Here is a 55459-nt window from a genome sequence, read left to right as displayed (position 1 = left end):
TCTACGTGATAACGCATATCAATAAACTTGCTTTGTTTAGCATATATAATCACCCCAACATTAAAGAACTCCTCGCGTTCTATTTTGGGTACAATCCTAACAATGGTATATTCATATAAGTGCTTCCCTTGCATGCTGTGCTTCTTTTAAAAATAAATGAGAATGATTTAAGCGTGTCGTTAAAAACTTATAGTAAACGTTTCTAATTTCTTCTGGAGTTTCTGGAGTGCCTTCCCAAGTTAACCACTCTGTAGGGATGAGGTTGACAATCTCCTGCAATACTTCTGGACTCAGTAGTTGCTTTAATTTATGATCTGCTTCGGCTAACAGACTGGCTTGAGGCAGTAAAACGTGATCTTTAATAAAAGGAAAAGCGGTTTTTGCACTCTTTTCCCAATGGATCCAAGAATGATGAAAGTATAAAGCAGCACCGTGATCAATTAACCAAACTTCCTTGTTCCAAATAAGCATATTGGTGTTTCTAAACGTACGGTCTATATTGGTGATAAATGCATCTAACCATACAATCTCTGATGCCAATTGCGCATCAACAGTAGTAACTACAGGGTCAAAATTGATGGCGCCCGTTAAAAAGTGTAAGCCTAAATTTAAACCCTGACTTCCCTTTAGCAAATCCTGAATTTCCTCATCGGCCTCAGTTCTTCCAAAAGCTTCATCCAAATGAGCGTAGACTAATTCTGGAACTTTAAATCCTAATACGCGTGCAATTTCACCTCCAATCAATTCAGCAATCAAAGCTTTTACGCCGTGACCAGCGCCTTTAAATTTAATCACATATTTAAATCCGTCATCGGCATCGGCTACCGCGGGAAGCGATCCTCCTTCCCGTAAAGGGGTGATGTAGCGCGTAACATTTACGTTTCTCAATTCTATACGACGACTCATTTCATGTAATTTTTTTGTAAAGATACGTAGAGAACTTTAGGATTCTCATTCCTTCAATTTTTTTACCCGTTTTAAATCCAATAAATTGATAGGGTTAATCCCTAATCCTTCCACCTCGTTTTGCGTAAACCGAATCACTTCATCATAATATAAAGGAACCACTGCCGCTTGAGTCATAATGATAGAATCCATTTGCTGGTAAAGCGGAATTCTTTGCTTTAAATCTCCCAATTCTAAAGATTGGCGGTAGATTTCATCGTAAGTTTCAGAAGAAAAGTGAGTGTAATTAGGGCCTTGCGGAGAAAAATTATCACTATAAAATAAAGAGAGGTAGTTTTCCGCATCGGGATAATCGGCGATCCAACTGGCGCGAAAAGCTGCTAATTTCCCAGCAGAGCGTTGTTGACGTAAAGTAGAGGGCGGCATCACATCGATTTCTACCTGTAAACCTACTTTTTGCAACTCTCGCTGAATGTATTCGCACAAGTCTAAATACGAGGCGTTGGTGCTGATGCTTATTGTAGGATTTTGTTCTCTCGTTTCTTTTTTAAAGTCTTCGATTAGTTTTTTCGCTTTCCGCGGATTGTATTCGTAATACGTAGCATCTGAAAACCCCGGTAAACCTTTGGGAATAAAGCCAGAAGTAGCTGGAGTGCCAATTCCGTTTCTTAAATAGGTGATCATCGTATGTCTATCAAAACCGTAATTAATCGCTTGACGTAGCTTCTGAGAATTCAATTCCGGAGAGGGATAGTCAAGGTAGAGACCTAAATATTCCGTGTTTAAATATGGCGCGCGTAGCATTTGAATGCGCTGTTGATAATTGGGTTGTAATTCTCCTTTAGCATTTAATAACTCATCTTTATAGGAAGGATCTAATCCGCTAAGAAAATCTATTTTTCCTTGGGCAAATTGAAGAAACTCACTCTGCTTATCTGGTAAAAAAGTAATGGCGACGGCTTCGAGATAAGGAAGTTGATTGCCATTTTTATCTTTTTCAAAATAAAGCTTATTTTTTCTAAAGACTAACTTCTCATTCGCTTCCCAGCGTTTAAAATGAAAAGGTCCGGTGCCAATAGGATTTTTTCTAAAATCGAGTTGCTCCATTTCTGTAGGAATAATACTGGCGTATTTCATAGAAAGTAAACCTAGAAAAGCGGGAAATGCCTGTTTTAAGTCGATGACAAGCGTGGAGTCATTTTTGGCAGAAATGTTTTTTACTTGCTGCATAACCCAACTTCCGGGAGAAGCAATCTTAGGATCGGTTAAGCGATTGAGACTGTATACCGCATCTTTAGCAGTTACTTTTCTTGTTTTTTGAGTTCCGAAAATTTGGTGTTCATGAAAATAAACATCTTTTCTTAACTGAAAAGTGTAGGTTTTAGCGTCGTTAGAAACTTCCCATGATTTGGCGATATCTGGTTGCGTATTGAGTTCATCATCCAACTGAATTAAACCATTGTAGAGTTGGTTACAAGGCCAAATATTACGCTGATCTTTTGCAAAAGCAGGATCTAGAGAAGTAATGTTAGCGTGCTCATTGTATCTAAAAACCAAATGGTCTTTTTTGGCAGTTGAGGTATTTTCACAAGAGGTGAAAAGCATCATTGGAAGTAATAAGGCTAAATAGCTGGTTTTTATGAAGCAAGCAATTTTATTCAATTTGAGTATAAAAATTTAAGGTCGTATATTTGCACGCATTTTTAAAGTAATTCAAAGTTTGGTATGTAAACCAAAGATGGAGACTCCTTTATTAAATGTTTCTAAGGAAGATTGAACTCGTTCCGCTTGACGGAAAAATTTCCTTTACATTTTAGGATTTTACTTTAAAAGCAATATTACTAAAAGAATACGAAAGAGCTTTATGATGCACGAAAATAAAAAAGTCGCTTTTTACACCTTAGGTTGTAAATTAAATTTTTCTGAAACTTCTACCATTTCCAGAACCTTTAAAAATGAAGGTTTTTCTAAGGTAGAATTTACAGAGAAGGCAGATATTTATGTGATCAATACGTGTAGCGTTACCGAGAATGCCGATAAGCGTTTTAAAACCATCGTAAAGCAAGCTCAAAAGGTAAATGCTGATGCCTTTGTAGTGGCTATTGGGTGTTATGCGCAATTAAAACCAGAAGAGTTAGCAGATGTAGACGGCGTAGATTTAGTACTCGGCGCTACCGAAAAGTTTAAAATCACCGATTACCTAAACGATCTTACCAAAAATGACATGGGAGAAGTGCATTCCTGTGAAATTGAAGAAGCCGATTTTTATGTGGGTTCTTACAGTATTGGAGATCGTACGCGTGCCTTTTTAAAAGTGCAAGACGGCTGTGATTATAAATGTACCTATTGTACGATTCCGTTGGCAAGAGGGATTTCTAGAAGCGACACTTTAGAGAATGTGCTTCAAAATGCTAAAGATATCTCTGAGCAAAACATTAAAGAAATTGTGTTAACCGGAGTAAATATTGGGGATTATGGAAAAGGAGAGTTTGGCAACAAACACCACGAGCATACATTTTTAGATCTGGTAAAAGCTCTAGATGAGGTTGAGGGGATAGAAAGATTGCGTATTTCTTCTATCGAGCCCAATTTATTAAAGAACGAAACCATAGATTTTGTAGCCCAAAGCCATACGTTTGTGCCGCATTTTCACATTCCGTTGCAAAGCGGAAGCGATGAGCTGCTTAAAAAGATGAAACGTCGTTATATGAGTGGTTTGTACGTAGATCGCGTAACGCAAATTAAACGCGTGATGCCTAATGCGTGTATTGGTGTAGATGTGATTGTAGGCTTTCCGGGAGAAACCGATGCGCTTTTTTTAGAGACCTATAATTTCTTAAACGAGCTTGATATTTCTTACCTACATGTATTTACTTATTCAGAAAGGGATAATACTCCTGCCGCCGAAATGGAAAATGCAGTTCCGCTGAAGGTAAGAAAGAAAAGAAGCAAAATGTTGCGTGGTCTTTCTGCCAAAAAGCGTCGGGCTTTTTATGAAAGTCAGTTAGGGAATACTTTAGAAGTGCTTTTTGAAGGTGAAAATAAAGAAGGCTACATTCACGGCTTTACGGAAAATTACGTAAAAGTAAAAATGCCTTGGGATCCTTCTTATGTGAATACGCTGCATCAAGTTTGCTTATCTAAAATTGATGAAGATGGATTGGTGCGTTTTGAATTTGCTTCAGAAAAAGTGATTGCTTAAATATTCATTCCAATAGGAAGCAAATCGGTGTATTTAGATTTGTTGGCTCTAAAAAAATTAACGACTTCTTTGCTGGTAGGAACAACTCTTATGCGACCTCTTTCCTCAATGTGATCGAAAATTCCCGTTAAAAATTTTTCTAAAGTACCATCTGCTCTTTTTTCATCGGAAATAAGTATTTTAGATAAAAAGATTTTTCTTTCTTGTTTAGAATATTCAAGGGTGATTAACTCTTCATTCACAAGGGTTTCAAACTGTCTTAAAAATTCATTGTCTTTAACTTCGATGGTTTCCATAAGGAGTGAATTTGAGATCTATACTAAAATGGGGCGGAGTAAAAATAAAATTGCTTTAGTTTTAACCTTTTATATATGGTAAAACCAATTTTATCAAATATTTTTACCTGTAAATTTACTCTATTATTTTATTAGTTTAGTGTAAACCCGTGTTAAAAAATGATCCAAGATAAGTTGATTCACGTTTATTTTATGCCAGGTATGGCGGCGAATCCAAGTATATTTGAGCATATAAAATTGCCCGAAGATCAGTTTAAGATGCATTGGTTAGAATGGAAGATTCCCATTCTGAAGGAAAGTTTAAAAGAGTATACGACCAGAATGTTAGCAGACGTTCATCATGAAAATCCTGTTTTGATTGGAGTTTCGTTTGGCGGGGTTATTGTTCAAGAGATGAGTAAGCAAATCCGCGTTAAGCGATTAATTTTAATTTCTACGGTAAAGAATAAGTTTGAATTACCAAAAAGAATGCGTTTTGCCAGAAAAACAGCACTTTATAAGATTTTTCCTACCAGTTTAGTAGACAAGATAGAAGGTTTGGAAAAGTTGCCAGTAGGAAATTATTTAACGAAAAGAGCACAATTGTACCAGCAATATTTATCGGTAAGTGACCAAAGTTATATCGATTGGGCTTTAGAGCAAATGTTGTTTTGGGATCAAGAAGAAACCTTGCCGAATGTGATTCATATTCATGGAGATAAGGATATTATTTTTCCGCATAAGAATATAAAAGATTGCATCACCATTAAAAATGGAACGCATATTATGGTGATTGACAGGTTTAGGTGGTTTAATGAACATTTACCCGAACTTATTTTAAACGGTAAATTGAAGAATAAAAATATAGATAAAGAGTCGGTAAAACCAGAATAAAACTAGATTAGAAAAAATAATTAGGGAGGAAAACTTCAACTAAAAGTCGGGAAAAGACCAGTTGAGAATTTCTTTTAAGAAATTAAAAAAATAAGCAATGAAATCAATAAAAAATATAGTTACCATCATAGGTGCAGTTACCGTGGCGGGAGTAGGAGTACAAGCCATAAGCTCTTTTACCCAAATTCCGGTTCCCAAAGAGCAAGTACGGGTACATAATGATCCAGAAAAAGCCGTAAAAGATTACAACGTTTATGCATTGGCTATTCCTGAAAATTTAAATTTTGCGGGAGAAAAAGTACCTACAGAGAACCCAGACATTAAAGAACGTATGGACAGGGAGCTGATGGTGAATACCTACTGGCAATCTAACGGTTTGCTTTTGATTAAAAGAGCAGAAAAGTACTTTCCTATCATCGAGCCTATTTTAAAAAAACACGGCATTCCTGATGATTTTAAATATTTAGCAGTAGCGGAAAGCGGACTTACGCAAATTGTTTCTCCAGCAGGTGCAACAGGGTTTTGGCAGATTATGAAATCTACGGCAAAAGAACATGGCTTAGAAGTAAATGAGAACGTAGATGAACGTTACCATATTCAGAAATCTACCGAAGCCGCTTGTAAATATTTATTGGAGTCTAAAGCTAAATTTGGAAGTTGGACCTTAGCCGCAGCGGCGTATAACGCAGGTAACTATGGAATTACTAGACAACAAGATCGTCAATACGTACACGATTACTACGATTTGCTATTGAATAGTGAGACTGGAAGATATGTTTTTAGAATCTTAGCCTTAAAAACGGTTCTTAGTGATCCAGGAAACTATGGTTTCAATTTTACCGAAGATGATTTATATCAAACCATTAAGGTGAAAGAGGTAAAAGTAGACACTGCAGTAACCGATTTTGGTAAGTTTGCGAAAGAGTTTGGAATCAATTATAAAATCTTAAAAATTCATAACCCTTGGTTAAGAGAAGCTCATCTTAATAATAAATCTAGAAAAGCCTATCAAATTGAGATTCCTAAAAAAGGAACTTATACGTATAAGCCCTAGATGCTAGACTTTGTTCAAAATAATATCTTTATTAGCTTGCTTATCATTAATTATGTGATAGCCATTGGGACGGCGTTTTTTATTATTTTGAACAATAGAAATCCCATCACTACCGTATCTTATATTTTATCGCTTATTGTACTGCCTTTTGTGGGTTTACTGATTTATTTTTTCTTCGGACAAGAATATAGAAAAGATAAAATGTTTAAACGCCGAAAAGTGTTTAATAATAAGAAAGTAAAAGAATGGGAAAAGAAATTACTGGTGGGAGAACAAAAACTAGATCAATACGAAGATCGTTTTTTAGATAACCAGGTAAATATTGTGAAACTGCTTCAAAACAATCAAAAGAAGCCACTCACTTTTGGGAACGATGTAGGGATTCTTCTTAACGGAGAAAAGAAATTTGAATCCCTTTTTAAAGATATAGAACAAGCGAAAGATTATATTCATTTAGAATACTATATTTTTAATTCAGATAAGGTTGGACTTCAGTTGATAGATATTCTATGTAAAAAAGCTCAAGAGGGGATTCATATACGAGTGATTTATGATTATGTAGGAAGTGCTCTTAGCGGAAAACAAGAAAAGCGAATGCAGTCTGCTGGAATAGAAATTTTCCCTTTTATGCCCGTTTGGTTTCCTAATTTAACCCGAAAATTGAATTATAGAGATCACCGGAAGATTGTAATTATTGATGGTACCTTAGGATATGTAGGCGGGATTAATGTTTCTGATGATTATGTGAATCCTTGTAAGAAAGGATACTGGAGAGATACGCATCTTCGTATAAAAGGAAATGCTATAAAATCTTTACAGTCTCACTTTTTACTGAATTGGAATTTTGTTTCAAATCAAGAAATAGAAATTACAGACTCTTTTTTTCCGAAGATGGAAAACTGCGGAGAAATAGCGGTGCAAATTGCTGCTAGCGGACCAGATTCTAACTGGCCCCATATTATGGAAGCCATATTTACAGCGATTAATTCTGCTGATAAAAGCATACATATTACCACGCCTTATTTTATTCCCAATGATCAAATTTTAACCGCACTTAAAACCGCTAGTAGAAGAGGGGTTGAAGTGAAACTCTTGCTTCCGAAAAAGGGAGATTCTTGGGCTGCAAAATACGCGACCAATTCTTATATATTGGATGTCTTAGAGTCTGATATTGAAGTCTATCATTATTGCAAAGGAATGATACACGCCAAAACGATGGTAATTGACGGAGAATTTAGTTCAGTAGGAACTTCTAATATGGATTACCGAAGCTTTGAGATTAATTTTGAAATCAATGCTTTGATTTATAATAAGGAATTCAGTCAGAAAATGATTGCTATATTCAATGACGATATAGAAGATTGTGAGCAGATAAATATAGATGAATGGAAGGAAAGAGGACTTGTAAAGAGACTTAAGGAGTCTTTTTGTAGACTTTGGGCTCCTTTGTTATAGTCAATTTGTTACGCATTTAAAAGCCGTTTAAAAAGATTTATTTTCTGTATCATAGTACAGAGTTAGCAAGGTTTTTTTGATTTAAAAACCATTCCAAGGTTTACTCCCTCCAGAGGATTATTTATTATAAGCTATAATAATTCAATAGGTGTTAGTTGAGTGCAAACGGAGTGGATGCTAAAAGTTCTTCTTCATGAGCCAGTATTTCAGAAACGCCCGAAGACAAATTATTAAAATTAAGATTGTAAGAGTTTTCAAAAGGATCTGTATAGGGAAGCTTGGCTGTACGATCGATATGAATTATTTTCTTATCAGAACCGATGTAAAAAGTGGTAGGAAATCCTAAAGAATGCTTCATCGTTCTTATAATATAGGCATCTTTGTTTTCAAGCTCATCCACATATACAATATCAATAAATCTTTTATAGTCGGAAATAACCTCCTTAACGTTTTTTTTCTTATCCCAAAAAAGGACAATAAAATCAATTTCATCTTTGTATTTTTTTGCCAGCTCGTTTAGAGCGGGGATTTCGCCTTTCCCAGGAACACACCAAGAAGCATAAGTAGTTAAATAAATAGGTTTTTTAAAATCGTTAATGCACTTCTTATTTTTACCTATACAATTGATATCAAAATTATCGATATAGGTGCCAGAAAGATGATTTTTAACTATAGAATCGAATAGAAATTCGGCGTATTTGGTATTGTGTTCTCGGTAAGCTTTTTGTGCTTTCTTTTTATATTTAGGTACATGAATGCTTACTGCTTCAGAAAAGAAGACCTTCCGGTCTTGTGCTAAAACAGAAACACTAAATAAGCCAATACATAAAAATTGTAGAAATAGTTTCATACTTTCCCTGTTAAACTTTACTTAAAGATATAAAAAAAAATCCCAACAAAGCCGGGATTAAGTGTTAACAAGTTGATTTATCATCAATAATTTAATAAAAAAACTATATTTTTTTCATTTGCTGCTTCATCATTTTTATTTGATCGGCAAGCATATCATGCTTATCCGCTTTCTTAGCCTCTTTTAAAAGCATTTGAGCTTCTCTTTTTCTTCTTTTAGACATGGCAATCCCAGCTAAGTTAAGCTTAGCCATCGCTAAATCCTGACTCATAGAAAGTCCTAATTTAATGGCTTTCTTGAAGTATTTTTCGGCTTTAGTCATATTCTTTTGAGAATACATAAGACCATGTAAATAGTAGTAGTATCCTTGTTGTTTCACGGTTAAGGCCGCTTCAGGATCTTTAATTTTATCCAACCATTTTTTAGAGCCTTCAAAGTCTTGCTTTCTTAAACGCATAAATGCCAATAAGATCATTTCGTTTTTGAAGTATAAAAAGACGAAAATTCCGGCAAGGGGAATAAGAGCAATTCCATTTCCTATATTCCCTTCAATAAATTGATACACTGCAAAAGCGATAATCGCTGCAGCTAAAAAAAGTTTTATATTTTTATGATACATGATGTCATTTTTAGGAAGCGCAAAGGTATAAAAGAAATGAAAATTTTGACTGTTTATCTGTGAAGTATTCTAATTATTAAATAGGCTTATGGCAAACCGGTAAGATTTCTTTAGGATCTATGCGATAACGGTCTATTTCTTCTAGAGTAAGTTCATTAGCGAGCGCTATTTGTTCTACCTCAAATCCTTTTTCTTTTAACTTGCTGAAATAATCCCGACCGTAAATTCTTACGTGATCGTATTGTCCAAAGATTTCAGCTCTCTTTTTGGGATCTGTAATGCTGTCGTCTTCAAAAGTGGTTTCTCTTTTTAGGTCCTGCGGAATCTGCAATATGGCAAAGCCACCCGATTTTAAAACCCGGTATAGCTCTTCCATCGCCAAATCATCATTGGGAATGTGCTCTAACACATGGTTGCAAAAAATAATATCGTAGCTATTGTCTTTAAAAGGAAGGTCACAAATATCTGCTTTTACATCTGCCAAGGGTGAATTTAAATCGGTGGTAGTGTATTCTAGGTGATTCATCTTTTTAAACCTTTTATAAAAAGCTTGCTCGGGTGCAAAATGAAGCATTTTTCGAGGTTTGGTAAAGAAGTCTGTTTTTCGTTCTAAGTATAACCACAACAGCCGGTGTCTTTCTAAAGATAGGGTAGAAGGCGATAGTACATTGGGACGCTGATGTACATATCCATAAGGTAAAAACGTGGAAAAGCTTTTCCCGTCTATGGGATCTGTATATTTTTCACCTCGAAGACTAACCGCCAAAACGGGTTTTGCCAAATAACTTAATTTGATAAGTATAGGCCTGGGAATGTGGTTAAGAATAAACCGAAATCCTTTTTTAATCATACTTTTATATCGGCCCAGTTTTCTCCGGTTTTAATTCGGTGCAATTGCATTTCAGAAACTCCAAATTGTTTAGCCAATACTTTTAATCTTGTTCTTCGATTGGGGTCTAAAAGCTTTTTTTTAAGAACAGTCGCTTGAGCAAAGCTGAGTTTAGCAAAACTCCTGCTTTTACTTTTTCTTTTGGCAATGACTTTTGGATTTTTGTCTTGATGAGCTTCCCATTCTTTTCGGTTCACCCATTGCAGGTTGTTTAGGTTGTTATCGGTTTTTTCATAATTTTTATGAATAACAAATAAGCCGTCTTTTGGCTTTTCTAAGAAAGCTTTTGCGATTAATTTGTGAGTGTAAAAATTATTTCGTTTTCCGTTTTCTAAACGCGTGTTAAAAATAGGGTAGCCGTTGATCTTGCTTCCCTTTAAAATCTTTCCGTGTTTGCTCTTCACGAAATTCATCACTCTACCTTTACTGGAAAGCGCTACTTCATAGCCTTTTGCCCAGTTTTCTTCAAAGTAAAATTTCCATTCTTCTAAAAGATTATTATTTAGGTAGAAACTTTCTTTATTTTCTAAATTCTCTTTCTTCATCACTTTCAATTCCTAAAGATTCATAAATGTAATCAAATGTCGATAAGAGTTCAGGCTTACCGTCTACCAAAGCTACATCATGTTCAAAATGCGCACTGGGCTTCCCATCTCGAGTAAGAATAGTCCAACCATCTTTAAGCTGTTTAATGTTCTTTGTTCCCATATTAATCATTGGCTCAATCGCAACGACCATGCCTTCTACGAATTTTTTTCCTCTGCCTCTTTTTCCGTAATTGGGCATCTCTGGATCTTCGTGCATGTTTTTTCCTAATCCATGTCCTACCAACTCTCTTACGACTCCGTAGCCGTGATCTTCAGCATATTTTTGAATGGCATAACCTACGTCACCCACGCGATTCCCTATTTTAAATTCTTTAATTCCTTTGTATAGCGAGTCTTTAGTTACTTGCAATAACTTCTTTACTTCCTCATCAATCTCTCCCACAGCAAATGTATAGGCGTGATCCCCATAAAAGCCATTTTTGATTGCTCCACAATCAATAGAAATAATATCCCCTTCTTGCATGGGCTGGTCATTGGGAATTCCATGAACAACTTGCGCATTGGGACTCATACATAGAGAGTTAGGGAAGTCGTAAAGACCAAGAAAACCTGGGATGGCACCTTCAGATCTTATAAAGTCTTCGGCGAGTTTATCTAACTGTAAGGTGGTAACACCTGGTTTAACTTCTTTAGCAAGTATTCCGAGAGTTTTGGATACCACTAAGGCGCTTTCTCTCATTAATTCAATTTCTTCTCTGGTTTTAGTTATAATCATATGCTTTTATTTAAAAAAGGAAAATAAGCCCTTCTTTTTTGTAGGTTTTAAGTGTTCTGGTTCTTCGTTCATGATATGATGATAGGTTTCTCCCCATCCTAGTAGTCCCCCAATATTTCTATCATCAATAAATATATCAGCATTAATTTTTCTACTTACTCTAGGATCAAAAACCTCTTCTGGGAAACTCTGGTTAACAGCGTAAAATACAATTCCATGTTTTTCACAAAATTTTACTGCGTCATCTAATTCTTTTCCGTAACGATAAGTCCATAAAATTAAACGATGTCCTGCCTCTTGAAGCTTTTTTAAAGTCTCAAAAGCAAAGGTTATGGGTTCTCCAATTTTAGGATATTTATTTTCTACAATGGTTCCGTCAAAATCGACTGCTATCAAAAATGATTTATTATGTGCCATAAATAATTAGTCTGCGTAACTGTTTTTATAAGATTGATTGGTTACAATTTTTAAAATATCTTCTTCTAAGGATTCTTGAGGAAATTCTACAAAACGATTCACTTCCTTTCCATTTTTGTCTATAAAAAGAATGGTAGGAACATATTCTATGTTGTATTTTTTCTCATAGCCTTGTTTTGTGTTTTTATCTTCGTCGGTAGTGATTACTTCCAATTGGTTTTGATTATAATCAATTTGATCTAGAAGTTTATAAAGTTTAGGTATTTCTCTTCGGCTATCTGAACACCAAGTTCCCATAAATACTTTTATACTGTAATCATCAATATTTTTATTAATCTTATCTACAATAGCTTGGTCTGGGTCGTAGGCTTCATAACCTGGCATGAACCATTCTTTTAAGATGCCAGACTTTAGGTCTTCTTCGTTAAGAATACCTGTATAAGTATCATCTTGCGGAGATATTTTTTCTTCGGAAATAATTTTTGTTTCGGTTTTTGTAGAGGTACTCGTTGTACTTAAGGTTTTTGTTTCTTTCTGAACTTCTTTTTGACTTTCACAAGAAACTAAAACTAATAACGCGAATAAAAGAGGGTATGTTGTTTTCATAATAGTAAGCTATTTTGAGTCATCAACTCGGGTTTATTAACGTCCATAAGCTCTAAAAGAGTAGGAGCGATATCACCTAATATTCCGTCTTTTATTTGTTTTCTTTCAGAAGAGATTAAAATAACAGGCACGGGATTAGTCGTATGCGCTGTATTCACAGAACCATCTTCATTTTTCATTTTTTCGCTATTGCCGTGATCTGCTAAGATAATAAAGTTGTAGTTGCCTTTTCCAGCTTCAACAATTCTCTTTAAACAAGCATCAACGGTTTCGCAAGCTTTAACTGCTGCCTCAAAAACACCTGTATGTCCTACCATATCTGGATTGGCGTAGTTAATGCAAAAGAAATCTTTATCGTTGTCTTCAATTGAGCCGACGAGTTTATCGGTTAATTCTACCGCACTCATTTCGGGTTGTAAATCGTAAGTCGCTACTTTTGGAGAATGCACCAAGATGCGTTCTTCTCCTTTAAATGGAGTTTCTCTTCCGCCAGAGAAAAAGAAAGTAACGTGCGGATATTTTTCTGTTTCTGCGGCTCTTACCTGAGTTTTTCCTACATATTCTAAGGTTTCTCCCAAGGTGGCTTTGATGTGATTTTTGTTAAAAACGACATTAATATTAGAAAAAGTATCGTCATAATTCGTCATAGTCACAAAATACAACGGAAGCTTTTTTAAATTGTATTGAGGTACATCTTCTTGCGTCAATGCATGGGTTAATTGCCGACCTCTATCGGTTCTAAAATTAAAGAAAATCACTACATCTCCTTTTTCAATGCTATGAGTTTTTCCTTCGGTATTCACTAGAATAGGTTCTAAAAACTCATCCGTAATGCCTTCATCATAACTTTTTTGAATATGACTTAAGACAGAAGAGCTTTCTTCTCCCACGCCATTCACAAGTAAATCATAGGCTTTTTTTGTTCTTTCCCAGCGCTTATCACGGTCCATAGCATAATACCTTCCAATTACTGAAGCTAATGTACTGTTGGTTTTTTCCAGCTTATGTTGTAACTCTTCTACAAAACCTAAACCAGACTTTGGATCTACATCTCTACCATCGGTAAAGGAGTGTACATACTTTTCTTTTACACCAAACTCTTGTGCCGCTTCCAATAATCCTTTTAAGTGATTAATATGAGAATGCACGCCGCCATCACTAAGTAAGCCTATAAAGTGAATGGGTTTTTCGTGACTTACCGCAAAGTCAAAAGCCTGTTCTAATACAGGCTCAGAGCTTAGGGATTTATTCTTCACAGCTTTATTTATTTTCGCAAGATCTTGGTAAACAATTCTTCCTGCTCCCAAATTAAGATGCCCCACTTCGCTATTTCCCATTTGTCCCTTAGGAAGCCCTACATGTTCACCATCGGTGCGCAATAAGGCGTGTGGATAGTTTTTGTATAAAGAATCTATAAATGGAGTATTGGCTTGATCTACAGCAGATACACTCTTATCGCTCGTCTCTCCCCAGCCATCTAAAATGACTAAAATAGCTTTATTCGACATGATCTTGTTTTGTCGCAAAGTTAAAGAAGATAGTCCTCTTTCTCATATAAAGTTATGCTAAAATTCCTTTACGGAAGTAATGCGGGATTAATATCTAAAATATGCTCCTGTTTATAAGTCTCTAAAAAAGATTCACTTAAAAATGCTCTTCCTTTAAGGTCTGTATCTTGGGTAATGATTTTTTGAAAATCAATGTCCTGATATGCTTTTAGCATCGCTAAAGATGTTTTTTGATAAGAGAAATGCCAAGGTTCTGGATGAAAGCCTTTACGTTTGGGGTTGTTGGTGTACACAATGTAAAACCCAAATTTTTCACTATGCTCATTTAGCCACATTTTCATCTCGCAATAAGGACCATCTTCATCGTAGTTTCTAGGCATTAAAACATTTTTGGGTTGCTTGGCTTTGGCATCAATAATATCGATGTCGGTTCCCCAATGGTGTCTAGAAGTTCCTGGAATGGTAGAGTATTCAATAATTTTCTTGACGGCATCCGTTCCAGATAAACCTCGTTTAGTATACCGACTGAATTTAGCATTAAAAATTTGCTTCTGGCGTTCGTAACTGCGGTAGGCAGAAACGATTTGAATATGAATCCCTTCCTTTTTCGCTTCCGCTTGCATCTTTGAAAAGGCTTTGTTTACTTCTTCTCGCAGTTGATAGCCTTCGCCATAAAGAGATAGATTTGCTTTTCCTGTAAGTTCATCTAGTGTAAATTCCTGAAGCCAAAGAGTACTCCAAAATGAAAGTGGAAGTAGACTAACTGCTGTTGTTGCAACACTTTTGGTAATAAAATTTCTTCTATTCATAACTCTTTGTACATCAAAAAGTGATCCCCAACGTCTTTAATATTGAATAAATTTCCCCTTACGGAAAAACCGAATTTCTCATAAAATCCAACTGCCGCTTCTCTAGCATTGAACCACAGAATATCAGCATGTTTTTTTTGAGAAACGCTTATCGCTTCTTCCATTAATAATTTTCCCAATTTCTTTTTCTGAAATTCTGGCAATACCGCCATTCCGCGTAAGCGTAATTGAGAAAGGTCTGGAAACTCAGGATGAGCCTCTACCATTAAGCTAGTAATTCCTGCCAATTTATTTTCGTAAAACAGCCCTAGGTGAATGCTAGATGGTAGCTCGTCTCCCTGCATTTTACACATGCGTATAGGTTTTCCATTTCGGAGCACCTCTTGGCGTATGGATAAAACCACCGCAACATCGACTTCTTTTATTTCTATATTCAACTTATGCTTTTATTTTTTGATAGGCTTCGTTTTCGTCAAATTTTACCTCGGCAAAAGGACAAAGCGGATCTATTTTATAATTGTTTTCTTTGGCGTAATTAACCGTATGTTCTAAAAGTTTTGACGCCAAACCTTTTCCCTCTTCCGTCTTTTTGGTCTCGGTACGGTCAATAACTAAAATATTAGGCTCTTTTTTTATATAGGTGAGTTCTGACACTATTTTGTTCTCAATTTCTAAATAAAAAATGCCATTGGTTTCATTCTCTTTATGCTTAATTGATTGATCCATAAGTAGAAGCTTTTTAATAATTGAAAATAATCTTCACTTCTAATTTAAAGTTATTTTATGAAAGTAGCTTGCTTGGATTAAAAAATAAATCAACTTTATAAAAAAATTAATTTTTTACTTGCTTCAAACTAAAGATAGTTAGTATATTTGCCATCGCAATGCGGGAGTAGCTCAGTTGGTAGAGCGTCAGCCTTCCAAGCTGAATGTCGCCAGTTCGAACCTGGTCTCCCGCTCAAAAGCCTCTTTTTTAAGAGGCTTTTTTTTATGTTAAAAAATGGAAAGCCCGGTAAGGCTAGTCAGTTCCTCTAACGCCCGCATCCCTTTTTCTGAATTTCCATGCGCATTAAGTTTGGGACTCCAAACGGCAACGGCATATTGGTGAGGATGTATGGCTACAATGCCTCCGCCAACACCACTTTTTCCTGGTAAACCAACTCTAAAGCTAAATTCCCCTGCTTCATCGTAAAATCCACAAGTCTGCATAATCGCGTTAATACGTTTAATGCTTTTGGTTTTAAGGACGCGCTCTTGAGTTCCTATAATTTTCCCCTCATTGGCAAATACCATAAATGCTTTTGAAAGCTGACTGCAAGACATCGCAAGTGAGCATTGATGAAAGTAAAAGTCTAAAATATCATCTGCATCGTTGTTGATGTTGCCCAAAGACTTCATATAATTCACTAAGGCGATATTTCTATATCCTTTACTTTTTTCTGAAGCTGCAACCTTTTCATCGTAATAAATATCGTGATCTTGGGCTAAATACCTTACAAAAGCTAGCAACTCTTCTTTGGGGTTTTCTAAACAGCTTATTAAAATATCTGCGATGACCAAAGCTCCCGAATTGATAAAAGGGTTTCTAGGAACTCCTTTTTCTTTTTCTAACTGAATAAGAGAATTAAAAGGATTCCCAGAAGGCTCTACATCTACACGATCCCATATTTTACTTTTATGCTTTTTGGCTAAGGTAAGAGTGAACACCTTCGAAATACTTTGAATCGAAAATTTCTCTTCACTATCTCCAATAAAATAATCTTTTCCATTGATGCAGTGTAGGTGCATTCCAAATTTATTGGGAGATACAAAGGCAAGCTCGGGGATGTAACTGGCCACTTTTCCTTGGTGATCAAAGCTCTCCAAGTCTTTTTCAATGATATTAAGTAAGGCTTGATAATCCATTAAGATAGGTTTTTAAATGAATGATTAGGCTTCACTTCTATAGCTTCTTGCTGCGGAATAAATACGCGAGCTTCCAAATCTCCTTTTAATATCAAATCTTGATCTTTCATGCGAATCCAGCTTCCTTCTCGTAAGCCTACCACAGGAATTTGATGTAGTTGCTGAAATTCTTTTATTCTCGTTTCCCGGGTTTCTCCTTTATGCGTAGAAGTGGGGTCTGGATCTAAATAATGTGGATTGATATTAAATGAGAAAAGTCCCAGCGTGTCAAACGATGGCGGATGAATAATAGGCATATCGTTGGTGGTATGCATCGTTTTACCACAAATGTTACTTCCGGCGCTGGTACCTAAATAAGCACACCCTTTTTTTATCTTATCGCTTAAAGCTTGCATAAGATCTTTTTGATACAGTTGAGAGACCAATAAAAATGTATTCCCTCCCCCGGTAAAAATGGCTTCTGCATTTTCAATCGCTTGCTTAGGATTTTCTTTTTGATGAATTCCCACCACATTTATATTTAAAAACTCCAATCCTTCTTGGGCTTTTTTAGTGTACTCCTCATGAGAAATGCCTCCTGGTCTTGCGTAGGGAATAAAAATAATTTCTTTTACTCCCTTAAATAATTCCGTTAAGGCATCGGGAAAATAACCTAAGTAGCTACTACCGTGAACGGTAGAGGTGCTTGCAATAATACAATTCATATATCGGGTTTTTTTATGTAAATTTATAGTATTGAAAAGCTACAAAAAAGAATTATTACTTTTTTAAGTTTTCTATAAGGTTTACTTAAAAACCCTAACCGCTATGAAAAAAAGATTGTTTTTAATAATTGTTTTACTGAATATAAGCTTCGTCCATGCTCAAATTGAAAATAGAGTATTTATTAAAGGACAAGTGAGTGTTGATAGTTATATGGATGCCGACGATATTAATATATATAATATGAATACGACCGAAGGTGCTGCCACTAGTAAATATGGGGAGTTTATTATTAAAGTAGGCTTAAATGACCGGCTCATGATTTCCTCTATTCAGTACCAAACATTTATTGTCATCGTTGATGAAGGGGTTTTGGAGAATAAAACCATCAATATAAAAATTAGCGAAGCCGTAAATGAATTGGATGAAGTGACTCTAAAACCTTATGACCTTTCTGGAAACGTGCAAGCCGATGTGACAAAGATAAAAACAGTAGGCGTAAACCGAACTAAATTATCTTCTTTAGAAATGGTGAACACCTATAATTATAAGTTTAGAGACGATAAAGATTCTAAGGTTGATAATATCGCGATAGATAAAGGTTATTTAACCAATGGGTTAAATTTTGCCAATATGTTTAGAACCATATTTAAAAATAAGAGTAAAGGAAAAGATGCTAATACGGAAGATATAGATGTGGCCGTTAGAAAAGTCTATAACGACGATTTTTTTAAGCGTAATCTAGACATTAAGAAAGAAAATATAAATGAATTTATTTTCTACGCGCAAGAAAATGGTTTGGAAAAGCGGCTGCTAGAAAAAGGCAATGAATTGGACCTTATCGAGTTTCTAATTGAAAAAGGTAAAGCTTATAAATTGCAACAACAAAACAATTAATGCGTCTTTAGGAGAGAAGTAACTCTTTTTATGCAAAAAAACTACCTTTTTCTCTTTATATGTATTTGTGGCTTCTGGGGAAGTAATGCGCAAAATAGCCAAGAATTTTCTGGTACAATTGTAGCCGATTCTATTGCAGAAATTCAGGTGAATATCGTCAATTACACTAATAAATTGGGAACGGTAAATGCCGCTTCCGGTAAATTTTCTATCCAAGCAAGTGAAGGCGATAAAGTTATTTTTTCTTCAGTAAAATATGAGCCTCATATCGTAGAAGTTAATTTAGAAATGCTTCAAAAGGAAAACAACCAAATTGTGCTTTTTCTAATGGTAAATGAGTTGGAAGAGGTGAATATTTCCTCCTTAACTTTAACGAGAGATTTATTGGCAGATGCTAACAATATGGAGCTGCAACCTATCTTAAGCGCTCAAGATTTAGGCATCCCCATTAGAACTGCTCCTAGATTAACCGTAGAGGAACGCAGGCTTTATACGGCAGCTTCTGGCGGACCTGTAGGGGTTTTGATTGATGTCCTTAGCGGAAGAATGGAAATGCTAAAACGACAAAAAGAATATGCAGATTTGGAACTGCTTATTCAGCAAAGTAGACATTTGGTTCCTAATAATTTATTAGAAGAAACCCTGAGCATAGATCCCATTTTGATAGACGATTTCTTGTATTTCTGCTCTAATCAAGAAAGGTTTAAAAAAACGGTCAAACAGAAAGATGCTTTTGTCATGATTGATTTTTTTCGAAATCAAGTGACAGCGTATCAGAAGTTTAAAAAAGAGAATTCTGAATGAGTTTTTTCTGAATCAGAATTATTTAGTTTTCCGTCGCAGCGGAAGCGTTTTTTTTTATGAAAAATAACACCATAGAACGAGTAATTATGAAATCACACATTCCTGTCTTAATTGTTTTTTTGTTGTTTTCAGGAGTTTCTTGGGCGCAAAAAAGAGTTTTTTCAGGAAAAATTATCGCCGATTCGATTTCATTTAGAGAAGTGAATGTGGTGAATCTTAATTCTAAACAAGGAACCATCAATCAAGCCAATGGAAAATTTAAAATTTCCGCGAAAGCGGGAGACAGCTTATTTTTTTCCTCGTTGCAATATGAACCTTACCAAATTACCGTCGTAGCGGAAGACTTTAAAGGTGAAAAGAGAATCTATTTGCTTCCATTAGTGAATGAGTTGGAAGAAGTGAATATTTCTGACCTTAACCTAACAGGATTACTCCAGAAAGACGTGGAAACTATAGAGACTCAACCTTATTTAAATGCGGCTAGTTTTGGATTACCGGTAGTAAGAAATAGATCTACCTTAGCCGAAAGGAGAATTTACACGGCAACCATTACAGGCGGAGGAATTATTCCGGTAGATCCTATTATTAATTATTTTTCGGGGAGATTGGCTATGGTTTACCGTCAGTTGGATTACGAAAAAGAAAAAGGACTGATGGAAAAAGCTTACTACATTTTTCCTATTGACTTTTATACCGAAGAATTAGAAATACCTGAACCTCTTATCGAGGATTTTCTTTATTATTGCATCAGCTTTAAACCTTTTAAGGAATTGATAGTCAAAGAGAAGCCAACTTTAGCCTTGATCGAGTTTTTAAAGGAAAACGCTATTAGCTACCAAAAGTTTAAAGAAATCGAAGATGAACAACCTTAAGAAGCTTATTTTTTTATTTCTAATCTGCTCCTGCTTTTCATTTAGTGGGGCGCATAAGTTTTACTTAAGTGTCACCAATGCAGAATATGTAGAAGAATCTTCTTCGGTTCAACTCATCACTCGACTTTTTGTAGATGACTTTCAGAAATTACTTCAAACTCGCTATGACAGTAGAGTGGAGTTGTTGAGAGATCAAGATCTTGCCGAAAATAATTCCTATATCGAGAAGTATTTCAGAAAAAAATTAAAAATAAACATCCATAATCAAGATCTTCAGCTTAATTTTATAGGAAAGCGCTATGAAGACGATCTTATTATTTGTTATTTTGAAATTGAAAATGTTAGAGCATTTTCATCAGTAAAAATTACCAATCTCTTGTTAACCGATTTGTTTGAAGACCAAAAAAACTTGGTTCATTTTGAGAAAGATGGGGAAACAGAATCCCTTTTATTGGTAAAGGATAAACCAACAGACCTAATAGAATTTGACTAAATTACCTATAAATTAAAACTATATTTCATGAATAGGAAACATTTTAAAATAGCAATCACCTTTATTCTTGCGATGGCAAGTGTGGCGGTTTTTGCTCAGGATGAGCCTGTAAAAAAAGAAGCAGAACAAGGACACACTAACACCAATAAATTTAGGCAGCTTTATCAAGAGTTTTCGACTCCTAACCAATATAGGACGGCTTCTGGAGCTCCAGGTCCTGCGTATTATCAAAATACAGCCGATTATGATATGGAAGTGGTTTTAGATGATAAAAATCAAAAAATAAGCGGAGAAGAAACGATCACATACACAAATAATTCTCCAGATAAGTTAGAATATTTATGGGTGCAATTAGATCAAAATATTCGAGCAAAAGACAGTAAAACCAAATTGCAGGATGGTAATGGAATCGGCGAAGTGAACCAGACAGGTCGTTTTGTTTCTCAATTTATAGAAGAACCTTTTGACGGTGGTTTTAACATAGAAAAGGTAACTCAAAACGGATTTCCGTTAAAATATACCATCAATCAAACGATGATGCGCATCGATCTTCCTAAGGTTTTAGAGTCTGGAGATAAGGTAGACTTTTCTATTAAATGGTGGTATAATATTAATGATCATGTAGTAAATAGAGGACGCTCTGGATATGAATATTTTGAGAAAGATGGAAATTACGCTTATATCATTGCTCAGTTCTTTCCAAGAATGGCGGTTTATAATGATGTTGAAGGATGGCAAAATTTTCAATTTTGGGGAGACGGAGAGTTTGCCTTACCCTTTGGAGATTATAAAGTGAAAATTACAGTTCCTGCAGATCACATAGTGGATGGTACAGGAAAGCTACAAAATCGGAAAAAAGTTTTTTCTAAAAAAATGATGAATCGCTACGAGCAGGCAAAAAAATCTTTTGATAAGCCTGTAGTGATCGTAAATCAACAGGAAGCAGAGAAAGCCGAAAAAGGTTTTTCTAATCGGACTAAAACCTGGGAGTTTGAAGCCAATATGGTTAGAGATTTTGCTTTTACGAGCTCTAGAAAGTACATCTGGGATATGCAAAACGTAAAAGTAGGAAATCGCGAAGTGATGGCGGTTTCTTTATATTCAAAGGAAGGTAATCCATTATGGGAAGAGTATTCTACCAAAGCGGTAGCACATACTTTAACGACCTATAGCGATATGACTTTTGATTATCCTTACCACAAAGCGATTTCGGTGCACGCCAAAAATCAAGGGATGGAATATCCTATGATTTGCTGGAACTATGGTCGTCCTAACGAAGATGGAACCTATAGCGAACGCACCAAATTTGGGATGGTGAGTGTTATTATTCACGAAGTAGGGCATAACTTTTTTCCCATGATTGTGAATAGTGACGAGCGTCAATGGGGTTGGATGGATGAAGGCTTAAATAGCTTTTTGCAATTTGTATCTGAACAGAAGTTTGGAAAAAGATACCCTGAAGCGATTAGTCCTTTAGAAAACTATCCGTCTAGAAGAGGAGAGCCTACAAAAATCACTAATTATATGAAAGGGAGTCAAGATTTTATCACTCCCATTATGAGCAATCCAGAGCAAGTTTTCCAATTAGGAAACAATGCTTATGGGAAACCAGCAACGGCTTTAAATATTTTGAGAGAAACCGTAATGGGGAAAGAAATGTTTGACCATGCCTTTAAAATTTACTCTAAAAGATGGATGTTTAAGCATCCTACGCCAGAAGATTTCTTTAGAACAATGGAAGATGCTTCAGGAATGGATCTAGACTGGTATTGGAGAGGTTGGTTTTATACTACCGACTATGTGGATATAGGTGTAGAAGATGTGAAATCGTACTATGTAACAGATCAGCCAACCAAAGCAGGTAAAAAAATGTTGGAACGCTACGGGGTGGAAGATCCTTCCCAAGTGGATGCATTATATGTAGTAGAAGAGGGTAGTGATGAGTATACTCCAGCGATGAAAAATAAATCTGCGGAAGAAAATGCGCCTAAGTTAAAATCTTTTATGATGGATAACTTTACGGAACAAGAGCGTCAACGTATGGATGTTCCTAAACACTTCTATCAAATTACATTTAATAAGCCAGGCGGACTGGTGATGCCTCTTATCGTGGAATATAACTATAAAGATGGTACTTCAGAACGAATGACTTACCCAGCACAAATTTGGAGAAAGAACGATAAAGAAGTAACTCGTGTATTGGCTACCAATAAAGAATTAGAGTCTGTAATAGTAGATCCAGATATGGAAACTGCAGATGTGGATACCTCCAACAATTCTTGGCCTCAAGAAGAAGGAACCAATGAGTTTGAAAAATTCAAAAAAGAAAAGACAAAAGGTTAATATGGAACTGATTTAATTTTTAAGCTGACTTTAACGAGTCAGCTTTTTTTTTCATGTTATATTTGTATCATGCAAATGATACCTTTATTTATAAGTGGTGCCGAGATAGCTTTTATCGTATTTATATTGGTAATGGTATTTGGCGCAGATAAAATCCCCGAAATCGCAAAAGGTTTAGGAAAAGGAATGCGTACTATCAAAGACGCGACCAATGATATCAAGACAGAGATTACCTCCAATAAACAAATTGGTGAAATGGGGGGTAAGAATATTAAGGAAGAAGTAGATAAGGTCAAAGAAGAGATTGATGAGATTACAGGTTCTATTCGTAGAAAGCTATAATCGGTTATGATTGGACAACTCAAGCAATGGGATCGGGATTTTTTTATTTATCTTAACGGGTTAGGAGGAGAACGCTTTGATAGCTTTTGGATTTTTATCACGCAAGAAGATACTTGGATTCCTCTTTATATTTTATTCTTCGTCTTAATTATCATTTCCCACAGCAGAAAGAATATTATTATTGGAGTGCTATCTTTTTTAGCAAGTTTTGCTCTTAGTTTTGGAGTAACGCGTGTGATTAAAGCTACTATAGCTAGAGCCAGACCCAATAATGTAACCGAGTTTAAAGATGTGATACGAATATTACAGGAACCAAGTTATTATAGCTTTGTTTCTGGACATACGTCTACCTCTGTTGCCATAACCACATTTTTAGTCTTAGTTTTAAGAAAACGTTGGAAATGGATTTACATCATTTACCTATGGCCGTTTCTATTCGCTATAAGTAGAGTTTACGTAGGAGTTCATTATCCCAGTGACTTAATAGGCGGAGCCATCGTAGGACTTATTTGTGCCTTTATTTGTTACCTGCTTTATAAAAAACTTATCGACACCAATTTAAAGTACCCGGGTAAGCGTTAATCCGTCTCTTATAGGCAGAAGTACAGTTTCTACTCTTGGATCTTCATTGATCATTTTATTGTAATGAAGTAAAGCTTCAGTATCTAAATCTCCTTTTTTTAAGGGTTCTATTATTTTTCCACTCCAAAGCACATTGTCGGATAAAATAATTCCTGCAGGATTCATTTTGGGTAAAATAATATCAAAATAATTAGGATAGTTTTGCTTATCGGCATCAATAAACACCAAATCGAAGTTTTCTTTTAAATCAGGAATAAGATCCAGGGCATCTCCTAAATGTTGATGAATTTGACTTCCCCAAGGAGAAAGATCAAAATATTTCCGCTGAAAATCAACCAACTCTTCATTCTTATCGATCGTATGTAAATTTCCATCAGTCTGCATTCCTTCCGCTAAGCATAACGCAGAATAACCTGTATAAGTGCCAATTTCCAGTATGTTTTTAGGCCGAATAAGTTTTGCAAGCATGCTTAAGACTCTCCCTTGAAAATGACCGCTTAACATGCGCGGTTGCAGGATTTTTTGAAAAGTCTCTCGGTGCAACCGCTGGAGCAATTCTGGTTCTTTTTGAGAATGTTGCTCTACATATTGATTAATTTCTTCTGATAAAAAATGCATTAGCCCAAAATACGTTTTACCAATTTATCTTTTGCTGCTTGATCATCACCACACAACCATTGGATCACATTATCTTCCCAAATATCATCACGTTGCTCTAGGGTCAAAATTTCTCTTTCTACCGCTAAGTCTAATATTTTACCTGGATAAGAAGATTGCTGCGCACTATCCATTTCCCCAAGTGGGTAAGGATCGTCTAAACCAGCAATAATTTGTTTTGGCTTTTGATTTTCTACCAATAATTTTAACGAACCGGTATCATGAACTAAAGTATCAAAAAAGATATTTTTATGACCTACAGATTTTCTAGGGTGTGTTTTGTCTTCAAACAAATCTGGTCGACCATCAAAACCTTGTATTCTTCTTCCTAAGTTAATTTGCGCTAACTGTCCGCCGTGAGCAAAACAAACCCGCATATTAGGGTATTTATCTGGGTAGCCATTTAGCGTTAAAAAGTGATACGCATCTGCACATTGGGCAAGCATCCATATCAAGTGAAAACGCCAAGAAGTATTCTCTAATAAAATAAATTTTTCTCCGTCATACGGATGTATTTCCACTGCCAAGTTATACTTACTCGCCATTTCAAAGATGGGTTCATTTTCTTCATCAAAAATACAACGCCACGTTCCAATACTATCCATATAGTGCGTAGGAAGACACAATAACTGCATTCCCAACTCCTCTACACAACGTTCAATTTCCCATAAAGCACCGCGAACAAAACCTGGATGAACCACAAACCCACATGTAAATTTTGAAGGGTGATCTCGTTGTACTTTGGCATTAAAATCATTCTGAAAACGCAAAGCTTTTTTCATCTCTTCCACGCGCAAACCATTTCCGTAAAGCTGGGAAAGGTTAAGAACTACCGCGTGATCAATATCATAACGCTCCATCCATTCCAACTTTTCGTCTAAAAAGAAACTAGAATCGGTGACGGGTCTTTTCCAATTCTTTTGAAGCATAAATTTACGTTCCTCATCTACCCAAAAAATTTCCTTCTCCTTCATAAAAGCGGGAATTTCGTGAGGGTAAGGTAATAAATGCGAGTGTCCGTTTATGCGAAGTTTCTTTTTCATAGGGTGGTGGGTTTAGGGTTGGTTAATGGGTTAGCTAGAATATTGTATGCAAATATTTTTGGGTTCGGTAAAAAATTCTAAAGCTTCAAAGCCGCCTTCACGACCTACTCCGCTGTCTTTTATACCGCCAAAAGGAGTTCTCAAATCTCTGTTGAGCCAAGTATTCACCCAAACAATTCCGGTTTCCAGGCTATTGCTAAGTCGCATGGTTCTGTTAAGGTCGTTGGTCCAAACTGTAGCCGAAAGTCCGTAACGTACATCGTTGGCTAAAGCTAAGGCTTCTTTTTCTGAAGAGAAAGGCATTATCGTAACTACCGGACCAAAAATTTCTTGTTGGTTGAGGTCACAAGAATTGCTTTTTACTTCGATGACTGTAGGCTCTAGGTAGTAGCCATTTTCATGATCTTTTACCTTTACCTTATTTCCGCCACATAAAATAGTAGCTTCTTGTTGAGGTGCACTTTGAATGTGCTTGTACACTTTTTCTAAATGTTCTTTAGAAACCAAAGCGCCTAAATTGCTGGATGCTTCAGAAGGTGGCCCCACTTTCAACTCTTTGACAGCCGCTACAAAATCGGTTTTAAATTTCTCATAGATACTTTCTTCTACAAAAATTCGGCTTCCGCAAAGGCAAATTTGTCCTTGATTAGCAAAAGAAGATCTTAATGTAGTTTGCAGCATTTTATCATAATCGCAATCAGCAAAAATGAGGTTAGGATTTTTTCCGCCAAGTTCTAAAGATAATTTTTTAAACATAGGCGCTGCAGTTCTAGCAATCATTTTTCCGGTTTTGGTTCCTCCCGTAAAAGATATAGCCTTAATTTCTGGATGTTCTACAATCGCTTGCCCTGTATCTGGACCTGTCCCGTGAACAATATTTAACACGCCCTCTGGTAAACTGGTTTCCTGACAAATTTTACTGAGTAAATACGCGGTCATGGGCGTGATTTCACTCGGTTTAGCCACGACACAATTCCCTGCAGCTAGAGCTGGCGCTATTTTCCAAGAGAATAAATAAAGTGGAAGATTCCACGGAGAAATACAACCTACTATGCCCACAGGTTTTTTTAACGTAAAATTGATGCTGTTGGTACCCACAGTTTCGTGAGATTTACTGGCAAATTGTGTAATCGCTTGGGCGTAAAATCTAAAGTTGCTTATCGCACGCGGGATGTCAACCGTTAAGGCTAAACTCAAAGGTTTTCCGTTATCTAATGATTCTGCTTCCGCGAAAGCGATTAGATTCTCTTCAATTTTATCGGCGATTTCATGAAGTGCTTTACTGCGTTGCTCGATCGTATATTTTGACCAAATAGGAAAAGCTTCTTTTGCGGCTTCTAATGCTTGCTCTACATCTTTTGCATTGCTGGCAGGGATTTTTGAGTAGACTTCCCCTTTGGCAGGATTGTAATTATCCAACCATTGGTCGCCTAAAGGCTTTTGAAGCTTACCGCCAATAAAATTTTTAATGTCCTGCATAAGCTTGCTTTTTATAAGCCATAACCTTTATTTCTACCAATAAATGAGGATGTGGTAATTGGTGAACGGCAACGGTGGTTCTAGTAGGGCCAGTTTCGGGCTCAAAGAATTCGCCGTAAGTTTCATTGTAACCTTTAAAATCGTTCATATTTACCAAAAAGCTGGTCACGTCTACCACATCTTTTAAACTCGAGCCTTCTTGTTGAAGAATACTATCAATATTCTCTAAAACCGCTGCGGTTTGTTTTTTGATATCTAGACTTGTGGTTCCCATTTCGTCTACTTCTACGCCTGCAAAAGTATTATCTGCGCGACGCGAACTGGTTCCTGAAACAAAGATAAAATCACCCACTTTTCTTATGTGTGGGTATTTTCCTCTTGGTGTTGCTTTTCCTTCAATTACTTTCCCTTTATCCATAATTATATCTTGTAAAGTACTAGAGATTTTAATCAAAAAGAGGTTCCTTTTAAAAAACCTACTTTCTATATCTAAAGTCTAATTCTTATTTTGTTTGAAATGAAATATTTCCTAATTCCTCCACTTGCGCTTCTACATGCTGATTCTTTTCTAAATAAACCGCTGCAGTCGCCGCACCAGCCAGTACAACTTGACCTTCTTGAATTATGATTCCTGCTTTAGAAGCTAAACGGCTTAATTCTACTAAAGATTGAAGCGGATTGTTAAGTATCGCCGAGGTTTTCCCTGATTGTACAACGTGCGTATCAATACGTAAATCGATATCTAAATCGGAAATTTCTGTATTTAAATCTAACCAATCGCCAATTACATATCCTGTGGAAGAGCAATTATCTGCCACCACATCTTCTAAAGAAAATTTAAAATTTTCGTACCTAGAATCTATAATTTCTAAGGCTGGAGCCATCGCATCTACATACTTGTGAATCTCTTTTAAACCAATAGACTCTTCAATGTCTTTAGAGATCCTAAACGCGATTTCTGGTTCTGCTCTTGGATGAATCCATCGGTCTAAATTCACTTCTTCTTGAGGTTTTAATTCCATTTCATCGGTTAAAATTCCCCAAATAAGATCGTGAACTCCCATTTGCTCCATTTTTGCACGCGAGGTAAATCCTAGTTTAAATCCTGTGATTTTCTCTCCGCGATCCAAACGTCTATTGATAGAATGGCGTTGTATTTCATACGCGTCTTCTAAGGAGAAGTCGTGTTTCTCGCCCATTTGTTGGATTGCGGTTGCATCTTTTGCGGCTTGATCGAGTATTTTTGCAATTTCTTCGTTATTCATAGTGGGTGGCTTTTACTGTTTTTAAAACTAATTTGTTTTTAAAACGGCATCTTCTTCTAATATTTCTTGCGTTTCTTTATTCACTAAATGAAGTTTTTCTTGTAAAGAAGCGTCTTCATTTATTTTATCCTGCGCCAATAAGTTAAGAATGGCTTTGTCTTGTGCTCTTCCTTTTTTAAGCGCTTCTGAGTAGCTAATGTTTTCCTGAAAAGTCACTAATCGGTATTTTGAAGCATATTCTTTAGGAAACTCTTGCTCAAAAGCAGTTTCTAATTTTCTTTTTTTCTGAAATATAGGTGCCGCGGTGTGCTCCTTCATTTCGTGAAAATTATCAATCGCCAATTCAGCAATCGCATCGGTGTCTACTTTTCTCTTTTTCTGATATTCTTTGAAAACCTTATTCCAGTCTCCTTCATAAAGATCTAAAATTTCATCGAAGACAACCACATCTTCAAAAGAAGCATTCATACCCTGTCCGTAAAACGGAACAATAGCATGAGCAGAATCTCCCAATAACATCACTTTTCCAAAGCTATTCCAAGGAGAACATTTTACCGTTCCTAACGGACTTGTAGGGTTGTTGAAAAAGTCTTCAGTTAAAGTTGGCATATGCGCTGCCGCGGAAGGATACATTTTTTCAAAATAAGCTTTCACCTTTTCTGGAGTGTCTAAATTTTTAAAATTATGCTCTCCTTCTTCGTAAGATAAAAATAGAGTCACGGTAAAACTTCCGTCAAGGTTAGGAAGCGCAATCACCATATTTTCTCCTCTAGGCCAAATATGTAAAGCGTTCTTTTCTATTCTAAAACCTCCATCTTTTCCGGCAGGAATAGTGAGTTCTTTATAACCGTGCGACAAATAATCTTGTGAAAAACTAAATAAGAACAAATGATCGTCTAGCATGCTTTTTCTAACCACAGAACCTGCGCCATCCGTACCAAATATAACATCAGCTTGGATGGTAGATTTTTCTTTAGTATTAAAATCTTCAAAAGTAGCTTTGGCATTTTGTAAATCTACATCGATGCAAGCTTGATTGAATTGAGTACTTAGGTGAGGCATTTTTTCGGCTTCATCCAGTAACAAAGCATTTAAATCTGACCTAGAAATGGAGTTGATGTATTCTGATTCTAATCCGCTGTAGCGTGATAAAAATTCTTCTTGTTCTAGGTTATGAATCATTCTTCCGTGCATGGGAATACACAAATCTTTTGCTTTTCCTTTTAATCCGACGAGATTCATGGCTTTTATACCACGATCTGAAAATGCTAAATTGATGGATCTTCCTGCAGAAATATCGGTGCTTCTTAAATCGGGTCTTTTTTCAACTAAGCTTACTTTATAACCTCTTTGGGCTAATCTTAAAGCGAAAAGACTTCCGCAAAGACCGGCGCCAATAACTAGAATATGTTCTTGTTCTTTCATATTACTTTAGTAATTTTTTTAAGATTTGAACCATACCAAACACATCTTGGTAAGAATTGTAGAGTGGGATAGGGGCAATCCTAATCACATTAGGCTCTCTCCAATCACTGATTACTCCAGCGTTCATCAAATCGTTAAATAATTGTTTGGTTACTCCTTTTAGCTTGATCGAGATTTGTGAACCTCGCTCTTGCGGATTTGTAGGCGTAATCAACTCTATGCGATCGTCCTTAATTTGGTGTAATAAATATTCTAAAAAGCCAGTAAGTTTTACGGCTTTTTCTCTAATGTTATCAAACCCTGCTTCATCAAACACATCTAAAGAAGCTCTAATGGCTGCCATAGATAAAATAGGCGGATTGCTTAATTGCCAACCTTCGGCTCCGGGAATAGGATCAAAATCGTGGCGCATATTAAAACGGGTAGATTTGTTGTGCCCCCACCAACCGGCAAATCGTTTTAGGTTTTTATCGTAGGCGTGTTTTTCGTGCACAAAACAGCCTCCCACACTTCCGGGACCACTATTTAGGTATTTATAACTACACCAAACAGCAAAATCTGCGCCGCTATCGTGAAGCTGCGGCTGAATATTTCCTGCTCCGTGAGCCAAATCAAAACCAACCTTACAATTGTATTGGTGTGCTAACTGAGTGATTTCTTTGATTGGAAAAGATTGTCCCGTATAATAATTAGTGGTTCCAATCATCACCAAAGCAATTTCATCACCTTGCTCTTTCATGATTTTCTCTAAATCTTCCAATCGGCATAACTCTTCTCCTTCTCTGGGTTTCCATAAGATAAGTCCATCTTTAGGATTTATATTGTGTAGTTTCAATTGGGATTCTACCGCATATTTATCTGAAGGGAAAGCATCACTTTCTATAAGAATTTTATATTTTTTTGAAGTAGGACGAAAAAAGCTCACCATCATCAAATGAAGGTTGACGCTTAGCGTATTCATCATGACTACTTCACTAGGTTTTGCACCTACGATTTTAGCCATTTTTTCGGATAAAAATTCGTGATAAGGCATCCAAGGATGTTTTGCTTGGGTATGCCCTTCTACGCCTAAATTGGCCCAGTCGGTTAATTCTTCTTGAAGGTATTCTTTGGTTTTTTTGGGTTGTAAGCCTAATGAATTTCCGCAAAGGTAAATTTGCTGAGAACCATCTGGATTAGTAGGGATATGAAATTGGTTTCTAAAATCTGCTAAAGGATCTTTTTGATCTAATTCTTTAGCAAATTCTAAAGTGTTTTTGTAGTTAGTCATTGTCAATTATTTTCTAAACAGGTGGGTTTACCACAAATTTAGCAATAATTAATGAGTGTTCTACATAAATGGAAACTCAATTACCGAATTGATACTTTAGTGAAGTAAAGTTTAAAATTACCAGTGCTATCTTGATGCATTTTAGCAAATTTGATACCTTTTTGAGTTTCGTAGTCTTCCCAAGTGCTAATTATGCGAGGTTCTTTATTACCACCAGGATAATACGCCCATTCTTTTATCATGTAATTAGCATCGAAATAGACTTTATAAAGATCTCCAGGGGTGTAACCGTCTTCTGAATTATAATCTATCGTTAATTCAGTGACTTTTTCACTCTTAAGCGGAGAGCTTATATTCTCTTTCGTAGAATGTTTAAAACCATCATCCCAAATGAGTTGAAATGGAAATAACAACCAATATTTATCATTGACAAAAGCTTGATCTGCTTTCATTAAAGTAGAGTCTTTTTCTACTTGATTGGTATGATATTCTAGGGTATCATTAGAAGCTAACATTTTTACTTTGTCCTCTTTAGGCTTCCATTCCCAAGACCTTTCAAAATGTGTGGTATCTCGATCTACATTAAATGTAAAGGAGACCTTATCCACATTTTCCCATTCTTGAAAACCATTGGCATTGGCTATTTTTTGGAGTAACGAAATCTTTCTAAGTTCTTGGTTTTGAGTTTCTTCTGTTTTGTTTTTTGCTGATTCTTCGCAACTCACTAGAACGAAAGTGAAAATTGCGATAAAGGGAAGAAGTAGTGTTTTTTTCATGGGTGTTTTTCTTAATAGAAAGGTAAAAAAAAGCCTCTACTTTTAGAGGCTTTTTCAATTTAATCTACTGCATCACCAACATCGTCAGCAACGTCTTCAATATCGTCTGCTATTTTATCTCCTGTGTCTCTACAACTTACAAAAGCTGTTGATAAGAGTCCTACTGCAAATAGTCCTAAAAATAATTTCTTGAAATTCATAATTTAAAATTTTAGTTGTTAAAGTTATAAAGTTAATACTTTCAAAGTTAATATTTAAACATTTCTTCCTGTAATAAGCTTATAGATAATCAAAATAACAGCTAATACAATCAAGATGTGTACAATACCTCCCAAATCTGGGAAGGCAACAAAACCTACAAGCCACCCTATCACTAAAATTACTACAATCAGCCAAACTAAATCTCTCATAATGTTTTTTCTTTGTTAGTTAGTATGAAGTAAATGTAAATAAATAAGCAGTTGAGTAAATTATATTTAACGAGTAATTAACTACAGTTTAGTAATAATTTTAGATTTAAGGAAGCTTATTTGCTGTACTGCTGATTTTTTGATAGAAAATATACAAATATTTTGTTTAATTTTCATTTTCAATTTTGTTAATCCTCATTTCATAATCTTCTAAAGCTTCTCTTACTCCATCTACATTGTCTGAGGATTTTTGATGTGCATCTTCCATCACTTTTTCTAGTTTTTTATCGGGATGCTGAAATAAATCTGTAATGACATGATTAATTTTATCTATAATACTTTCCTGACTGTTTTTTATGTCTTCCAGTTTATTTAAAACCGAACGCATATGGTCTAATTTTTCTTGATCCATCTTTTAAGTTTTTTAAGGTTAGCAATAAATCTAAGATTTTTGTCATCTCTTAAATGCCTAATTAACCATTTTTTAGGAATTTAAAGCTTGATATGTTAAAAAAGCTTTTCTTATAATGAATAAAAAAAGACCCGAGCAATTTCAGGTCTTTAGTTATAGGGTTCGAAATGCTTAATGTAAAATTCTATTGTGATGCTCTCACCAAACGAATAAACTCTGCTTTATAGCCTTCTTCATCGTTCCCTTTTCCTTCTTTGGCTAAGTCTTGAATAGTTTCGTATGTTGTGTTTTCTATATATTCTGAATCTCTTAGTTTCATACCAAACATAGCTACAGCTGAAGCGAATTTAAAATCCGCGGAAGCCTTATTTTTATTGAGTTCTTTAGCGGAAACCACGTGTTCAATCAGCTTACTTTGGTCTCCGTCGGGTAGTTTATATCTAAATTTAACCGTAAATAAGTCTTTTTGTTTGTTAACTGATTTCTTCTCGCTGTATTTTAAATCGTCAATATCTTTTAACCATTTACTTTTAACGCCTGTGGGAATGATTTCGTAAAGCGCCGTTACCGTGTGGCCGCTTCCTAATTCTCCCGCGTCTTTTTTATCATCGTTAAAGTCTTCATCATTCAACAATCGGTTTTCGTAACCTATAAGTCGGTAGGCTTGCACAAAAGTAGGATTGAACTCCACCTGAATTTTCACATCTTTAGCAATGGTATACAGTGTACCTCCAAATTCGGTTCCTAAGATGCGCTGCGCTTCTTGCATGGTATCAATATAAGCGTGATTTCCGTTACCTTTATCTGCTAAAGTTTCCATTTTACTATCTTGGTAATTCCCCATACCAAAACCTAAGCAAGTTAGAAAGACTCCGCTATTTCTTTTCTCTACAATCAAGTCTTGCATCGCTCGGTCACTGCTCGCTCCCACATTAAAATCACCATCGGTGGCTAGGATAACACGGTTGTTTCCGTTTTTGATAAAGTTTTCTTCCGCAGTTTTATAAGCCAAAATAATTCCTTGTCCGCCAGCGGTAGAACCTCCAGCATTCAAATTATCTAAGGCATCCATAATTTTATTTTTATCATCACCAGAAGTAGGAGGTAGGACTAATCCTGCGGCCCCAGCATAAGTGACAATACTAATTTTGTCTTCGTCCCGAAGTTGGTTGACCAGCAATTTAAAAGCCGATTTTAATAAGGGAAGTTTATTTTGGGAATTCATAGATCCCGAAACATCGATGAGAAACACTAAGTTAGAAGGCGGAATGTCGTCCATAGGAACGGTTTTTCCTTGGAGTCCTATTTTAATGAGTTTGCTGTTTTTATTCCACGGGGTGGTATTTACTTCGGTGTTGATAGAAAAGGGGTGTTTTCCTTGAGGTTTCGGATAATTGTAATGAAAATAATTAATCATTTCTTCAATTTTTACTGCATCTTTAGGGACTTCTTGTCCGTTATTAACCATGCGTCTCACATTGCTATAACCCGCTTTGTCTACATCTATAGAAAAAGTGGAAAGCGGAGAAGCTTTCACCATTTTAAACGTGTTTTCTTCAATTCCTTTATAAGATTCGCGATGAGTTGTATTAGGGTAAGGTCTAATGGGCTGTCTATGAATAGCAATCCCACGAACTTCTTTTTCCATAGCCATATCTGTTTGCACTACGACTTCTTCTAATGCTCCTGAAGGTTCTAAACTCACGTTTATAATATTTTTAGTGGTCACTTTATGAGTTTCGGTTTTAAAACCGATGTAACTAAAAACAAGAATATCTCCTTTCTTAGCTTCAATACTATAGTTTCCATCAAAATCGGTTAAGGTGCCAGAAGTGTTTCCTTGTATAATTATTTGAACGCTGGGAAGAGGGGCACCAGAATTATCGGTTATTTTTCCGGTAATGCTTTTGGCGCAAAGAGAGTCTAAAGTGAGTAGCGAGAAACTTAGAAATAAGAGTAGATTTTTCATAATAGAGTGGATTTACCTTTATCATATCAATAAATCTGCCAAAATAAAAAAGCTATCTAAAATCAAAAGACAAGAATTTAAGGTTAAACGCTCGTGGTTTGCTTTCTAGATAGCTTTTAAAACATAATTTGAATGAAAAATTATTCTTTGTTTTGTTGTCCTTTAATGGTCTTTTCATCGATGTATACTTTATTCGTTTTCTCGTTTCTATCTCCAAACTCTCCTAAAGGATTATCTACGTCTTTATGCTTTCTTTCTCTATGCTTATCTTCAATACGTCCCATAATGTTATTATTTTAGTTCAATTTAAAGATAACTCATCGCAAAAGTCATTTGTATTAAAACACTTGTAATTTCTTGTTAAGCATTTGTGAAGTAGTGAGGTTGGTCTGAGGTTTATTTTTTAAGAGAATTAAATTTACGTGTAAAAGTATCTATTTGCTGAATTGAATTTTCTCTTAAGAAATTTACAAAAGCAGAACCTATAATTGCTCCATTTGCAAATTTGGTTGCCTGAAAAAAACTTTCTTGATGACGAATTCCAAAGCCAACAATTTGTGGGGCTTTTAATTTCAGGTTATGAATACGTTCAAAATAATGAAGCTGTTCTTTTCCAAAACTATTCTTTCCTCCAGTTACACTTGCCGAACTTACCATATAGATAAAACCTTTAGAAATGGCATCAATTTTTCTAATACGTACTTCAGAAGTTTGTGGGGTGATGAGAAAAATATTTAAAAGCCCATAATTTTTAAAAATAGAGTGATACTCTTCTTCATAGACTTCTAGAGGAAGATCTGGAATTATAAGTCCGTCAATACCAATTTCTTTACATTTTTTACAAAATTTCTCTACCCCATATTGAAAAATAGGATTAAAATAACCCATAATTAATAAAGGAATTTTTACGCTTTCGCGGATATCTTTAAGTTGCTCAAAAAGAATTTTGGTAGTCATTCCGTTCTTGAGAGCTTTCGTAGAAATTGACTGTATGGTTGGTCCATCTGCTAGCGGATCACTAAAAGGTAAACCAATCTCTATCATGTCTACTCCATTCTCTTCTAGAGATTTGATAATAGATACCGTATCCTCTAAATTAGGGAAACCTGCTGTAAAATATATAGAGAGAATCTTTTTGTTATGCTGTAATCGTGTTTGTATTCTATTCATTACTGTTGTTTTTTTGCGTTAGGGGTAGAAGCGGTATCCTTTTGCGTTGAAAAACGCAAAAGATATAGCGGATGACCCGCTCGAACGCCCTTAAAAATTAAAATAATCGATATAGGTTTGTAAATCTTTATCGCCACGCCCAGATAGATTAATTACTACAACCTCTTCTTTTTTAAACTTTCTTTGTTCTAAAACCGCTAGAGCGTGGGAGGTTTCTATCGCGGGAATGATGCCTTCTAGTTGTGATAATTGAAGTCCTGCTTTCATCGCATCATCATCTGTAATGGCCATAAAATCTGCTCTTTTGGTTTGATATAAATGAGCGTGTAAGGGGCCTACGCCGGGATAATCTAATCCTGCCGAAATAGAATAAGGCTCGGTGATTTGACCGTCTTTACTTTGCATTAATAAAGTTTTACTCCCGTGAATGATTCCTATGTTGCCTAAGATAGAAGTAGCTGCACTTTCGCCAGAATCTATACCCTTCCCTGCAGCTTCTACAGCAATAAGTTTCACTTTTTCCTCTTCTAAAAAATGATAAAAAGCTCCCGCAGCGTTGCTCCCTCCACCAACGCAGGCAATCACATAATCTGGATTTTCTTTACCTTCGGCTTTTAAAAGTTGCACTTTAATTTCTTTAGAAATCACGCCTTGCAATCGCGCCACCAAATCTGGATAAGGGTGCGGTCCCACCACAGAACCTATAATATAATGGGTGTCGCTAGGATTTTGAATCCAATCTCTAATGGCTTCGTTGGTGGCATCTTTTAAAGTTTTACTGCCCGATGTAGCAGCAATAATTGTAGCGCCTAACATTTTCATGCGGGCAACATTTGGCGCTTGCCTTTCCATATCTATAGCGCCCATATAAATGACGCAAGGTAATCCTATGAGCGCGCAAACGGTCGCCGTAGCTACACCGTGCTGGCCTGCACCAGTTTCGGCAATAATTCTTTTTTTGCCTAAGCGTTTGGCTAGCAAGGTTTGACCAATGGTATTGTTTATTTTATGAGCGCCCGTATGGCAAAGGTCTTCTCTCTTAAGGTAAATTTGAGTTTTATATTTTTCGCTTAAGCGCTTTGCATAGTAGAGGGGAGTAGGTCGTCCTACGTAGTGTTGCAGAAGGTCTTGAAATTCTTCTTGAAACTTTTTATCCTGAAGAATTTCTAGATATTGCTCTTTTAATTCGGCTAAATTGGGTTGAAGCATTTCGGGTACAAATGCACCTCCAAACTCACCATAATACCCCTTTTCGTTGATATGATATGAATTTTTCATAAGAGAGATTCTTTCATTTTTTTTAATTTTTGGATGTCTTTTAATCCTGGAGCTATTTCAAACTTGCTGTTAAGATCGATTCCTACTAATGGTAGAGAGGAATCATTTATTTTTTTGATTTCTTCGCTGTGTTCTAAACCAATTCCTCCACTTAAAAAAAATGGATGACTAAATCTGTAATTTTGTAAAATACTCCAGTTGAAAGCAAGGCCGTTGCCTCCATAATTTTTTCCTTTGGTATCAAATAAAAAATAGTCGGTAACTTTTTGATAAGAATGGATTTTCTCAAAATTAAAGTCGTCGTCTATAGAAAAAGCTTTGATGACTTCTAAGTTTTGATGTCTCAATTTCTCACATAATTCTACAGATTCTTCTCCGTGTAACTGTACGGCTTGTAAATTAAAAAGTCTCACTTTATCTAAAATTTGATCATATTCTTCATTTACAAAAACTCCTGTTTTTTTTATTCCCTCTGGTATATTTTCGGGAATTTGAGTAAGGTAACGTGGTGATTTCTTATAGAAAATAAAGCCTATATAATCTGGAGAAAGTGCAGAAACCTTTTTGATATTATCTGGGTGTTTCATGCCGCAAATTTTGATTTTTAGATTCATTTTTTTTAGGAATGAGTTGACAGATTTTATGTATAAAATTTTTCACTTCTTTTTCTGGATCATTGGTTTTCATAAAATGTTCTCCAATTAAGAAACCATCATATCCTACATCGTATAAAGTTTTTATTGCTTCCGCAGAATTGATTCCACTTTCAGAAATTTTTACTACTCCATCTGGAATATGATGAACTAAACTTAAACTATTCTCTAGGCTTACTTCAAAAGTTTTTAGGTTTCTATTATTGACGCCCATTAATTGTACGGGAGTATCTATATTTTGCTCTAGTTCTTTAAAGTTATGAACTTCTAATAATACCTCTAAACCTAAGTTTTGAGCTAATTTGGTTAAAGAGTTGACTTTTTGTTTAGTTAAGGTCGCAGCGATAAGTAAAATTGCATCTGCACCAAAAGCTTTGGCTTCTATAACTTGATATTCCTCTATAATAAAGTCTTTTCTTAAGAGTGGGAGTTTTACAGTAGCTCTCGCCAAAAGTAAATCTTCTAGTGAACCACCAAAGAAACTGTTGTCTGTTAAGATGGAGGCTCCGTTAACACCTGCATTCTCATAAGCCTCCAAAACTTCTTGAACGAGTAGAGATGTATTGATGCTAGACCTAGACGGAGATCGTCTTTTATGTTCTGCAATAATTCCAAAACCTAAAGGAGAAGTTTTTATTTGTTCACTTAAAGAAAAAGTATGACGTTTAAAAAGTTCGCTATTTTCTAGTTGTTTACGAGAAATGAGGCTTTCTTTAAGCATAACCTCTTTCTTTTTTTGATGTATTATTTTTTCTAATATCGTTTCCATTAGGCACTAATTTTTTGAACCTTTTTTAAGACCTCCAAGGCTTTATTAGAAAGTAGAGATTCTTTTGCAGCAGCTAAGGCTTCGGGTAAATTTATATTTTTGGCAGTTGCTATCGCTAAAGCGGAATTAGCAATCACTACGGCATTTTGTGACTCCGTTCCTTTTCCGCTAAGGATAGTATAAAAAAGTTTTGTTGCCTTCTCTACAGAATTACCGCCATAAATTTCTTGTGGATTAATTTTGGAATAGCCAAAATCTTGAGGTGTTAAAACATTTTCTTTACTAGCGGTGAAAATTTTTGTATCACCAGTAAGAGAAACTTCATCATAAGCATCTAAAGCGTGAACAATAGTATATGATTTTGGGGTTTTTTGATATAAGTAGTGATACATCCTTGCTAATTCTAGACTAAAAACACCTACGACTTGCTTTTTGGGAAAAGCGGGATTTACCATGGGCCCTAGCATATTAAAAAAGGTTTTAACTGCTAAATCCTTTCTCACAGACGCTACCGCTTTCATAGCGGGATGAAATAGCGGTGCATGTAAAACGCAAAGATTGGTTTCTTCTATACAGTGTTGTAAAAATTTCTCCTCACTAGAGAATTTAACACCCAAGGATTCTAGAACATTGCTACTTCCACTAATGGAGGATATACTATAATTGCCATGTTTTGCAACAGCAATTCCTGCTCCTGCGGTAATAAAAGAAGCCAGCGTAGAAATATTGAAGGTGTTTTTATGGTCTCCACCTGTTCCGCATAAATCAATAGGTTGATAAGCCGATAGATCAATAGGAATACAAAGTTCTAATAAAGCGTCTCTAAAACCTTCTAATTCTTCAATACGAATACTTCGCATCATATAAGTGGTTAGAAAAGAAGCAATTTGTGTGGGATTGTAGTTTCCTTTAGAAATTTGAATTAAGCTTTCTTTAGCCTCCCCTTTTGTTAAGATTTGGTGATGAGTTAATTTATTTAAAATCTCTTTCATAATTACTTTTTAAGCGTGATTTACCCAGTTCTCTAATATTTTTTTTCCTAACGGAGTCAATACCGACTCTGGATGAAATTGTACCGCAAAGACAGGAAAATCTCTGTGTTTTATAGACATAATTTGTCCGTTTTCATCATAAGAGGTGGGGATTAAAACCTCAGGAAGTTCTTGAACTATCCAAGAGTGGTAGCGACCTACTTCCAGTTTTTTAGGAAGGTCTTTAAATAAAACAGAATCCTCCTCTATAATGTCAATAGAAGTTGCAACCCCGTGGTACACTTTGTCTAGATTGTTGAGTTTTCCTCCAAAAACTTCAGCGATTGCTTGTTGCCCTAAACAAACGCCCAACATAGGTTTTGTACTGGCGTAAGTTTGGATAATCTCTTTTAATAAACCTGCTTCCTCAGGGATGCCTGGTCCTGGAGAAAGTAAAATCTTATCGTAATCTTCTACTTCTTCTAAGTAAAGTTGATCATTCCGCTTAACGGTGACTTGGCAGTTGAGGTCTTCTAAATAATGTACTAGATTATACACAAAACTGTCGTAATTATCTATGACTAATATTTTTTTCATATTAAAGTTGTGTTGCGATATTTAAAGCTTTTGTAAGGGCGGCTAATTTATGATAGACTTCTTGTAATTCATTTTCTGGAGTAGAATCGGTTACAATTCCTGCTCCTGCTTGCCAATGCAGTTGATGATCTTTACTTAGAAAGGTTCTTATCATAATGGCGTGATTAAAGTTTCCTTTAAAATCCATTACTCCAATGGCACCAGCGTAAAAAGTACGATTAACGGTTTCATATTTCTCGATAAGTTGAAGCGCTTTGTGTTTTGGTGCTCCGCTAAGTGTTCCTGCAGGAAAGGTATCTGCTACTAATTGTAAGCTAGGAATATCTTTTTTCTTTTTTCCTGTCACTTTACTCACTAAATGAATAACGTGAGAAAAAAATTGAATTTCTCTGTAGGTTTCCACTTTAACTTCAGAAGAATTTCTACTTAAATCATTTCGGGCTAAATCGACCAGCATCACATGTTCACTATTTTCTTTAGGATCTTTCGCCAGTTGTTGTGCAGCAGCGGCATCTTTCTCATCATCCCCCGTGCGTTTTATAGTTCCTGCAATGGGATGAATTTCAGCAAGATCTCCTTGTATCACAATTTGAGCTTCTGGAGAGCTACCAAAAATTTTAAAATTACCATAATCAAAGTAAAATAAGTAAGGAGATGGGTTTACACTTCTTAAGGCTCGATATACATTAAAATCGTCTCCTTTATATTTTTGTGAAAAGCGTTTGGAGAGTACAAGTTGAAATACATCTCCTCGTGCACAATGTTCTTTTGCTTTTAAGACATTATTACGGTAAGTTTCATCATCTATATTAGAGGTGATTTCTCCGTTAAGTTCAAAATCAAATTCAGCAAAATCTTGAACGCTTATTAAATTATAAATCTCCTCTAGATTGTCTTCTTTTTGATAGGTATGAGAAAATAAGTAAGCTTCATTATTAAAATGATTAATAGCAATGATATTTTGATATACGGCATAGTACATATCAGGAATATCTAACTTATTTTCTTTTTGCTCAATCGTTACGTCTTCAAAATACCTAACGGCATCATAGCCAGTATATCCAAACAAACCATTATGAATAAAGGAATACGGCTGATTTTGAGTTTGAAATACTTCCGCGAAAGCTTGAATTTCTTCCATCACATTAACTTGATCTGTAATCGGCTTTTTTTCTAATTTCCCATCTGGATACTGAATATGAATCATTTTATTTTTAACCTCAATAGAAGCAATCGGGTTACAACAGATGTAGGAAAAACTATTATTATTGGCGTGGTAATCACTACTTTCTAATAAAAGACTGTGAGGATATTTATCTCTTAATTTCAGGTAAATACTCACTGGAGTGATGGTATCTGCGATTATTTTTTTGGAGGAAGTGGTTAACGTATACATAGCAATATTTTAATTTTTAGGCATGAAAAAAGGCTTGTCGTGAATGACAAGCCTTTTTATATAATAGATTATACAAACTAGTAGCTAGCTCACGACGTTTGACGTAAGTTAATCCACCACCAAGTATATACAGTTTTTGAAAACATGAATGCAAAGATATAAACGTTTTTCTTTTTCTACAACAATTTAAAATAAAACTTAAAATTTATTTCTGGTTTAAGAAGATCTTTAATCATATTATCTCTTTGATTATCAGAGAGTTTTCCTGTGTAAAAGTTAGTTTTTTCTCGGGCTGATTTAATTATAATAAAATCTTCCGAATGGATAAAACATTTCTGTTGAGTCACTAATGTTTTTTCTGCCATCCCAATTTAACATGAAAGGCAACTTTTTTACAACTTCGTATTCGCCATATTCTTCAATTGAGTTTAAAATGGTAAATTTGCATTTTACTAAAATAAATGCATAGATGAAAGACTTAACACAAGAAGAGTGGCAAAAAGCAATTGAAAATGAAGCTAACGTAGAGATTTTGGATGTAAGAACTCAAGAAGAGTGGGAGGAAGGCTATATTCCTGGCGCTACTTTAATAGATATTCACCAGCCACAAGAATTTATGGATGCGATTAATCAGCTCGATAAATCTAAAGAGTACTATATTTATTGTCGCTCTGGCGGAAGAAGTACACAAGCTTGTCAAATATTAGATCAAATGGGTTTTGAGAAAACTCATAATTTACAAGGCGGCTTTTCTGATTGGGAAGGAAAAACAGAACAAGATTAAAACAAATGTTTAGAAAGCTTCTTTTATTAGGACTTATTGCGGTCATATTTATAAGCTGTGAGCCCAAGAAGATGAAATCTATCACTCCTATAGAATTGCAGGAGACTATGAAAGAGGAAAGCGTTTTTGTGATAGATCTTCGGGATAGGAAAAGTTATGCAAAAAGCCATATAAATGGAGCGCAACATATAGAATTTACAAATACGTTTCAACACACTATGGAGAAGTTTGATAAAGATGAAACCATAATACTGTATGCCGAAAAAGAAGATGAAGCTATGAAAGCGGCTTCGGTTTTATTTAAAGAAGATTTTAAACTAGTTTACTTTTTAATGAACAGTTATTCTAGCTGGGAGAGTGACTTGAACAGTATTACTTATGAAAAATAACAACTGGATAATTCTTTTTGTACTGAGTACTTTATTGATTTCTAGCTCTTGCACTGAGCCTAAAAATAATCAAGTAACCATGGTTTCTCAAGAAGAAATGAAAGAGATCATGAATTTGGACAACACACAGCTGATTGATGTAAGAGAAATGAGTGACTTTGAGTCTGAGCATTTAGAAGGGGCTCAAAATATTGTATATGACGAAGATTTTGAACTTAACATTTCTAAGTTAGATAAATCTCAACCGGTTGCAGTATACTGCAAAACAGGCGGAAGAAGCGAAAAATGCGTAAAAATTCTTGTAGAGGCTGGTTTTGAGAAAATATACGATCTAGAAGGCGGTTATGAAGCTTGGACTTATAAAGATAACTTGGAGTAATCTTAGAGACTTCTAAATAAAAAAGCGGAATTGATACATATCAATTCCGCTTTTTTACTTTATAAATATCGATCTTTTAAAATTTGTACGTGATGCAATTCGTGTCCCGAAATCACCAATCCTACTGCGGCTACAGATACTACGAGACCGTTGGCGTTTCCTTTACGCTGAAGCATTTCTTGGGTAAAGGATTTGAATAGAAAAATAGAACTCTGTCGTTGCGCATTATATTCCTCCAATAAGCTTGATAAGCTGCGTTCATTGGCTAAAGATTCCTCTACAAAAGCTTCGTGATTATATCCCGATAAAACCGTTTCATCTTTTCGCGCAAAGCGCAAGGCTCTGGTGCAAAATATTCTTTCGCTATCGATGAGGTGAAGCAGCCTTTCTTTAGGCGTCCATTTATCATCTGCATACGTATATAATGCTTTTTCGGGAGACATTCCTTGATACAGATTCTTTACCAAATCTCTACTGTATTCCAAGCTCTTTAAAAGCGTAAGATCGGGCACTTTTTGCAGGTAGTTCTTTAGGTAATGTTCAAAATCTGATGCGGGTAATTGGGCTACTTTCATATCTTTTGCTTGAGAGAATTATTAATTCTTCGCTAAAGTACGCATTGTATTTTGTTTTATTATCGTAATATTGCAATATAAAAATGAGTCACTATGGGAATTACCAAATCTGAAATTTTTAGTCCGCAGCAAAATGAACTGGCAAACTTTGCTAGAGTACTGGGACATCCTGCGCGCATCGCCATTTTAGAACATTTGTTTAAAATTAATACGTGTGTTTGCGGAGACTTGGTAAAAGAAATAGGATTGGCACAACCCACCATCTCTCAGCATTTAAAAGAGTTAAAAACCATCGGACTTATTAAAGGTGAAATTGCTGGAACTCGGGTTTGTTATTGCATTGATGAAGAGAATTGGAAAGAGATGAGAGCTATTTTGTCTACTTTCTTACATCAGTCTTTATCCGAGCCTGATTGCTGTTAAAAAAATTTGAATAGAATCATCGTTATCAGACGATAAAAAACTTAAAATATGAATTTAAAAGAATTTAAAAATCATTTAGAAAAGCTTACTCAATTAGGATTTCAATTGCCTTCTGGGGAATTAGTGCCGGCACATTTTCATGTCACCGAAGTGGCGAAAGTAGAGAAGAGTTTTGTGGATTGTGGAGGACAATTCCGTAAAGAAGAAAAAATAAGCCTTCAATTGTGGGAAGCTGCAGATTATGATCATCGCTTGCATCCAGAAAAACTGGTTTCCATTTTAACTACGGCAACGAAGTCTTTAGAATTAAAGAATCAAGAAGTGGAGGTGGAGTACCAAGGAGACACCATAGAAACTTATGCCTTGTATTTTAAAGAGGAGCGTTTTTATTTAATTCCTAAACAAACAGACTGTTTGGCAAAAGAGGAGTGTGGAATTCCAGAGGAGAAAGTTAATATGAATCTTAGCGATTTGCCAGCGAATACATGTGCGCCAAATTCGGGTTGTTGTTAATTTTCAAAATATGAAAGATTTACTTTTTCCAAATTTAATTACTTACATCAATCAATTAGCTGTAGAAGATTTACCTCAAGAGAGAAAGACAGTTTTAAATACTTTAACAGAATTTATTCAGAAGAAAACAGATAAAAAAGAAGTGTGCAACCTCAATTTTATCTGTACTCATAATTCACGTAGGAGTCATCTATGTCAAATTTGGGCTCAAAGTATGGCTAGTTTTTTTGATTTTTCTAATGTATTTATTTATTCTGGAGGAACAGAGGTTACTGCAATGCATCCCCAAATAGTTTATATACTGAGGGATGTGGGCTTTTCTTTAAATAGTCTTTCTAAAGGTGAGAATGTTGTCTATAGAGTAGGTTATGGAAAGAATCTGCCAAATATAATGGGTTTTTCTAAATTATTTAATGATGAGTTTAATCCCCAATCTCAGTTTTGCGCAATAATGACTTGTTCACAAGCAGCGGAAACTTGTCCTTTTATTCCTGGAGCAGAAAAGAGGATAGCTTTAACTTATGAGGATCCTAAAGAGTTTGATGGCCTACCAAATGCATTTGAGAAATATAAAGAACGTAGTGAGCAGATTGCCGTAGAAATGAAATATGTCTTTTCCCAGATAGAGTTAAAAAAATGAGTGATACGAAACGTTTAGGATTTTTAAATCGTTATTTAACTTTATGGATTTTTGTAGCGATGTTTATAGGAGTAGGTTTGGGATATTTTATTCCAAATCTTCCAGAATATATTAACTCTTTTCAGGAGGGAACCACAAATATTCCTATAGCTATAGGTTTAATATTAATGATGTACCCACCGTTAGCAAAAGTAAATTACGCGCTTTTACCAAAAGTATTTAAAGATGTAAAAGTGCTCTCGGTGTCTTTAATTCTCAATTGGATTATTGGTCCTGTGCTAATGTTTTTTCTGGCAATTCTATTCTTAAAAGATTATCCAGAATACATGGTAGGACTAATCTTAATAGGCTTAGCACGTTGTATTGCAATGGTTATAGTATGGAATGACTTGGCGAAAGGCAACAACGAATATGGGGCAGGTTTAGTGGCTTTAAATAGTATTTTTCAGGTATTTGGTTATAGTTTTTATGCGTGGTTATTTATTACTGTACTTCCTCCATATTTTGGTTTTGATGGTTCTATAGTAGATATATCAATAGCTGCAATTGCAGAAAGTGTAGGGATCTACTTAGGAATTCCATTTTTATTAGGAATTCTAAGCAGGGTTTTTTTAGTGAAATTAAAAGGAGAATATTGGTATACGCATACGTTCTTGCCTAAAATATCTCCGTTAACCCTTGTGGCTCTTTTATTTACTATTATAGTAATGTTTTCTCTTAAAGGAGAGTATATAGTGAAATTGCCTGGAGATGTTGTACTTATCGCTATCCCTCTGCTTATTTATTTTGCGCTAATGTTTTTAATTAGCTTCTTCATAAGTAAAGCAATGGGAGCAACATATGATAAAAACGTAGCTATTTCTTTTACCGCTGCAGGGAATAATTTTGAATTGGCTATTGCAGTAGCTATTGCTGTTTTTGGAATAAGTTCTGGACAGGCTTTTACAGGTGTTATAGGTCCTTTAGTTGAGGTGCCAGCATTAATGTTATTAGTGCGAATCTCTTTTTGGTTGAAAAAGAAATATTACAAATAGATTTAAAAACACAAAACCCATAGAGCAGTTGCTTTATGGGTTTTGTGACTTATAAACAGTTTCTCCTTATAAATTTGATTCAAAGAAGTCAAAAATAATCTTCTTAACCGTTCTTACTTTTGCTACGTGGGCAATAAGTTTTTGCTTAAAGCTAAAGTGTTCGTTAAGGAAGAAGGTTTCGCATTGCACGTCTTCGCACTCTACAATCTCCTCTGATTTGTTTTCGAAATCTAACAATTGCAACTGAAATTGACTGTTTTTCTCCTTCAGTTGTGTTACCGATTTTAATAAGATGTAAGACTCGTCTTCTTCATTCGCATTTGCTTTTCTAACAAGCTTGGAGTCTAATAATTTAGAGTAAAAAATAAGTTCTTTTTGTATAAACTCAATTTCTTTGTTCCATTCATTGACATCTTTTTCAAGATTTATTCTTTGAATATCATCGTCGTCGTGGTGTTCTTGTATAGGATTTTCCATGGTGTTTAAGTGGTCTGTTTTACATCAATAATTTTAATGGCGCTTTCTCCAGAGGGGAAATGCCAAGTAATCTCATCATCCTTGGCGTAACCGAATAAGGCAAGACCCATAGGAGCTAAAAAAGAAATTTTATTATTTTTTAAATCGCCGTGTTCTGGGGTTACCAATTGGTATGTTTTCTCCAAAGATGGAGTTTTGATCGTTACTAAAGAGTTGAAGCGAATGACATCTTCTGGCATGTCTTTTTCTTTTACAACTTTTGCTTTCGTCAGCTCTTCTTTCAACTTAGATATAGAGGTTCTGTACGTATCATCTTGTTGATAACGACCTAAGGAAATGATTCTTTTAATTAAATCAAACTCCTTTTTTTCTATCATTAAATTTTCATATTTCATATTCAATCTTGCATTAAAAAAAGCACTTGTGGTGCGCTACTATTCTAAGAGAAAAGAGCGTTTTTGTTTATTATAAAACGTTCTAAAATCATATATAATGCACCACAAGCATTTTTAACTTAATTACTTACTATGGGAAGATACCTCTTTGCGTATATGCCAACTCAATACGTGAAATGGCAATAATGTATGCTGCAGTTCTCCAATCTACTTTGTTTTCTTTTACAGCTTCCTCTACTTTTTTAAAGTTTTCGGTAAGTTTTTTCTCAATTTTTTGCATCACTTCATCCAACTGCCAAATCTCACCGTGTCTGTTTTGTAGCCATTCAAAATAACTACCAATTACCCCTCCAGAATTACATAAAATATCTGGAATGATGGCGATCTCGCGTTCTAAAAGTATTTTTTCTCCTTCTCCCGTAACAGGCCCGTTGGCACCTTCGGCAACAATTTTTGCCTTGATGTTGGCGGCATTGCTTCCGTTAATTTGGTTCCCTAAAGCTGCAGGAATAAGAATATCACATGCTAAACCAAAGAATTCTTCTGGTTTAATTTCTTCTGTTCCTTCAAAACCTTCAATAGATCCTTTTCTTGGTTTGGTATGTTCTGCCAAAGCAACGGGATCAATTCCTTCTTTATGATATAAAGTGGCGTGGGCATCTTGTACCGCAATTAGTTTAGCACCTTCTTCTACCATAAATTTAGAAGCCCATTGACCTACATTACCAAAACCTTGTACAATAAAAGTTTTATTTTTTAAGTCTTTTCCTTGAGAGGCTAAAAACAATTTGATGGTAAGAAAAACTCCAAATCCAGTGGCACGATCTCTTCCTTCTAATCCGCCAGATCCTACAGGTTTTCCGGTAACAATATGGCTGTTTTGAGAACGAGCAGAGGGTGCCTTGGTAGACATATAGGTGTCTAATATCCAAGCCATCGTTTGTGCATTCGTGTTGACGTCTGGCGCAGGAATATCTTGATCTGGTCCAATATTATCTCCTAAAGCATAGGTAAATCTTCTTGTAATTCTCTCTAATTCTCTAATAGAATAATCTCTAGGATCTAATTTGATTCCTCCTTTGGCGCCACCAAACGGCAGTCCAGCTAAAGAAGTTTTCCAAGTCATCCACATCGCTAAAGCTCTAGCATCATCTACATCGATGGTTGGGTGGTAACGCAAGCCTCCTTTGTATGGTCCTAAAGCATTGTTATGCTGAACGCGGTAGCCTGTAAAAATCTTCACCTCGTCATTATCCATTCTCACAGGAAAGTTGACGATGATCTCGTTATTGGTGATCCCTAATATTTTTTTTATATTCTTGTTTAGCCCCATCGAGTCTGCAACTTGATTGTATTGTTGCATCACGTTTTCGTACATGGTAGCTGGTTTTTTCTCTTGAATTTTGCTCATAATTATGTATAATTTTAGCAGTAAAAGTTTAAGTTATATGATTTGAATATAGCAATTTTTTATGCGGTTAGCATAAATCCGAATCGATTTTGAGTGCAAGCACTACAGTTACATTCGGTTATTGATAGGTATTCGTTAAGTTCTAGTATTTCTACTTATGTAGTGTTCAATAGGTGTACCATGATCATTCGATTCATTTTTAATTTAGTCAAAAAAACTGAATATCAATACATTAGAAAATTATTACTCTTTTAATGTATTGGTTAGGCCGAGTTAAATTTACCCAGAAGAAGAATTATGTACCGATTTACTTTAAGTAAAGTTTTCGTATTCTTCCTCAGGAACTATAAATGTAGTATAATTTCAAGGAATTAAGTCCATTAAGCTTCTTAAAAATAATCATAAAATATGCTTTTATGATTCTAGCTTATTGCGCAGGGTTTTTCGGTTAATCTTTAAGATTTCCGCAGCTTTGGTTTTATTGTTATTTACCGAAGATAATACTTTTTGAATGTATTGTTTTTCCATTTGCTCTAAAGCCATAAACTGCTCCTCTCCTGTAGGTTCTATTTTGTACTTAAAATGAGCAGGAAGTTGGGGCAAATCGGCCTGATCGTCATTCATAATAATTAATTTCTGAATGCAATTTTCTAGCTCTCGAATATTCCCTGGCCACGCATAACGCTGAAACACTTTATATATGCGATCGCTTAGTTTCAATTTATCTTTAGCATATTCTTTGGCATATTTGGTTAAAAAGTGTTGCGCCAATAAAGGAATATCTTCTTTTCGTTGCTGAAGGGAGGGAACATCAATATCTACCACGTTTAACCGGTAATATAAATCTTCTCTAAACGTCCCTTGTTTTACTTGCTGATACAGATCTTCGTTGGTGGCTGCGATGACTCTAATTTGAATTTTTTGAGGTTTTGTAGTTCCTACTTTAGTCACCTCTTTTTCTTGTAAAACCCGCAATAAGCGTACTTGTACACTGGCGGAAGCAGCTCCGATTTCATCTAAAAATATGGTTCCAGAATTGGCTGCTTGAAAAAATCCTTCTTTGGTATGATTGGCTCCTGTAAAGGCTCCTTTTTCGTACCCAAACAATTCAGACTCTAATAAATTTTCTGGAATAGCGCCACAGTTTACCGCGATAAAGGGATTACCCGCAAAAGATCCTTTATAATGAATGGCGCGCGCAATAAGTTCTTTTCCGGTTCCGCTTTCTCCTTGAATTAAAATCGTAGCGCGGTTATTTTTTACCCGCTCAATACTTTCAATGACTTTTTGAATGGGAGTAGATTTACCAATAATTCCCGCATAAACCGACGGAGTTTCGCTTCGTTCCACCTTTTTTTTGCTGAATTGAATTGGACTCGCTTTCTTGTTTTTTAATGATTTTTGAACCAAGTTTTTTAGTTCCTTACTGGTAAAAGGTTTTACCAAATAATCTGTTGCGCCAGATTGAATAGCGTCTACTGCAGAATTGACCGAAGGAAAGCCTGTAATCACTAACTTAGGAAGAAATGGGTAGTGCTCATTGGCATATTTTAATAATTCGATGCCATTTACTTCGGGCATCTGAATATCGGTAATCAATAAGTCGATGGCAGAAAGCTTGAGAATATCTAGCGCTTCTTGAACAGAAGACGCTTTGTATACATGATAATCTAAGGCTTTAAGGTTACGTTGTAAAACCTCTAGCATATCGTAATTATCATCTACAATTAAAATATTTTCACGCTTTAAAGTCATTAATTATATTGTTTAGGGATGCTTATTTCAAAAATGGTTCCTTTGGGTTTATTGTGGCTATGGCTAATGGTTCCTTTATGACTTTTTATGATTCCGTGGACCACACTTAAGCCTAAGCCAGAACCTTCACCTACGGGTTTAGTCGTAAAAAAAGGATCAAATATCTTTTTAGCGTATTGATCTGGAATTCCTTTTCCTTGGTCTGCGATATCTATATAAATATGATCTTCATCTTGAGTTAAACTGCATGTAATCGTGCTGTTTGGCGGAGAAGCATAAATTGCATTGATCAGCAAGTTAAATAATACTTGCGTAAGCTGAATACTGTCAATTTGAGATTCTACATCTTCTTTCGCTACCAACTTCACATTTACTTCTCCCTTTTTAAAACTCTGACTCAATAAACTCAGCGCTTGTTCTACCACAGGTTTTATATTGATGTGTTCTCGGTTTTGCGGCATTTCGCAAGCGAAGAACATCAATTTTTTTACCACTTCTCTAGAGAAAATAGCAGCTTCTATAATTTTCTTACTGTCCCGTCTAATCGAAGCATCTGTGGTTTGTTCTTCAATAAATTCGGCAAAACCTAACATATTTCCTAAAGGCGTATTGAGCTCGTGCGCTATGCCCGCAGTAATTTCTCCTAATATTGCCAAGCGGTCGTTGCGTTGAGCGCTGCGTTGCAACCATTCCTCTTTTTCTTGAAGTTCCCTTTTTTCAATAAAAATACTGATTTCATAGGCCACCTTATTCAACAGCTTTTGTTCTTCTTCTAAGAAATCTACTTCCTGAAAATGAGAAGCAGGGTAGTGGATATGAATAGTTCCCGAAGGTTTTTTAAACAGAAAAATAGTACTGGATTGGCTTACTTTATCTGAAGGAATTTCTTCAGTTTTTACGTGATGTTTAGGAGTTTTAATCTCCACACAGGCTTCATCAGAATTACGTAAAGCTTTTTTAAGTACTTGCGCAACCTTATCTAAAATGCTTTTGGTGTCTTGTTGATCGTGTTCCTGAAAAATAGAAGAAACCTCATAAAGACAAGTCAATTCCTTCACCCGCTCTGCTAAATTTTGATTGGTATCCATAGATTTCGTTTTGTCTTTATGAGGCTTTATTATACTATTAATCTTATAAAACCCTAGCTTAACACTTTTAATTGCTGAACAATTTCTTGTAAGTTGGTTTGTGCATCTCCAAACAGAAGCTGACAGTTTTCCTTCTCAAATAATTCGTTAGGAATCCCAGCATACCCCGGATTCATACTACGTTTAAGCACAATCACGTTTTTGCTTAAATGCGCTTTTATAATAGGCATACCATAAATGGGGCTTTCAGGATTGGTTTCCGCCGCAGGGTTCACTACATCGTTTGCTCCAATCACCAGCAATAAATCATACTCCTCCATATGGTCATTGGTTTCGTGCATTTCTTTGAGGTATTCATACTCAATTTTTGCTTCGGCTAACAACACATTCATATGTCCTGGCATTCTTCCGGCCACGGGATGAATAATATAATCTAAGATTTTTTCTTGTTGCATCAATAATTTCTGAAGCTGAAAACACGTGTGTTGAGCTTGGGCAACAGCCATTCCGTATCCTGGGATAATTCCAATCTTATTCGCAAGAAGTAATTTGGTAACGGTTTCGGCAACATTGGTTTCTTGAATCTCTTGCTCTTGTGCAGATTGCGTTCCTCCATTTTTGCTTTTGCTGTTTCCAGCAATCACTTTCCATAAGGAACGATTCATCGCTTTACACATTAGCATAGTTAGAAAAATTCCTGCCGCTCCCACAAAGATACCACCCGCAATCATGGTTTTGTTATCGTGTAAAAGTCCGGCTAAAGCCGTAGCAATTCCCGTAATAGAATTCAGTAAAGAAATTACCACAGGCATATCGGCTCCTCCAATAGGCACTACAAATAGAATTCCGTAAATTAAACCTAGCACTAATAGCACCATGGTCAATTCAAAGAACGAAATAGATAAAATTTGCGTGGCGTAAGCTACAGGAAGTGCAATACACACAAAGATTAAAAGCTTGGAAGTTGCATTAACCACCACCGAATTGTAATCCTTTAGTTTTCCTGCGAGCTTTAAATAAGCGACAATACTTCCAGAAAAAGCGATAGCTCCCGTAAGGGTTCCTAGATTGAGAAGCGCTTGAGACCCAACTCCAATAAACGAAGTTATTTGTATGGCTTCAATCCAACCTAAAAGCATCGCACAACCACCACCGGTGGCATTGAGCAGCGATACCATTTGAGGCATTTCTGTCATTTTTACTTTCACGGCCATTTGTCTTCCTACCACGACTCCCAGTAAAATAGCGACGAGGATAATCGTAAGGTTGGTGTAGTTGATATTATCTGTAACAACTCCGGTGAAAACACTAAGTAAGGCAATCAACATTCCCGCAGCAGCAATGGTATTACCCTTATTGGCGTGCTTTGGAGAACTCATTAATTTTAAACCGATGATAAAAGAAAACGAGGCTATTAAATAACCAATATTCATAAAAATACTCATAAGCTTAAGACTTTTTAGTAGTAAACATTTTTAACATTCTGCGGGTGACTAAAAAACCTCCGGCAATATTGAGGGTTCCTAAAAACACGGCGATTCCTCCCAGAACTTGAGCGCCCCAATGAGCGTCTTCTGGCAGACTAAGCACCAAAGCAATGGCGCCTACAGTAATCACCCCGCTAATGGCGTTGGCACCAGACATAAGTGGCGTGTGCAAAACAGCGGGAACGTTAGAGAGTACCTCGATGCCTATAAAAACGCAAAGCAATACAATGTAAATGGCTTCTAAATTATTTTCTAAAAACTCCATAATTGGCTTAAGTATTTTCTTGATTAATGATTTGACTGGCAGTGATAAGATCGTTGTCTGCTCCTTTTTCTATCATGTGTTTGATAAAATTGAAAAAGTTACCCGATAACAATTGAGAGGCAGCATCTGGAAGTTCTCTAGATAAGTGAGAATCGCCCAAAATTTTAACCGATTTGTAATTCACTATTTCATTATTTTTGGTGAGACTGCAGTTACCACCTTGCTCTGCAGCAAGATCTATAATTACAGCTCCCGAAGGCATATTTTTAACTCCGTCTTCATCTACTAAAATAGGAGCTTTCTTACCCGGAATATTGGCCGTGCAAATCACCAAATCTGTAGCGAGAAGTTGTTCGTTAATGCGATCCTGCTGACGCTTTTTATAGTCGTCTGCCTGTTCTACAGCATAACCTCCGGCGTTGGTCTCTTCTTTATTCCCTTCTATTTCAATAAATTTAGCACCTAAGCTTCGCACCTCTTCTCCTGCCGCTTTTCGTACATCAAAAGCGTGCACAATAGCCCCCAAACGCTTGGCGGTAGCAATCGCTTGCAATCCCGCTACTCCAGCTCCAAGTACCAAAACTCGAGCAGGTTTGAGCGTTTTTGTTGCGGTGGTAATCATAGGAAAAACTTTGGAATAATAATCGGTGGCTTTTAAAACCGCCTTATAACCCGATAAAGCGTCTAACGAAGAACGCACATCCATCGCTTGTGCTAAAGTGGTACGTGGTAGCCGGTCTAAACTATAGACCAAAGCGTGTTGATTTTTATATTTCTGAAGACGTTCAGGAAAAAATAACGGATTGTAAATTCCAATAAAAGAAGTTTCTGGAGGGATACTTTCTTGTTCTCCTATCGCATCATTTATAGAGAGGATGAGGTTTGCATGTTGTAGAATGTCACTTTTAGAACTCATACTGGCACCAGCGGCAGTATAATCCGTATCGGGTATACCCAACTGAATTCCGTACTCTTTTTCTACACTAATCTTGACTTCGTATTTGTCGATTAGTTTTTTTACCTCTTCAGGTAAGAAAGCAACTCTTGTTTCGTAAGAAGGTTCTTTAATTAGACCTAAATGGTGTTTCATAGACGTTATCAATAGGTTGTTAGCTTATTTCTAGACAGCTTCATGCCAACTTTTGTACCACAAATGAGAATTCTTGTGGCTTTGAAGCTTAAGAAGTTGACTGTTAGAAATCTGTCAAATATCGACATTTATTTAAAACTGGGTAGTAATTACCCGATTGATTCCATGTGAACCAAGAAAAACAGCTTGACAAAGTGAAGAAGTGTTTTGCACTTAAAAGAGTAATTTTGAGAGGTTGGGAAGCGTAATTCAATTATTAGGCTTTCAGTCTAGATGCACGATATATTCGTTTTCTTCAGAAGTAATTAAATGATGTTTGGGAAACTTTCAATGAGTTTGAAAATACCCTAAAGCTTCAAGAATAGATAGTTGATTAGCTCTAATTCGTTGAAAAGTATTTGGAGCCTGGGATTGGCTTATCACGAGAATTATTTTTTGAAAATTATTATAAGAGAGCTCTGATAATGAAGAAAAAAATGAAAGAAATATTCACTTGTATGATTCTAGTGCTGACTTTCAGTTTTGTAAATGCTCAAAAAATACAATCGTTACGCTACTGTAGGTTATAAAAATGTCAATAGAAGGGTTCAAAACAAGAATTACTCAGGCGTTGGATATGCAAAATGCATCAGAAAGGAGTGGGCTTCGGTAGTATTTTCTACATTCAATTGAGGGAGTGTAATTGGATATTCTTATTCATTTGGATGGAGATAGAGCAAATGAAAAGGCTATTATTTATTGCGGTACTTTACTTAAAACGTTTACCTTTGCATTTCAAAATCGGCAATGATGTCTGCCTTAAACCGTTCCATCTGGAGCTAATGACTTCTATTTTTAATGGCTTATGCCAGTGTAGAATCATTTATTTAAGGCAATATGAAAATATCAAAACTGAAAAACTTTTTGTTCTCCTTTGAACAAATTCCCTCTCTACTATATCTTTTAAAATGGCTTCTAATCTGCTTAAGCTTAGGCGCTATTGCAGGAAGTGTCTCCGCTTTTTTTCTTTTGGCCTTAGAATGGGCAACCAACTGGAGAGAATCTCATCTGTGGATCATCTCATTACTACCTGTTGGTGGATTTATCGTCGGTTTATCTTATCATTTATACGGCAATAGTGTTGTAAAAGGGAATAATTTATTGTTGGAGGAATTTCATACGCCTAAAAAAATAATTCCTTTTAGAATGGCTCCTCTTGTTTTGTTTGGCACCATTTTAACCCATCTTTTTGGAGGTTCTGCAGGGCGTGAAGGAACCGCAGTACAAATTGGCGGAGCCATTGCCGATAGATTTACAAAAGTTTTAAAACTATCAAAACGTGACAGAAAGATTGTTTTAATTGCCGGAATTAGTGCAGGTTTTGCTTCTGTTTTTGGAACTCCCTTAGCTGGGTAATTTCCTACAAAAAGGCATATTGTGGTTTCATTATTAAGTTTATTAGTAACTTAAAGAGATCCTTTCCTCGAT

64 protein-coding genes, 1 tRNA gene, 1 pseudogene and 1 riboswitch (1 of these 67 cut by a window edge) are annotated in these 55459 nt (G+C 35.7%); of the genes and pseudogenes, 20 read left to right on the top strand and 46 right to left on the bottom strand.

The features are described 5' to 3' along the window. The 3 genes in view from RBU60_RS07965 to RBU60_RS07955 are tightly spaced (at most 45 nt apart) and all read right to left on the bottom strand, a layout consistent with a single transcriptional unit that may run on beyond the window. Positions 1–134, bottom strand: the beginning of a protein-coding gene (locus tag RBU60_RS07965) for a DUF3037 domain-containing protein (RefSeq protein WP_308864264.1). It extends 250 nt beyond the left edge of the window; the window shows 134 of its 384 coding nt (coding positions 1–134); it begins with the start codon at positions 132–134; its stop codon lies beyond the left edge, outside the window. After that, positions 112–906 (bottom strand): HipA family kinase, encoded by a 795-nt coding sequence (locus RBU60_RS07960; RefSeq protein WP_308864262.1) that lies wholly within the window; start codon positions 904–906, stop codon positions 112–114. The genes RBU60_RS07965 and RBU60_RS07960 overlap by 23 nt, the downstream gene beginning before the upstream one ends. 45 nt (positions 907–951) lie before the next feature. Next, positions 952–2514 carry an ABC transporter substrate-binding protein gene (locus RBU60_RS07955; protein ID WP_308864261.1) on the bottom strand — a complete coding sequence of 521 codons (1563 nt, stop codon included), beginning with the start codon at positions 2512–2514 and terminating at the stop codon, positions 952–954. 259 nt (positions 2515–2773) lie between these two features. Here RBU60_RS07955 and mtaB point away from each other — a divergent pair, with 259 nt between their 5' ends. Then, entirely contained in the window at positions 2774–4108 is a 1335-nt protein-coding gene (gene mtaB, locus RBU60_RS07950) for a tRNA (N(6)-L-threonylcarbamoyladenosine(37)-C(2))-methylthiotransferase MtaB (protein ID WP_308864280.1), read from the top strand. Here the strand turns inward: mtaB and RBU60_RS07945 are convergent. Beyond that, a complete protein-coding gene (locus RBU60_RS07945) occupies positions 4105–4404 on the bottom strand; it encodes a GNAT family protein (RefSeq protein ID WP_308864259.1) in 300 nt (99 codons plus the stop codon). The two genes, mtaB and RBU60_RS07945, sit on opposite strands and share 4 nt — an antisense overlap. Positions 4405–4563: 159 nt before the next feature. Between RBU60_RS07945 and RBU60_RS07940 the strand changes: the two genes are divergently transcribed. The 3 genes from RBU60_RS07940 (at position 4564) to cls (ending at position 7786) form a co-directional block, all read left to right on the top strand. Next, the gene (locus tag RBU60_RS07940) at positions 4564–5277 is read left to right on the top strand and encodes an alpha/beta hydrolase family protein (protein WP_308864258.1); all 714 of its coding nucleotides are present in this window, start codon (positions 4564–4566) and stop codon (positions 5275–5277) included. Between the two features lie 97 nt (positions 5278–5374). Then, entirely contained in the window at positions 5375–6331 is a 957-nt protein-coding gene (locus RBU60_RS07935; protein WP_308864257.1) for a lytic transglycosylase domain-containing protein, read from the top strand. After that, entirely contained in the window at positions 6332–7786 is a 1455-nt protein-coding gene (gene cls, locus RBU60_RS07930) for a cardiolipin synthase (protein WP_308864256.1), read from the top strand. A gap of 151 nt (positions 7787–7937) precedes the next feature. Here the strand turns inward: cls and RBU60_RS07925 are convergent, their stop codons facing one another. The 11 genes from RBU60_RS07925 to RBU60_RS07875 all read right to left on the bottom strand — a co-directional run bounded on the left by RBU60_RS07925 (position 7938) and on the right by RBU60_RS07875 (position 15533). Continuing rightward, positions 7938–8636 (bottom strand): TlpA family protein disulfide reductase, encoded by a 699-nt coding sequence (locus RBU60_RS07925; protein ID WP_308864255.1) that lies wholly within the window; start codon positions 8634–8636, stop codon positions 7938–7940. 103 nt (positions 8637–8739) lie between these two features. Then, complete coding sequence (locus tag RBU60_RS07920) at positions 8740–9255, bottom strand: tetratricopeptide repeat protein (protein ID WP_308864254.1); 516 nt, start codon at positions 9253–9255, stop codon at positions 8740–8742. A 76-nt stretch (positions 9256–9331) separates the two neighbouring features. Next, on the bottom strand, positions 9332–10102 hold the full coding sequence (locus tag RBU60_RS07915; protein ID WP_308864279.1) for a class I SAM-dependent methyltransferase: 771 nt from the start codon (positions 10100–10102) through the stop codon (positions 9332–9334). Continuing rightward, positions 10102–10689, bottom strand: coding sequence for an HNH endonuclease (locus RBU60_RS07910; RefSeq protein ID WP_308864253.1), 588 nt, complete (start codon positions 10687–10689; stop codon positions 10102–10104). The genes RBU60_RS07915 and RBU60_RS07910 overlap by 1 nt, the downstream gene beginning before the upstream one ends. Further along, positions 10664–11467 carry a type I methionyl aminopeptidase gene (map, locus tag RBU60_RS07905; RefSeq protein ID WP_308864251.1) on the bottom strand — a complete coding sequence of 268 codons (804 nt, stop codon included), beginning with the start codon at positions 11465–11467 and terminating at the stop codon, positions 10664–10666. The genes RBU60_RS07910 and map overlap by 26 nt, the downstream gene beginning before the upstream one ends. A gap of 6 nt (positions 11468–11473) precedes the next feature. Further along, on the bottom strand, positions 11474–11884 hold the full coding sequence (locus tag RBU60_RS07900) for a BT0820 family HAD-type phosphatase (protein ID WP_308864250.1): 411 nt from the start codon (positions 11882–11884) through the stop codon (positions 11474–11476). Between the two features lie 6 nt (positions 11885–11890). Then, positions 11891–12490 (bottom strand): TlpA family protein disulfide reductase, encoded by a 600-nt coding sequence (locus RBU60_RS07895; RefSeq protein WP_308864249.1) that lies wholly within the window; start codon positions 12488–12490, stop codon positions 11891–11893. Further along, entirely contained in the window at positions 12487–13998 is a 1512-nt protein-coding gene (gpmI, locus tag RBU60_RS07890) for a 2,3-bisphosphoglycerate-independent phosphoglycerate mutase (RefSeq protein ID WP_308864247.1), read from the bottom strand. The genes RBU60_RS07895 and gpmI overlap by 4 nt, the downstream gene beginning before the upstream one ends. Positions 13999–14066: 68 nt before the next feature. Then, the gene (locus tag RBU60_RS07885; RefSeq protein ID WP_308864246.1) at positions 14067–14807 is read right to left on the bottom strand and encodes a M15 family metallopeptidase; all 741 of its coding nucleotides are present in this window, start codon (positions 14805–14807) and stop codon (positions 14067–14069) included. After that, complete coding sequence (locus tag RBU60_RS07880; RefSeq protein WP_308864245.1) at positions 14804–15244, bottom strand: GNAT family N-acetyltransferase; 441 nt, start codon at positions 15242–15244, stop codon at positions 14804–14806. The genes RBU60_RS07885 and RBU60_RS07880 overlap by 4 nt, the downstream gene beginning before the upstream one ends. Before the next feature lies 1 nt (position 15245). Continuing rightward, complete coding sequence (locus RBU60_RS07875) at positions 15246–15533, bottom strand: GNAT family N-acetyltransferase (protein WP_308864243.1); 288 nt, start codon at positions 15531–15533, stop codon at positions 15246–15248. A 160-nt stretch (positions 15534–15693) separates the two neighbouring features. Between RBU60_RS07875 and RBU60_RS07870 the strand changes: the two genes are divergently transcribed. Beyond that, a tRNA-Gly gene (locus tag RBU60_RS07870) sits at positions 15694–15766 on the top strand. A gap of 34 nt (positions 15767–15800) precedes the next feature. Here the strand turns inward: RBU60_RS07870 and RBU60_RS07865 are convergent. Then, the gene (locus RBU60_RS07865) at positions 15801–16712 is read right to left on the bottom strand and encodes a glutaminase (RefSeq protein WP_308864241.1); all 912 of its coding nucleotides are present in this window, start codon (positions 16710–16712) and stop codon (positions 15801–15803) included. Next, entirely contained in the window at positions 16712–17416 is a 705-nt protein-coding gene (gene pepE / locus RBU60_RS07860) for a dipeptidase PepE (protein ID WP_308864240.1), read from the bottom strand. Before pepE ends, RBU60_RS07865 begins: the two co-directional genes overlap by 1 nt. A gap of 103 nt (positions 17417–17519) precedes the next feature. Between pepE and RBU60_RS07855 the strand changes: the two genes are divergently transcribed. The 7 genes from RBU60_RS07855 (at position 17520) to RBU60_RS07825 (ending at position 23747) form a co-directional block, all read left to right on the top strand. Then, positions 17520–18311, top strand: a complete 792-nt coding sequence (locus RBU60_RS07855) for a peptidase associated/transthyretin-like domain-containing protein (RefSeq protein ID WP_308864239.1) — start codon at positions 17520–17522, stop codon at positions 18309–18311. Positions 18312–18341: 30 nt separating this feature from the next. Further along, positions 18342–19115 (top strand): peptidase associated/transthyretin-like domain-containing protein, encoded by a 774-nt coding sequence (locus tag RBU60_RS07850; protein WP_308864238.1) that lies wholly within the window; start codon positions 18342–18344, stop codon positions 19113–19115. 86 nt (positions 19116–19201) lie between these two features. Next, positions 19202–19987: a hypothetical protein gene (locus RBU60_RS07845; protein ID WP_308864237.1), complete on the top strand. Its 786-nt coding sequence runs from the start codon at positions 19202–19204 to the stop codon at positions 19985–19987. Beyond that, the gene (locus RBU60_RS07840) at positions 19974–20480 is read left to right on the top strand and encodes a DUF6702 family protein (RefSeq protein WP_308864235.1); all 507 of its coding nucleotides are present in this window, start codon (positions 19974–19976) and stop codon (positions 20478–20480) included. The genes RBU60_RS07845 and RBU60_RS07840 overlap by 14 nt, the downstream gene beginning before the upstream one ends. A 27-nt stretch (positions 20481–20507) precedes the next feature. Next, positions 20508–22823 (top strand): M1 family metallopeptidase, encoded by a 2316-nt coding sequence (locus tag RBU60_RS07835; RefSeq protein WP_308864234.1) that lies wholly within the window; start codon positions 20508–20510, stop codon positions 22821–22823. 69 nt (positions 22824–22892) lie between these two features. Next, a complete protein-coding gene (locus RBU60_RS07830; RefSeq protein ID WP_308864233.1) occupies positions 22893–23165 on the top strand; it encodes a Sec-independent protein translocase subunit TatA/TatB in 273 nt (90 codons plus the stop codon). 6 nt (positions 23166–23171) lie between these two features. Beyond that, positions 23172–23747, top strand: coding sequence for a phosphatase PAP2 family protein (locus tag RBU60_RS07825; RefSeq protein ID WP_308864232.1), 576 nt, complete (start codon positions 23172–23174; stop codon positions 23745–23747). Here the strand turns inward: RBU60_RS07825 and RBU60_RS07820 are convergent. The 20 genes from RBU60_RS07820 to RBU60_RS07725 form a co-directional block, all read right to left on the bottom strand. Continuing rightward, the gene (locus tag RBU60_RS07820) at positions 23724–24365 is read right to left on the bottom strand and encodes an O-methyltransferase (RefSeq protein WP_308864231.1); all 642 of its coding nucleotides are present in this window, start codon (positions 24363–24365) and stop codon (positions 23724–23726) included. The two genes, RBU60_RS07825 and RBU60_RS07820, sit on opposite strands and share 24 nt — an antisense overlap. After that, positions 24365–25447 carry an amidohydrolase family protein gene (locus RBU60_RS07815; RefSeq protein ID WP_308864230.1) on the bottom strand — a complete coding sequence of 361 codons (1083 nt, stop codon included), beginning with the start codon at positions 25445–25447 and terminating at the stop codon, positions 24365–24367. The genes RBU60_RS07820 and RBU60_RS07815 overlap by 1 nt, the downstream gene beginning before the upstream one ends. Before the next feature lie 30 nt (positions 25448–25477). After that, complete coding sequence (locus RBU60_RS07810; RefSeq protein ID WP_308864229.1) at positions 25478–26926, bottom strand: aldehyde dehydrogenase; 1449 nt, start codon at positions 26924–26926, stop codon at positions 25478–25480. Beyond that, entirely contained in the window at positions 26913–27344 is a 432-nt protein-coding gene (locus RBU60_RS07805; RefSeq protein WP_308864228.1) for a RidA family protein, read from the bottom strand. Before RBU60_RS07805 ends, RBU60_RS07810 begins: the two co-directional genes overlap by 14 nt. An 85-nt stretch (positions 27345–27429) precedes the next feature. Further along, complete coding sequence (locus tag RBU60_RS07800; protein WP_308864227.1) at positions 27430–28191, bottom strand: 2-keto-4-pentenoate hydratase; 762 nt, start codon at positions 28189–28191, stop codon at positions 27430–27432. A 27-nt stretch (positions 28192–28218) separates the two neighbouring features. After that, entirely contained in the window at positions 28219–29616 is a 1398-nt protein-coding gene (locus RBU60_RS07795) for an FAD-dependent oxidoreductase (RefSeq protein WP_308864226.1), read from the bottom strand. A gap of 1 nt (position 29617) precedes the next feature. Further along, the gene (kynU, locus tag RBU60_RS07790) at positions 29618–30886 is read right to left on the bottom strand and encodes a kynureninase (protein ID WP_308864224.1); all 1269 of its coding nucleotides are present in this window, start codon (positions 30884–30886) and stop codon (positions 29618–29620) included. 80 nt (positions 30887–30966) lie between these two features. Beyond that, complete coding sequence (locus RBU60_RS07785) at positions 30967–31662, bottom strand: hypothetical protein (protein ID WP_308864223.1); 696 nt, start codon at positions 31660–31662, stop codon at positions 30967–30969. A 59-nt stretch (positions 31663–31721) separates the two neighbouring features. Next, positions 31722–31862, bottom strand: coding sequence for a hypothetical protein (locus RBU60_RS07780; protein WP_308864221.1), 141 nt, complete (start codon positions 31860–31862; stop codon positions 31722–31724). Positions 31863–31916: 54 nt separating this feature from the next. Beyond that, complete coding sequence (locus RBU60_RS07775; protein WP_308864220.1) at positions 31917–32072, bottom strand: lmo0937 family membrane protein; 156 nt, start codon at positions 32070–32072, stop codon at positions 31917–31919. 166 nt (positions 32073–32238) lie between these two features. Continuing rightward, entirely contained in the window at positions 32239–32484 is a 246-nt protein-coding gene (locus RBU60_RS07770) for a hypothetical protein (RefSeq protein WP_308864219.1), read from the bottom strand. 184 nt (positions 32485–32668) lie between these two features. Further along, positions 32669–34453: a vWA domain-containing protein gene (locus tag RBU60_RS07765; protein ID WP_308864218.1), complete on the bottom strand. Its 1785-nt coding sequence runs from the start codon at positions 34451–34453 to the stop codon at positions 32669–32671. A gap of 140 nt (positions 34454–34593) precedes the next feature. After that, on the bottom strand, positions 34594–34737 hold the full coding sequence (locus tag RBU60_RS07760; RefSeq protein WP_308864217.1) for a hypothetical protein: 144 nt from the start codon (positions 34735–34737) through the stop codon (positions 34594–34596). A 112-nt stretch (positions 34738–34849) separates the two neighbouring features. Further along, positions 34850–35623, bottom strand: a complete 774-nt coding sequence (trpA, locus tag RBU60_RS07755) for a tryptophan synthase subunit alpha (RefSeq protein WP_308864216.1) — start codon at positions 35621–35623, stop codon at positions 34850–34852. A 90-nt stretch (positions 35624–35713) separates the two neighbouring features. Beyond that, complete coding sequence (gene trpB / locus RBU60_RS07750) at positions 35714–36901, bottom strand: tryptophan synthase subunit beta (RefSeq protein WP_308864214.1); 1188 nt, start codon at positions 36899–36901, stop codon at positions 35714–35716. Continuing rightward, positions 36898–37488 carry a phosphoribosylanthranilate isomerase gene (locus tag RBU60_RS07745; RefSeq protein WP_308864213.1) on the bottom strand — a complete coding sequence of 197 codons (591 nt, stop codon included), beginning with the start codon at positions 37486–37488 and terminating at the stop codon, positions 36898–36900. The genes trpB and RBU60_RS07745 overlap by 4 nt, the downstream gene beginning before the upstream one ends. Further along, complete coding sequence (trpC, locus tag RBU60_RS07740) at positions 37472–38323, bottom strand: indole-3-glycerol phosphate synthase TrpC (protein ID WP_308864212.1); 852 nt, start codon at positions 38321–38323, stop codon at positions 37472–37474. Before trpC ends, RBU60_RS07745 begins: the two co-directional genes overlap by 17 nt. Then, positions 38323–39315, bottom strand: coding sequence for an anthranilate phosphoribosyltransferase (gene trpD, locus RBU60_RS07735; RefSeq protein ID WP_308864211.1), 993 nt, complete (start codon positions 39313–39315; stop codon positions 38323–38325). The genes trpC and trpD overlap by 1 nt, the downstream gene beginning before the upstream one ends. Before the next feature lie 9 nt (positions 39316–39324). Further along, positions 39325–39891 carry an anthranilate synthase component II gene (locus tag RBU60_RS07730; protein ID WP_308864210.1) on the bottom strand — a complete coding sequence of 189 codons (567 nt, stop codon included), beginning with the start codon at positions 39889–39891 and terminating at the stop codon, positions 39325–39327. A 1-nt stretch (position 39892) separates the two neighbouring features. After that, a complete protein-coding gene (locus tag RBU60_RS07725; protein WP_308864209.1) occupies positions 39893–41287 on the bottom strand; it encodes an anthranilate synthase component I family protein in 1395 nt (464 codons plus the stop codon). A gap of 469 nt (positions 41288–41756) precedes the next feature. On the opposite strand from RBU60_RS07725, the gene RBU60_RS07720 reads away from it, so the two are divergent. The 3 genes from RBU60_RS07720 to RBU60_RS07710 are packed head-to-tail and all read left to right on the top strand — an operon-like array spanning position 41757 to position 42839. After that, positions 41757–42071 carry a rhodanese-like domain-containing protein gene (locus RBU60_RS07720; protein WP_308864208.1) on the top strand — a complete coding sequence of 105 codons (315 nt, stop codon included), beginning with the start codon at positions 41757–41759 and terminating at the stop codon, positions 42069–42071. 5 nt (positions 42072–42076) lie between these two features. After that, on the top strand, positions 42077–42460 hold the full coding sequence (locus RBU60_RS07715) for a rhodanese-like domain-containing protein (protein WP_308864207.1): 384 nt from the start codon (positions 42077–42079) through the stop codon (positions 42458–42460). Then, complete coding sequence (locus RBU60_RS07710; RefSeq protein WP_308864205.1) at positions 42450–42839, top strand: rhodanese-like domain-containing protein; 390 nt, start codon at positions 42450–42452, stop codon at positions 42837–42839. The genes RBU60_RS07715 and RBU60_RS07710 overlap by 11 nt, the downstream gene beginning before the upstream one ends. A 59-nt stretch (positions 42840–42898) precedes the next feature. Here RBU60_RS07710 and RBU60_RS07705 read toward each other — a convergent pair whose 3' ends face one another. Continuing rightward, on the bottom strand, positions 42899–43414 hold the full coding sequence (locus RBU60_RS07705) for a DinB family protein (RefSeq protein WP_308864204.1): 516 nt from the start codon (positions 43412–43414) through the stop codon (positions 42899–42901). Positions 43415–43507: 93 nt separating this feature from the next. Here RBU60_RS07705 and RBU60_RS07700 point away from each other — a divergent pair, with 93 nt between their 5' ends. The 4 genes from RBU60_RS07700 to arsB are packed head-to-tail and all read left to right on the top strand — an operon-like array spanning position 43508 to position 46024. Further along, positions 43508–43837 carry an ArsR/SmtB family transcription factor gene (locus RBU60_RS07700; protein ID WP_308864203.1) on the top strand — a complete coding sequence of 110 codons (330 nt, stop codon included), beginning with the start codon at positions 43508–43510 and terminating at the stop codon, positions 43835–43837. A 48-nt stretch (positions 43838–43885) separates the two neighbouring features. Then, positions 43886–44350 carry a DUF6428 family protein gene (locus RBU60_RS07695; protein WP_308864202.1) on the top strand — a complete coding sequence of 155 codons (465 nt, stop codon included), beginning with the start codon at positions 43886–43888 and terminating at the stop codon, positions 44348–44350. A 10-nt stretch (positions 44351–44360) separates the two neighbouring features. Continuing rightward, entirely contained in the window at positions 44361–44990 is a 630-nt protein-coding gene (locus tag RBU60_RS07690) for an arsenate-mycothiol transferase ArsC (RefSeq protein WP_308864201.1), read from the top strand. After that, positions 44987–46024: an ACR3 family arsenite efflux transporter gene (arsB, locus tag RBU60_RS07685; protein ID WP_308864200.1), complete on the top strand. Its 1038-nt coding sequence runs from the start codon at positions 44987–44989 to the stop codon at positions 46022–46024. The genes RBU60_RS07690 and arsB overlap by 4 nt, the downstream gene beginning before the upstream one ends. A gap of 66 nt (positions 46025–46090) precedes the next feature. Here the strand turns inward: arsB and RBU60_RS07680 are convergent, their stop codons facing one another. From RBU60_RS07680 to RBU60_RS07645, 8 genes are all read right to left on the bottom strand, one after another. Next, positions 46091–46501, bottom strand: coding sequence for a hypothetical protein (locus RBU60_RS07680; protein ID WP_308864198.1), 411 nt, complete (start codon positions 46499–46501; stop codon positions 46091–46093). A 5-nt stretch (positions 46502–46506) separates the two neighbouring features. Further along, positions 46507–46878, bottom strand: a complete 372-nt coding sequence (locus tag RBU60_RS07675) for a GreA/GreB family elongation factor (RefSeq protein WP_308864197.1) — start codon at positions 46876–46878, stop codon at positions 46507–46509. A 148-nt stretch (positions 46879–47026) separates the two neighbouring features. Then, positions 47027–48307, bottom strand: coding sequence for a Glu/Leu/Phe/Val family dehydrogenase (locus tag RBU60_RS07670; RefSeq protein ID WP_308864196.1), 1281 nt, complete (start codon positions 48305–48307; stop codon positions 47027–47029). A 414-nt stretch (positions 48308–48721) separates the two neighbouring features. Continuing rightward, complete coding sequence (locus tag RBU60_RS07665) at positions 48722–50062, bottom strand: sigma-54-dependent transcriptional regulator (protein WP_308864195.1); 1341 nt, start codon at positions 50060–50062, stop codon at positions 48722–48724. Next, the gene (locus RBU60_RS07660) at positions 50062–51150 is read right to left on the bottom strand and encodes a sensor histidine kinase (protein WP_308864194.1); all 1089 of its coding nucleotides are present in this window, start codon (positions 51148–51150) and stop codon (positions 50062–50064) included. The genes RBU60_RS07665 and RBU60_RS07660 overlap by 1 nt, the downstream gene beginning before the upstream one ends. Positions 51151–51203: 53 nt before the next feature. Then, entirely contained in the window at positions 51204–52595 is a 1392-nt protein-coding gene (locus RBU60_RS07655; RefSeq protein WP_308864193.1) for an NAD(P)(+) transhydrogenase (Re/Si-specific) subunit beta, read from the bottom strand. Positions 52596–52599: 4 nt separating this feature from the next. Next, positions 52600–52902: an NAD(P) transhydrogenase subunit alpha gene (locus RBU60_RS07650; RefSeq protein ID WP_308864192.1), complete on the bottom strand. Its 303-nt coding sequence runs from the start codon at positions 52900–52902 to the stop codon at positions 52600–52602. A gap of 7 nt (positions 52903–52909) precedes the next feature. Continuing rightward, the gene (locus tag RBU60_RS07645) at positions 52910–53992 is read right to left on the bottom strand and encodes an NAD(P) transhydrogenase subunit alpha (protein WP_308864191.1); all 1083 of its coding nucleotides are present in this window, start codon (positions 53990–53992) and stop codon (positions 52910–52912) included. Between the two features lie 773 nt (positions 53993–54765). Beyond that, positions 54766–54830: riboswitch (Fluoride riboswitch) on the top strand. 38 nt (positions 54831–54868) lie between these two features. Here RBU60_RS07645 and RBU60_RS07640 point away from each other — a divergent pair. Continuing rightward, positions 54869–55384 (top strand): annotated as a pseudogene (locus RBU60_RS07640) (chloride channel protein); the annotation flags it as partial. Positions 55385–55459: the final 75 nt, after the last annotated feature.

The organism is Mesonia profundi (assembly GCF_031085155.1).
GTDB classification, from domain to species: domain Bacteria; phylum Bacteroidota; class Bacteroidia; order Flavobacteriales; family Flavobacteriaceae; genus Mesonia; species Mesonia profundi.
Note: the sequence above shows the minus strand (reverse complement) of the source record. Positions and strands in the feature narration are given on the sequence as shown.

Bases quoted from the DNA above. Each gene is read 5' to 3' on its own strand.
- RBU60_RS07960 (WP_308864262.1), bottom strand. From the start codon at position 906: ATGAGTCGTCGTATAGAATTGAGAAACGTAAATGTTACGCGCTACATC.
- RBU60_RS07955 (WP_308864261.1), bottom strand. From the start codon at position 2,514: ATGATGCTTTTCACCTCTTGTGAAAATACCTCAACTGCCAAAAAAGAC.
- mtaB (WP_308864280.1), top strand. From the start codon at position 2,774: ATGCACGAAAATAAAAAAGTCGCTTTTTACACCTTAGGTTGTAAATTA.
- RBU60_RS07945 (WP_308864259.1), bottom strand. From the start codon at position 4,404: ATGGAAACCATCGAAGTTAAAGACAATGAATTTTTAAGACAGTTTGAA.
- RBU60_RS07940 (WP_308864258.1), top strand. From the start codon at position 4,564: ATGATCCAAGATAAGTTGATTCACGTTTATTTTATGCCAGGTATGGCG.
- RBU60_RS07935 (WP_308864257.1), top strand. From the start codon at position 5,375: ATGAAATCAATAAAAAATATAGTTACCATCATAGGTGCAGTTACCGTG.
- cls (WP_308864256.1), top strand. From the start codon at position 6,332: ATGCTAGACTTTGTTCAAAATAATATCTTTATTAGCTTGCTTATCATT.
- RBU60_RS07925 (WP_308864255.1), bottom strand. From the start codon at position 8,636: ATGAAACTATTTCTACAATTTTTATGTATTGGCTTATTTAGTGTTTCT.
- RBU60_RS07920 (WP_308864254.1), bottom strand. From the start codon at position 9,255: ATGTATCATAAAAATATAAAACTTTTTTTAGCTGCAGCGATTATCGCT.
- RBU60_RS07910 (WP_308864253.1), bottom strand. From the start codon at position 10,689: ATGAAGAAAGAGAATTTAGAAAATAAAGAAAGTTTCTACCTAAATAAT.
- map (WP_308864251.1), bottom strand. From the start codon at position 11,467: ATGATTATAACTAAAACCAGAGAAGAAATTGAATTAATGAGAGAAAGC.
- RBU60_RS07900 (WP_308864250.1), bottom strand. From the start codon at position 11,884: ATGGCACATAATAAATCATTTTTGATAGCAGTCGATTTTGACGGAACC.
- RBU60_RS07895 (WP_308864249.1), bottom strand. From the start codon at position 12,490: ATGAAAACAACATACCCTCTTTTATTCGCGTTATTAGTTTTAGTTTCT.
- gpmI (WP_308864247.1), bottom strand. From the start codon at position 13,998: ATGTCGAATAAAGCTATTTTAGTCATTTTAGATGGCTGGGGAGAGACG.
- RBU60_RS07885 (WP_308864246.1), bottom strand. From the start codon at position 14,807: ATGAATAGAAGAAATTTTATTACCAAAAGTGTTGCAACAACAGCAGTT.
- RBU60_RS07875 (WP_308864243.1), bottom strand. From the start codon at position 15,533: ATGGATCAATCAATTAAGCATAAAGAGAATGAAACCAATGGCATTTTT.
- RBU60_RS07865 (WP_308864241.1), bottom strand. From the start codon at position 16,712: ATGGATTATCAAGCCTTACTTAATATCATTGAAAAAGACTTGGAGAGC.
- pepE (WP_308864240.1), bottom strand. From the start codon at position 17,416: ATGAATTGTATTATTGCAAGCACCTCTACCGTTCACGGTAGTAGCTAC.
- RBU60_RS07855 (WP_308864239.1), top strand. From the start codon at position 17,520: ATGAAAAAAAGATTGTTTTTAATAATTGTTTTACTGAATATAAGCTTC.
- RBU60_RS07850 (WP_308864238.1), top strand. From the start codon at position 18,342: ATGCAAAAAAACTACCTTTTTCTCTTTATATGTATTTGTGGCTTCTGG.
- RBU60_RS07845 (WP_308864237.1), top strand. From the start codon at position 19,202: ATGAAATCACACATTCCTGTCTTAATTGTTTTTTTGTTGTTTTCAGGA.
- RBU60_RS07840 (WP_308864235.1), top strand. From the start codon at position 19,974: ATGAACAACCTTAAGAAGCTTATTTTTTTATTTCTAATCTGCTCCTGC.
- RBU60_RS07835 (WP_308864234.1), top strand. From the start codon at position 20,508: ATGAATAGGAAACATTTTAAAATAGCAATCACCTTTATTCTTGCGATG.
- RBU60_RS07830 (WP_308864233.1), top strand. From the start codon at position 22,893: ATGCAAATGATACCTTTATTTATAAGTGGTGCCGAGATAGCTTTTATC.
- RBU60_RS07825 (WP_308864232.1), top strand. From the start codon at position 23,172: ATGATTGGACAACTCAAGCAATGGGATCGGGATTTTTTTATTTATCTT.
- RBU60_RS07820 (WP_308864231.1), bottom strand. From the start codon at position 24,365: ATGCATTTTTTATCAGAAGAAATTAATCAATATGTAGAGCAACATTCT.
- RBU60_RS07815 (WP_308864230.1), bottom strand. From the start codon at position 25,447: ATGAAAAAGAAACTTCGCATAAACGGACACTCGCATTTATTACCTTAC.
- RBU60_RS07810 (WP_308864229.1), bottom strand. From the start codon at position 26,926: ATGCAGGACATTAAAAATTTTATTGGCGGTAAGCTTCAAAAGCCTTTA.
- RBU60_RS07805 (WP_308864228.1), bottom strand. From the start codon at position 27,344: ATGGATAAAGGGAAAGTAATTGAAGGAAAAGCAACACCAAGAGGAAAA.
- RBU60_RS07800 (WP_308864227.1), bottom strand. From the start codon at position 28,191: ATGAATAACGAAGAAATTGCAAAAATACTCGATCAAGCCGCAAAAGAT.
- RBU60_RS07795 (WP_308864226.1), bottom strand. From the start codon at position 29,616: ATGAAAGAACAAGAACATATTCTAGTTATTGGCGCCGGTCTTTGCGGA.
- kynU (WP_308864224.1), bottom strand. From the start codon at position 30,886: ATGACTAACTACAAAAACACTTTAGAATTTGCTAAAGAATTAGATCAA.
- RBU60_RS07785 (WP_308864223.1), bottom strand. From the start codon at position 31,662: ATGAAAAAAACACTACTTCTTCCCTTTATCGCAATTTTCACTTTCGTT.
- RBU60_RS07780 (WP_308864221.1), bottom strand. From the start codon at position 31,862: ATGAATTTCAAGAAATTATTTTTAGGACTATTTGCAGTAGGACTCTTA.
- RBU60_RS07775 (WP_308864220.1), bottom strand. From the start codon at position 32,072: ATGAGAGATTTAGTTTGGCTGATTGTAGTAATTTTAGTGATAGGGTGG.
- RBU60_RS07770 (WP_308864219.1), bottom strand. From the start codon at position 32,484: ATGGATCAAGAAAAATTAGACCATATGCGTTCGGTTTTAAATAAACTG.
- RBU60_RS07765 (WP_308864218.1), bottom strand. From the start codon at position 34,453: ATGAAAAATCTACTCTTATTTCTAAGTTTCTCGCTACTCACTTTAGAC.
- RBU60_RS07760 (WP_308864217.1), bottom strand. From the start codon at position 34,737: ATGGGACGTATTGAAGATAAGCATAGAGAAAGAAAGCATAAAGACGTA.
- trpA (WP_308864216.1), bottom strand. From the start codon at position 35,623: ATGAATAGAATACAAACACGATTACAGCATAACAAAAAGATTCTCTCT.
- trpB (WP_308864214.1), bottom strand. From the start codon at position 36,901: ATGAAAAATTCATATCATATCAACGAAAAGGGGTATTATGGTGAGTTT.
- RBU60_RS07745 (WP_308864213.1), bottom strand. From the start codon at position 37,488: ATGAAACACCCAGATAATATCAAAAAGGTTTCTGCACTTTCTCCAGAT.
- trpC (WP_308864212.1), bottom strand. From the start codon at position 38,323: ATGGAAACGATATTAGAAAAAATAATACATCAAAAAAAGAAAGAGGTT.
- trpD (WP_308864211.1), bottom strand. From the start codon at position 39,315: ATGAAAGAGATTTTAAATAAATTAACTCATCACCAAATCTTAACAAAA.
- RBU60_RS07730 (WP_308864210.1), bottom strand. From the start codon at position 39,891: ATGAAAAAAATATTAGTCATAGATAATTACGACAGTTTTGTGTATAAT.
- RBU60_RS07725 (WP_308864209.1), bottom strand. From the start codon at position 41,287: ATGTATACGTTAACCACTTCCTCCAAAAAAATAATCGCAGATACCATC.
- RBU60_RS07720 (WP_308864208.1), top strand. From the start codon at position 41,757: ATGAAAGACTTAACACAAGAAGAGTGGCAAAAAGCAATTGAAAATGAA.
- RBU60_RS07715 (WP_308864207.1), top strand. From the start codon at position 42,077: ATGTTTAGAAAGCTTCTTTTATTAGGACTTATTGCGGTCATATTTATA.
- RBU60_RS07710 (WP_308864205.1), top strand. From the start codon at position 42,450: ATGAAAAATAACAACTGGATAATTCTTTTTGTACTGAGTACTTTATTG.
- RBU60_RS07705 (WP_308864204.1), bottom strand. From the start codon at position 43,414: ATGAAAGTAGCCCAATTACCCGCATCAGATTTTGAACATTACCTAAAG.
- RBU60_RS07700 (WP_308864203.1), top strand. From the start codon at position 43,508: ATGGGAATTACCAAATCTGAAATTTTTAGTCCGCAGCAAAATGAACTG.
- RBU60_RS07695 (WP_308864202.1), top strand. From the start codon at position 43,886: ATGAATTTAAAAGAATTTAAAAATCATTTAGAAAAGCTTACTCAATTA.
- RBU60_RS07690 (WP_308864201.1), top strand. From the start codon at position 44,361: ATGAAAGATTTACTTTTTCCAAATTTAATTACTTACATCAATCAATTA.
- arsB (WP_308864200.1), top strand. From the start codon at position 44,987: ATGAGTGATACGAAACGTTTAGGATTTTTAAATCGTTATTTAACTTTA.
- RBU60_RS07680 (WP_308864198.1), bottom strand. From the start codon at position 46,501: ATGGAAAATCCTATACAAGAACACCACGACGACGATGATATTCAAAGA.
- RBU60_RS07675 (WP_308864197.1), bottom strand. From the start codon at position 46,878: ATGATAGAAAAAAAGGAGTTTGATTTAATTAAAAGAATCATTTCCTTA.
- RBU60_RS07670 (WP_308864196.1), bottom strand. From the start codon at position 48,307: ATGAGCAAAATTCAAGAGAAAAAACCAGCTACCATGTACGAAAACGTG.
- RBU60_RS07665 (WP_308864195.1), bottom strand. From the start codon at position 50,062: ATGACTTTAAAGCGTGAAAATATTTTAATTGTAGATGATAATTACGAT.
- RBU60_RS07660 (WP_308864194.1), bottom strand. From the start codon at position 51,150: ATGGATACCAATCAAAATTTAGCAGAGCGGGTGAAGGAATTGACTTGT.
- RBU60_RS07655 (WP_308864193.1), bottom strand. From the start codon at position 52,595: ATGAGTATTTTTATGAATATTGGTTATTTAATAGCCTCGTTTTCTTTT.
- RBU60_RS07650 (WP_308864192.1), bottom strand. From the start codon at position 52,902: ATGGAGTTTTTAGAAAATAATTTAGAAGCCATTTACATTGTATTGCTT.
- RBU60_RS07645 (WP_308864191.1), bottom strand. From the start codon at position 53,992: ATGAAACACCATTTAGGTCTAATTAAAGAACCTTCTTACGAAACAAGA.